Source organism: Oscillospiraceae bacterium, from assembly GCA_031265355.1.
Lineage (GTDB): Bacteria > Bacillota > Clostridia > Oscillospirales > UBA929 > JAIRTA01.
This window is the reverse complement of sequence record JAISCT010000064.1, coordinates 1-57,671: the sequence shown is the minus strand read 5'-3', so window position 1 is coordinate 57,671 and position 57,671 is coordinate 1. Positions and strand designations below refer to the sequence as shown.

48 protein-coding genes and 1 riboswitch (1 of these 49 running past the window's edge) are annotated in these 57,671 nt (G+C 62.9%); of the genes, 31 read left to right on the top strand and 17 right to left on the bottom strand.

Going from position 1 to position 57,671, the window contains the following annotated elements; all coding sequences use genetic code 11:
• The 10 genes from LBK75_09885 to LBK75_09840 all read left to right on the top strand — a co-directional run.
• A protein-coding gene (locus tag LBK75_09885; GenBank protein ID MDR1158590.1) for a hypothetical protein crosses the window boundary here: on the top strand, nt 1-2,902 show its 3' portion. 4,526 nt of this gene lie to the left of the window's left edge; the window shows 2,902 of its 7,428 coding nt (coding positions 4,527-7,428); its start codon lies beyond the left edge, outside the window; it ends in the stop codon at nt 2,900-2,902.
• Nucleotides 2,903-2,983: 81 nt separating this feature from the next.
• The gene (locus LBK75_09880; GenBank protein ID MDR1158589.1) at nt 2,984-4,264 is read left to right on the top strand and encodes an insulinase family protein; all 1,281 of its coding nucleotides are present in this window, start codon (nt 2,984-2,986) and stop codon (nt 4,262-4,264) included.
• Entirely contained in the window at nt 4,257-5,561 is a 1,305-nt protein-coding gene (locus LBK75_09875; protein ID MDR1158588.1) for an insulinase family protein, read from the top strand. The genes LBK75_09880 and LBK75_09875 overlap by 8 nt, the downstream gene beginning before the upstream one ends.
• A 59-nt stretch (nt 5,562-5,620) precedes the next feature.
• Complete coding sequence (gene lgt / locus LBK75_09870; GenBank protein MDR1158587.1) at nt 5,621-6,718, top strand: prolipoprotein diacylglyceryl transferase; 1,098 nt, start codon at nt 5,621-5,623, stop codon at nt 6,716-6,718.
• Entirely contained in the window at nt 6,715-7,578 is an 864-nt protein-coding gene (gene folD, locus LBK75_09865) for a bifunctional methylenetetrahydrofolate dehydrogenase/methenyltetrahydrofolate cyclohydrolase FolD (GenBank protein ID MDR1158586.1), read from the top strand. Before lgt ends, folD begins: the two co-directional genes overlap by 4 nt.
• A 16-nt stretch (nt 7,579-7,594) precedes the next feature.
• Nucleotides 7,595-9,271 carry a formate--tetrahydrofolate ligase gene (locus LBK75_09860; GenBank protein MDR1158585.1) on the top strand — a complete coding sequence of 559 codons (1,677 nt, stop codon included), beginning with the start codon at nt 7,595-7,597 and terminating at the stop codon, nt 9,269-9,271.
• A gap of 95 nt (nt 9,272-9,366) precedes the next feature.
• Nucleotides 9,367-10,506: a hypothetical protein gene (locus tag LBK75_09855; GenBank protein ID MDR1158584.1), complete on the top strand. Its 1,140-nt coding sequence runs from the start codon at nt 9,367-9,369 to the stop codon at nt 10,504-10,506.
• Nucleotides 10,507-10,795: 289 nt separating this feature from the next.
• Nucleotides 10,796-11,272, top strand: a complete 477-nt coding sequence (locus LBK75_09850) for a DUF2975 domain-containing protein (GenBank protein ID MDR1158583.1) — start codon at nt 10,796-10,798, stop codon at nt 11,270-11,272.
• Nucleotides 11,269-11,508 carry a helix-turn-helix transcriptional regulator gene (locus LBK75_09845; protein ID MDR1158582.1) on the top strand — a complete coding sequence of 80 codons (240 nt, stop codon included), beginning with the start codon at nt 11,269-11,271 and terminating at the stop codon, nt 11,506-11,508. The genes LBK75_09850 and LBK75_09845 overlap by 4 nt, the downstream gene beginning before the upstream one ends.
• Before the next feature lie 4 nt (nt 11,509-11,512).
• A complete protein-coding gene (locus LBK75_09840; protein ID MDR1158581.1) occupies nt 11,513-12,790 on the top strand; it encodes a B12-binding domain-containing radical SAM protein in 1,278 nt (425 codons plus the stop codon).
• A gap of 304 nt (nt 12,791-13,094) precedes the next feature.
• Here the strand turns inward: LBK75_09840 and LBK75_09835 are convergent, their stop codons facing one another.
• Entirely contained in the window at nt 13,095-13,361 is a 267-nt protein-coding gene (locus LBK75_09835) for a hypothetical protein (protein ID MDR1158580.1), read from the bottom strand.
• A 289-nt stretch (nt 13,362-13,650) separates the two neighbouring features.
• On the opposite strand from LBK75_09835, the gene LBK75_09830 reads away from it, so the two are divergent.
• The 7 genes from LBK75_09830 (at nt 13,651) to LBK75_09800 (ending at nt 19,701) form a co-directional block, all read left to right on the top strand.
• The gene (locus tag LBK75_09830) at nt 13,651-14,145 is read left to right on the top strand and encodes a DUF177 domain-containing protein (protein ID MDR1158579.1); all 495 of its coding nucleotides are present in this window, start codon (nt 13,651-13,653) and stop codon (nt 14,143-14,145) included.
• A 131-nt stretch (nt 14,146-14,276) separates the two neighbouring features.
• A complete protein-coding gene (gene rpmF / locus LBK75_09825) occupies nt 14,277-14,477 on the top strand; it encodes a 50S ribosomal protein L32 (protein ID MDR1158578.1) in 201 nt (66 codons plus the stop codon).
• Nucleotides 14,478-14,644: 167 nt separating this feature from the next.
• A complete protein-coding gene (locus LBK75_09820) occupies nt 14,645-15,958 on the top strand; it encodes a DUF512 domain-containing protein (GenBank protein MDR1158577.1) in 1,314 nt (437 codons plus the stop codon).
• Nucleotides 15,959-16,043: 85 nt separating this feature from the next.
• A complete protein-coding gene (locus LBK75_09815) occupies nt 16,044-16,469 on the top strand; it encodes a GNAT family N-acetyltransferase (protein ID MDR1158576.1) in 426 nt (141 codons plus the stop codon).
• A 108-nt stretch (nt 16,470-16,577) separates the two neighbouring features.
• Nucleotides 16,578-17,900 (top strand): ribosome biogenesis GTPase Der, encoded by a 1,323-nt coding sequence (der, locus tag LBK75_09810; GenBank protein MDR1158575.1) that lies wholly within the window; start codon nt 16,578-16,580, stop codon nt 17,898-17,900.
• Between the two features lie 15 nt (nt 17,901-17,915).
• Nucleotides 17,916-18,791, top strand: a complete 876-nt coding sequence (gene plsY, locus LBK75_09805) for a glycerol-3-phosphate 1-O-acyltransferase PlsY (GenBank protein MDR1158574.1) — start codon at nt 17,916-17,918, stop codon at nt 18,789-18,791.
• 49 nt (nt 18,792-18,840) lie between these two features.
• Complete coding sequence (locus tag LBK75_09800) at nt 18,841-19,701, top strand: aldo/keto reductase (GenBank protein ID MDR1158573.1); 861 nt, start codon at nt 18,841-18,843, stop codon at nt 19,699-19,701.
• Nucleotides 19,702-19,784: 83 nt separating this feature from the next.
• On the opposite strand, the gene LBK75_09795 is transcribed toward LBK75_09800, so the two are convergent.
• Entirely contained in the window at nt 19,785-19,970 is a 186-nt protein-coding gene (locus LBK75_09795) for an Arc family DNA-binding protein (GenBank protein MDR1158572.1), read from the bottom strand.
• A gap of 1 nt (nt 19,971) precedes the next feature.
• A complete protein-coding gene (locus LBK75_09790; GenBank protein ID MDR1158571.1) occupies nt 19,972-20,925 on the bottom strand; it encodes an SPFH domain-containing protein in 954 nt (317 codons plus the stop codon).
• Nucleotides 20,926-21,245: 320 nt separating this feature from the next.
• A riboswitch (cobalamin riboswitch) is annotated at nt 21,246-21,520 on the top strand.
• Nucleotides 21,521-21,679: 159 nt separating this feature from the next.
• Here LBK75_09790 and LBK75_09785 point away from each other — a divergent pair.
• The gene (locus tag LBK75_09785) at nt 21,680-25,906 is read left to right on the top strand and encodes an S-layer homology domain-containing protein (protein ID MDR1158570.1); all 4,227 of its coding nucleotides are present in this window, start codon (nt 21,680-21,682) and stop codon (nt 25,904-25,906) included.
• A gap of 171 nt (nt 25,907-26,077) precedes the next feature.
• Here the strand turns inward: LBK75_09785 and LBK75_09780 are convergent, their stop codons facing one another.
• From LBK75_09780 to LBK75_09740, 9 genes are all read right to left on the bottom strand, one after another.
• Entirely contained in the window at nt 26,078-27,775 is a 1,698-nt protein-coding gene (locus LBK75_09780) for a hypothetical protein (GenBank protein ID MDR1158569.1), read from the bottom strand.
• Entirely contained in the window at nt 27,762-28,823 is a 1,062-nt protein-coding gene (locus LBK75_09775) for an A/G-specific adenine glycosylase (protein ID MDR1158568.1), read from the bottom strand. Before LBK75_09775 ends, LBK75_09780 begins: the two co-directional genes overlap by 14 nt.
• On the bottom strand, nt 28,820-31,171 hold the full coding sequence (locus tag LBK75_09770; protein MDR1158567.1) for an ATP-dependent Clp protease ATP-binding subunit: 2,352 nt from the start codon (nt 31,169-31,171) through the stop codon (nt 28,820-28,822). The genes LBK75_09775 and LBK75_09770 overlap by 4 nt, the downstream gene beginning before the upstream one ends.
• Nucleotides 31,172-31,220: 49 nt before the next feature.
• On the bottom strand, nt 31,221-31,760 hold the full coding sequence (locus LBK75_09765) for a CDP-alcohol phosphatidyltransferase family protein (GenBank protein MDR1158566.1): 540 nt from the start codon (nt 31,758-31,760) through the stop codon (nt 31,221-31,223).
• A 99-nt stretch (nt 31,761-31,859) separates the two neighbouring features.
• The gene (locus LBK75_09760) at nt 31,860-32,552 is read right to left on the bottom strand and encodes a CvpA family protein (GenBank protein MDR1158565.1); all 693 of its coding nucleotides are present in this window, start codon (nt 32,550-32,552) and stop codon (nt 31,860-31,862) included.
• Between the two features lie 39 nt (nt 32,553-32,591).
• Nucleotides 32,592-33,794, bottom strand: a complete 1,203-nt coding sequence (locus tag LBK75_09755; protein ID MDR1158564.1) for a DUF5711 family protein — start codon at nt 33,792-33,794, stop codon at nt 32,592-32,594.
• Nucleotides 33,795-33,869: 75 nt separating this feature from the next.
• Nucleotides 33,870-34,664 (bottom strand): tRNA pseudouridine(38-40) synthase TruA, encoded by a 795-nt coding sequence (gene truA / locus LBK75_09750; GenBank protein MDR1158563.1) that lies wholly within the window; start codon nt 34,662-34,664, stop codon nt 33,870-33,872.
• Nucleotides 34,665-34,721: 57 nt separating this feature from the next.
• Entirely contained in the window at nt 34,722-35,525 is an 804-nt protein-coding gene (locus LBK75_09745; protein MDR1158562.1) for an energy-coupling factor transporter transmembrane protein EcfT, read from the bottom strand.
• A complete protein-coding gene (locus LBK75_09740; protein MDR1158561.1) occupies nt 35,519-36,385 on the bottom strand; it encodes an energy-coupling factor transporter ATPase in 867 nt (288 codons plus the stop codon). Before LBK75_09740 ends, LBK75_09745 begins: the two co-directional genes overlap by 7 nt.
• A 1,116-nt stretch (nt 36,386-37,501) precedes the next feature.
• Here LBK75_09740 and smc point away from each other — a divergent pair.
• The 12 genes from smc (at nt 37,502) to LBK75_09680 (ending at nt 51,217) form a co-directional block, all read left to right on the top strand.
• Nucleotides 37,502-41,092, top strand: a complete 3,591-nt coding sequence (gene smc, locus LBK75_09735) for a chromosome segregation protein SMC (GenBank protein MDR1158560.1) — start codon at nt 37,502-37,504, stop codon at nt 41,090-41,092.
• A 141-nt stretch (nt 41,093-41,233) separates the two neighbouring features.
• Complete coding sequence (ftsY, locus tag LBK75_09730; GenBank protein ID MDR1158559.1) at nt 41,234-42,148, top strand: signal recognition particle-docking protein FtsY; 915 nt, start codon at nt 41,234-41,236, stop codon at nt 42,146-42,148.
• A gap of 3 nt (nt 42,149-42,151) precedes the next feature.
• Nucleotides 42,152-42,736: an RdgB/HAM1 family non-canonical purine NTP pyrophosphatase gene (rdgB, locus tag LBK75_09725; protein MDR1158558.1), complete on the top strand. Its 585-nt coding sequence runs from the start codon at nt 42,152-42,154 to the stop codon at nt 42,734-42,736.
• Nucleotides 42,733-43,344: a nicotinate (nicotinamide) nucleotide adenylyltransferase gene (gene nadD / locus LBK75_09720; protein ID MDR1158557.1), complete on the top strand. Its 612-nt coding sequence runs from the start codon at nt 42,733-42,735 to the stop codon at nt 43,342-43,344. Before rdgB ends, nadD begins: the two co-directional genes overlap by 4 nt.
• On the top strand, nt 43,329-43,886 hold the full coding sequence (gene yqeK, locus LBK75_09715) for a bis(5'-nucleosyl)-tetraphosphatase (symmetrical) YqeK (protein ID MDR1158556.1): 558 nt from the start codon (nt 43,329-43,331) through the stop codon (nt 43,884-43,886). Before nadD ends, yqeK begins: the two co-directional genes overlap by 16 nt.
• 43 nt (nt 43,887-43,929) lie before the next feature.
• The gene (locus LBK75_09710; protein MDR1158555.1) at nt 43,930-45,069 is read left to right on the top strand and encodes an LCP family protein; all 1,140 of its coding nucleotides are present in this window, start codon (nt 43,930-43,932) and stop codon (nt 45,067-45,069) included.
• A 55-nt stretch (nt 45,070-45,124) separates the two neighbouring features.
• A complete protein-coding gene (locus LBK75_09705) occupies nt 45,125-46,342 on the top strand; it encodes an LCP family protein (GenBank protein ID MDR1158554.1) in 1,218 nt (405 codons plus the stop codon).
• 70 nt (nt 46,343-46,412) lie between these two features.
• Complete coding sequence (gene rsfS / locus LBK75_09700; protein MDR1158553.1) at nt 46,413-46,760, top strand: ribosome silencing factor; 348 nt, start codon at nt 46,413-46,415, stop codon at nt 46,758-46,760.
• Nucleotides 46,761-46,841: 81 nt separating this feature from the next.
• Nucleotides 46,842-49,244, top strand: a complete 2,403-nt coding sequence (gene leuS, locus LBK75_09695) for a leucine--tRNA ligase (GenBank protein ID MDR1158552.1) — start codon at nt 46,842-46,844, stop codon at nt 49,242-49,244.
• A 357-nt stretch (nt 49,245-49,601) separates the two neighbouring features.
• Entirely contained in the window at nt 49,602-49,781 is a 180-nt protein-coding gene (gene rpsU / locus LBK75_09690) for a 30S ribosomal protein S21 (GenBank protein MDR1158551.1), read from the top strand.
• Nucleotides 49,782-49,861: 80 nt separating this feature from the next.
• The gene (locus LBK75_09685; protein MDR1158550.1) at nt 49,862-51,016 is read left to right on the top strand and encodes a sodium ion-translocating decarboxylase subunit beta; all 1,155 of its coding nucleotides are present in this window, start codon (nt 49,862-49,864) and stop codon (nt 51,014-51,016) included.
• A 60-nt stretch (nt 51,017-51,076) separates the two neighbouring features.
• On the top strand, nt 51,077-51,217 hold the full coding sequence (locus LBK75_09680; protein ID MDR1158549.1) for an OadG family protein: 141 nt from the start codon (nt 51,077-51,079) through the stop codon (nt 51,215-51,217).
• Nucleotides 51,218-51,269: 52 nt separating this feature from the next.
• On the opposite strand, the gene LBK75_09675 is transcribed toward LBK75_09680, so the two are convergent.
• The 5 genes from LBK75_09675 to LBK75_09655 all read right to left on the bottom strand — a co-directional run bounded on the left by LBK75_09675 (nt 51,270) and on the right by LBK75_09655 (nt 57,003).
• A complete protein-coding gene (locus LBK75_09675) occupies nt 51,270-52,046 on the bottom strand; it encodes a TIGR03915 family putative DNA repair protein (protein ID MDR1158548.1) in 777 nt (258 codons plus the stop codon).
• Nucleotides 52,030-53,385, bottom strand: coding sequence for a putative DNA modification/repair radical SAM protein (locus LBK75_09670; GenBank protein ID MDR1158547.1), 1,356 nt, complete (start codon nt 53,383-53,385; stop codon nt 52,030-52,032). The genes LBK75_09675 and LBK75_09670 overlap by 17 nt, the downstream gene beginning before the upstream one ends.
• Nucleotides 53,386-53,686: 301 nt before the next feature.
• Nucleotides 53,687-54,496 carry an ATP-dependent sacrificial sulfur transferase LarE gene (gene larE, locus LBK75_09665; protein MDR1158546.1) on the bottom strand — a complete coding sequence of 270 codons (810 nt, stop codon included), beginning with the start codon at nt 54,494-54,496 and terminating at the stop codon, nt 53,687-53,689.
• Nucleotides 54,497-54,580: 84 nt separating this feature from the next.
• Nucleotides 54,581-55,873 carry an acyl-CoA reductase gene (locus tag LBK75_09660; GenBank protein ID MDR1158545.1) on the bottom strand — a complete coding sequence of 431 codons (1,293 nt, stop codon included), beginning with the start codon at nt 55,871-55,873 and terminating at the stop codon, nt 54,581-54,583.
• On the bottom strand, nt 55,870-57,003 hold the full coding sequence (locus tag LBK75_09655; GenBank protein MDR1158544.1) for an acyl-protein synthetase: 1,134 nt from the start codon (nt 57,001-57,003) through the stop codon (nt 55,870-55,872). The genes LBK75_09660 and LBK75_09655 overlap by 4 nt, the downstream gene beginning before the upstream one ends.
• A gap of 294 nt (nt 57,004-57,297) precedes the next feature.
• Here LBK75_09655 and LBK75_09650 point away from each other — a divergent pair, with 294 nt between their 5' ends.
• Complete coding sequence (locus LBK75_09650; GenBank protein ID MDR1158543.1) at nt 57,298-57,567, top strand: cation:proton antiporter; 270 nt, start codon at nt 57,298-57,300, stop codon at nt 57,565-57,567.
• The last annotated feature ends 104 nt before the right edge of the window (nt 57,568-57,671 follow it).

The following is a 57,671-nucleotide window of genomic DNA, read 5'->3' as shown; positions in this document are numbered from 1 at the left end:
GCTGGATCCCTGCGTTCTGGCCCGCGTGCCGCTGTCGCTTGGGCCCGGAGAGACGGCCGTCGTGCGTTTCGCGCTCACGGTGGCGGACACGGAACGGGACGCGGTGGCGGCGGCGGCCCGTTTGGCAGGCCTATCCGCCCCGGCGGAAAAGCCCGGAGGCCTGCCAGGCTTGCTGCGGCGGCTCGGACTGACGGGTGCCGAAGCACTGGAGGCTTTCGACATGCTGAGCGGACTGCTGTTTGGGCCGGGTGTGGACCCCGGCGCCGCCCGGCAGAACCGCCTGGATCAAAGCGAACTGTGGAAATTCGGCCTCTCGGGGGACCTGCCGCTGCTCCTGTGCACGGACCCGGAGGCGACGCCTGCCGAGCGGCTGGGGCGACTCATCCGCCAACATCGGATGCTGTCCTTGTGCGGGACGGCCTGCGATCTCGCCATACTGACGGGAGATGGCGCCGACTACCGCGGACCGACGCGCAACTTGGTGATGGAGACGCTGAAGCATATCGGCGCGGAGAACGCGTTGGGGGCGCGGGGTGGCGTGCATCTGATCGACAGGGGCGCCTGCACGCCAGAGGAGACGCGGCTGTTGCGCGCCGTGGCGCGCCGGATCTGCGGGGAAGCCGCCGCCGTGACGCTGCCCTGCGCGCCGCCGGAGATCGCCGTGACGCTGTCCTGCGCGCCGCCGGAGATCGCCGCGCCATCGCGCCGCTGGTTGCCGGATGGTGCCTTCCAGTTCGACACGGCGCGGGGTCTGCCGCCCTGCGCCTGGAGCCACGTGCTGGCAAACCCTGCCTTTGGCGCGCTGGTGACCGACGCCGGAACGGGTTACCTCTGGCGGCGCAACGCTCGGGAGAACCAACTGACACCGTGGATAAACGACCCGCTGGCCGTGCGCGGCGGCGAACGGATCGCCGTTCGGCTGAGGGGGCGGTTGGTGTCGCTGTTTGCGGACGGCGACGGATGCCCGGTGACGGTCACCTACGGTTTCGGGTATGCCCGATGGGAGAAGACGGCCGGCACAGCGCAGGTGATCACAGAGGCCTTCGTGCCGCCGCACCGGATGGCCCGGGTGCTCACGGTACGTGTGGAGGGGAAGGATACAGCCGGCACCGGACTGCATTACGAGAGCGCACTCAGAATGGGGCCGGACGACGCGGCGCAAAATCAGATTTTGCTAAAACAGGCAGACGGGATGGTCACGGCCCGGTCGTACTACCGCGCGGCGTATAACCCGCAGACCTATGCCATCCTGGCGTCCGCGCCGCTGGAGGCGGTGAAAGAGCGACCGGGTGCGTTTTCCTGCGAGATCCCCTGGCGCACCGGCGCGCCGACGCTCGTATTGGTGTGCGGCTGTGCGTGCAACGAACCTGGGCTGCAGTTGCTCCGGGCGCTCGCCGACGAAGCCGAGGCCGCGCGGGCGCGCGCGGAGACAGTGGCTTGGTGGCGCGCGCGGGTGTGTCCTATCCGAACGGAGACGCCGGACGCGGCGCTGAATCGCTATTTGAACGGTTGGGCGCTCTATCAGGTGCAGGCCGTGAGGTTGCACGCCCGTACCTCGCTGTATCAGTGCGGCGGCGCCTTCGGCTTTCGCGATCAGCTTCAGGACGTGTGTGCGCTTGTCTACGGAGATCCGGCTGCGGCGAGGCGGCAGATCCTGCGCGCCTGTGCCCACCAGTTTGTGGAGGGTGACGTGCAGCACTGGTGGCATCCGGCCGTACGGCGGTCCGGCCTGGGTGAGAAGGGCGTACGGACCCGGTGCAGCGACGATCTCCTGTGGCTGCCCTATGCGGTGTGCGAATATGTGGAGAAGACCGGAGACGGCGCTCTGCTTGACCAGCCGGTACCCTATCTCTCGTCGCCGCCGCTGGCAAAAGGAGAGCATGAACGCTATGAGACGCCCGCGATCTCGCTCCACAGGGAGCCCGTGTACGCGCACTGCCTGCGAGCGGCCGACCAGGTGCTCGCGCGGGGCACGGGCGCACACGGCTTACTGCTGATGGGCGGCGGCGACTGGAACGACGGTTTCAACCGCGTGGGCGCGGGCGGGCGGGGCGAGAGCGTGTGGCTGACATGGTTTGCCGTCCACACGTTGACGAGGCTCTCGGCGCTGTGTGAGAGTCGGGGCGACGCGGCCGCGGCCGCGCGCCAGAGACACGCGGCCGCGTCGCTGGCGGAGGCGGCGGAAGCGGCCTGGGACGGGGCCTGGTATCGGCGCGGTTACTACGACGACGGTGCCCCGTTGGGCGCCGCCGGAGGCGGGGCCTGTCAAATCGACTCGGTTGCCCAGAGTTTTGCGCTGCTGGTCCCCGGCTCCACAGACGCAGAGACGGCCCGACGGCGCACGGCACTGCAAAGCGCCTGGTCGCGGCTGGTCGACCGAGAGAAGGGCATCGTACGCCTGCTGACGCCGCCCTTTGGGTCCGACGGGCCTGACCCGGGCTATATCAAGGGCTATGTACCCGGCGTGCGGGAAAACGGCGGACAGTATACCCACGCCGCCGTATGGCTGGCCATGGGGTTTCTGCTGGACGGGCAGACGGAGCGGGGCTGGGAACTCCTGCGCCTCCTGCTGCCGGAGACGCATGATCTGGCCGTGTACCGCGTGGAACCGCATGTGCTGGCCGCCGATGTATATGACAACGAGGCGCACGCCGGCCGGGGCGGTTGGAGCGCCTACACGGGCGCCGCCGCTTGGTATTACCGCGTGGCTGTGGAACATCTCCTCGGCGTACAATGGCGGGACGGAGCGCCTGTTGCCATCCGACCCCGCCGGCCCGCCGACTGGCGCGCGGGTGCGGTTCTTGCCGGCGGGAAAAGGTGGAAGATCGGCGAAGAGGCGGATGCGAAGGCCCGCGCGGAGGAATCGGGTGGAAAAAGTATTCCATTTCCCGGGCAGGTGTAGTATAATGCTCATGAAAATAACGGCTGCCGAATGCCTGCCCGAGGGTCGGGCCATACGCGTTCGGGGCGGGGAGATGACGAGATGGCCGAGGTTGTCCGACTGACCGTGCGGCCCGGGGTGACACTCACGGCGCTGCAGACAGAGCAATTCAAAACCGGCGTGCTCTCGCTGTCGCTGCTGCGACCGCTGTCGCGCAGGGAAGCGGGGCTGTCGGCTCTGCTGCCCCAAGTGCTGTGCCGAGGGAGCCGGAGACACCCGGATATGACGCGCCTGGCTGCCCGGCTGGAGACGCTGTACGGCGCCCGGCTGAAGCCGGCCGTGCGCAAAAAGGGCGAGGTGCAGTGCGTCGGTCTGACGGCCGGTTTTGTGGACGGCGCGTATCTGCCGGGTCGGCCCGACCAGTTGCGCGACATGGCGGCGCTGATGGGAGAGGTTCTGTTAGATCCGGCCGGGGATGGCGCCTTCCTGCCCGCGTATGTGACCGGGGAGCGCGCGGTGCTGGCCGACCGGCTCCGGGCCGAGCGAAACCACAAACCGACCTACGCCGTTCGCCGGATGTTGGCGCATATGTGTGCCGAGGAGGCGTACGGCGCCCATGAACTGGGTGAGGCCCATGTGGTGGAGGCGATCGAGCCGGCGGCGCTGTGGGCGCATTACCGGGCGGTGCTGGCCCGGTCTCAGGTTGCGCTTTTTTATGCCGGGTCGCGCCCGCCGGACGAGGCGGCCGACATCTGGCGCGGCGTATTGGATGCGCTGCCGCGGGCCGCGTTCTTTGACGGAGCGGACACGCGCGTCGTGCGCACCGCCGCGTCGTGCAGGACTTACGAAGAGAGCATGGATGTAACGCAAGGCACGCTGATTTTGGGCATGCGCCTCGGCGTGGCCGCGGGGGATGAACAATACCCGGCGGCCTTGCTGGCTGCGGCGGTGTACGGGGGGACGACCACATCCAAACTCTTCCTCGGTGTGCGGGAGCGGCTGTCGCTGGCCTATTACGCCTCCGCCGAACTGAAGGGCCACAAGGGGATCCTTGTGGTATCGTCGGGCATCGAAGCGAAAAATCGCGCGGCTGCGCAGGCGGAGATCCTGCGCCAGTGGACGGCTGTGGCGGAGGGTGAGATCTCCGACGAGGAGCTGGAGGCCGCCCGGCTTTCGCTGATCCACCGGCTGCGCGCCGCTGCGGATTGGCCGGACCGGTTGGAAGATCACTTTTTGGGGCAGGCGGCGGCCGGTCGCACGGAGAGCCCGGACGCGTTGGCCGAACGACTGCGCGATGTCGGCCGGTCGGAGGTTGCGGCCGCGGCGGCAGGCGGCGCCTGGGATACGGTATATTTCCTGCGGGGGGAGGAGACAGATGAATAGGATCGACTTTCCGAATGTGCGGGAGACGCTGATCTGCGGCGAGGGGCCCGGCGGCCTGCCGATCTTTGTCGTCCCCAAACCGGGGTACCGCAAGACCTATGCGATACTGGCCGTGAACTACGGGTCGGTGGACGTCCGTTTCGCCGCGGACGGGGCCTGGCGGGACACCCCGGCGGGGGTGGCGCATTTTCTGGAGCACAAGATGTTTGACATGCCGGACGGCGAAAACGCGTTGCAGGCGTTTGCCCGGACCGGTGCGTCGTCCAACGCGTTCACGAGTCACGCCATGACGGCCTATTACTTCGCCTGCACCGATCGTTTTGAAGAGAATCTGCGCACCCTGCTGCGCTTTGTGTCCACACCGTATTTTACAAAGGAGAGCGTGGACAAGGAGCAGGGTATCATCGGACAGGAAATTCGCATGATGGAGGACAACCCGCACAGCCAGGTGTACGAGAATCTGCTGACGGCCCTCTACGACGCGCATCCGGTCCGCTTGCCGATCGCCGGGACGGCAGCGTCCATCGCCGGGATCGACGCCGATATGCTCCACGACTGCCACGCGGCCTTCTACCGCTCCGCGCACATGTGCCTCTGCGTAGCCGGAGATGTGGATCCGCCGCGGGTGGAGGCCGTCGCCGGCGCGGTGTGGCCGGCGGCGCGGGGGCCCGTCCTCACGCGCGATTACGGCGCGCTGTGTCAAAAGGCCGCGCGCGGCAGTGTCTCACGGGCCATGGAGGTCGCCCGGCCGCTTTTTGCCTTGGGCGCGCTGTGCGCGCCGCCCGCGCCGGGGACCGAGACGCTGCGTTTCGAATTGCTGGGGGAGCTCGCGATGGAAGCACTCACCGGTCCGGCGTCGCCGTTGTACAAGACGCTCTACGAGAGGGGGCTTATCAACCGCGATTACGGGTACGGCCTTTTCCGCGTGCCCGAGGGCGCGTGCCTGGTTGCCGTGGGCGAGAGCCCGGAGCCGACTGCCGTGCGTGAGGCGCTCTTCGACGAGGTGGCGAGACTCGGGAGGGACAGGATGGACACGGTGCGGTTTGAGCGGCTGAAACGCGCGGCGCTGGGTGCCCGGCTGCGCCAGATGGATGCGCCGGAAGCGCTGTGCCGCCTGCAAGCGGACGCCCACTTCGCGCACGCACGGTATTTCGATGTGCTCGCCCTGTTCGACACGCTGACACCGGAAGCGGCGTACGCGTTTTTGTGCGAGGCGTTTGTCCCGGCGCGTGCCGCCCTGTCCGTCGTCACGCCGGGAGTGGCCCGCGGCGAACCGGCGCATGAAGAAGAAAGTTGAAAGTCCCGGCGCGCCGCGTGCGGCCGCTGCCGTTTTGACGAAAGAAGGAGGAGCACGTCATGACAGACAACCCCATTGTTTTCCCCGGGCTGGGGCTTCAGTTCGATCCGAGCCCCGTCGCATTCACGATCTTTGGCCGCGGCATCTACTGGTACGGCATCATCATCGCGGCGAGTTTCCTGCTGGCGGCCTACTACACGGTGCGCCGCGCCCCCCGCGTGGGGATCCGGCAGGACGATTTCATCGATGCGCTGCTCTTCGCCGTGCCGGTGGCGATCATCTTTTCGCGCCTCTATTACGTCGTGTTTAACTTCCGGGAATTCGTCTACGACCCGGTCAAAAACCCGTACCCGCAGAAGATCTACGAGATCTGGAAGGGCGGTATCGCCATCTACGGCGCGATCATCGGCGCAGTGCTGACGGCGTATATCTTTTGCCGCGTGAAAAAACTGCGGTTTTCCGCGCTGATGGACGTGGCGGCCCTCGGTCTCCTCATCGGCCAGTGCATCGGGCGTTGGGGCAACTTCATCAACCGAGAGGCGCACGGTACGCGAACGAATTTGCCCTGGGGAATGGAAGTATTTGTAAATCGTATCGGCGACGAGATCATCAACAACCGGATCACGGTGCATCCGACGTTTTTGTACGAATCACTGTGGACGCTGCTGGGTTTCCTCCTGTTACATAGGGTGCTCACGAGACGGAAGTTCACCGGCCAGGTCTTTCTCATGTATGTGGCTTGGTATGGCCTGGGCCGCGGCCTGATCGAGGGGCTGCGGACCGACAGCCTATATTTCTTTAACACCTCTCTGCGCATCTCGCAGGTGTTGGGGTTTGTTTCCTGCGCGGCGGCCGTGGCGCTGCTCATCTACAATTGGCGTTTCCGTACGCACGACCCGGCCACGCTGGCGCCCCTGAGTGAGGGAGCGGAGCCCGGGGCCGCGGCCGGGGCCGAGCCGGCGCCGGAGATCGAGGAGGCCGAGGAAGTCACGCTCAATGTGGTCGGGCCGGAGGCCGAGGCGGCTGTGCTTGAAGCGGCCGTGGAGAGCGCGGAGAGCGGGCCGTCGGATGACGCCGGCGAGACCACGGAGAAAGCCGAAGAGGCCAAAGAGACGGAAGCGGAGCCGAGACCGGCGCCGGAGGAGGAGACGCTGTGACACTGATCGACGGCAGGGCCGTGGCGGCCCGGAACAAAGCGGAGATTGCGCAGGAAGTGCGCGCGCTGGCCGCACGCGGGGTCACGCCGGGGCTCGCGGTCGTCATTGTGGGGGACGATCCCGCGTCCCGGGTCTATGTCAACAACAAAAAGAAAGACTGCGCCCACTGCGGCCTCCTGTCGGAGGAGTACGCACTGCCGGGCGACTGTGCGCAGGAGGAACTGCTGGCGCTCATCCAAACCCTGAACCGGCGCGCGGACATCCATGGCATTTTGGTGCAGCTTCCGCTGCCGGCGCATTTGGACGAGAAGACGGTGCTGTTGTCCATCGATCCGGCCAAAGATGTGGACGCTTTCCACCCCTACAATGTGGGGCGCATCATGATCGGTGACTTTGACTTTGTGCCTTGCACGCCGGCGGGCGTCATGGCGCTGCTCGACGCCTACGGCATCGAGGTGCAGGGTCGGTCCTGCGTGGTGGTCGGGCGCTCGAACATCGTCGGAAAACCCCAGGCCATGCTCCTGCTGCACCGCCATGGGACCGTGACCCTCTGCCACTCCCGCACCAGGGATTTGGCCGACGTCACGCGGCGGGCCGACATCCTGGTGGCCGCCGTTGGCAAGGCGGGGCTTATCACCGGCGATATGGTGAAGGAGGGGGCCGTCGTCATCGACGTGGCGATGAACCGGGGCGTGGACGGCCGGCTTGTGGGCGATGTGTGTTTCGACGAGGTGGCGGCCAAGGCTTCCCACATCACGCCGGTACCCGGCGGTGTGGGCCCGATGACGCGCGTCATGCTGCTGCGCAATACCCTGATGGCTGCCCGGCGGCGGCACTTTCTCGATGAAATTGTAAAATAAAGGATTTGACAAAAGCATGGGATATAAGACAGACATTGAGATCGCCCAGGCCGCCGAGAAGCGGCCGGTTGCCGACATCGCCGCGTCGCTGGGGCTCGCTCCGGACGAGTGGGAACCCTGGGGGTGGGATAAGGCCAAACTGAGTCTGTCGCTGCTTGTCTCGCGCCCGGTACGGCCGGACGTCAAACTGATTTTGGTCACGGCCATCTCCCCCACCGCGGCGGGGGAGGGCAAGACGACCGTCAGCGTGGGGCTGGCCGACGCGCTGGCCCGGTTGGGCAAGCGCGTGGTGCTGGCGCTCCGTGAACCGTCACTCGGCCCGGTGTTTGGCGTCAAGGGCGGCGCGGCCGGCGGCGGATATGCCCAAGTGGTGCCCATGGAGGCGCTGAACCTTCACTTCACGGGCGACCTCCACGCCGTCACGGCGGCCAACAACCTGCTGGCGGCGCTCATCGACAACCATCTCCAGCAGGACAACGCTCTGGGGCTGGACCCAAGGCGCATCACCTGGCGGCGTTGTCAGGACGTCAACGATCGGGCGCTGCGCCATGTGGTGGTCGGGCTGCGCGGGCCGGTCAACGGTATGCCCCGCGAGGACGGTTTTGATATCACGGCGGCCAGCGAGGTGATGGCCACGCTGTGTCTCGCCAGCGACCTCGCCGATCTCAAGGTGCGTCTGCGCCGGCTGGTCGTGGGGCGTTCCTACGAGGGCAGGCTGATCACCTGCGGCGACTTGAAAGCCGAAGGCGCTCTGGCCGCCCTGCTGGCCGACGCGGTGAAGCCCAACCTGGTGCAGACGCTGGCGCACACGCCGGTGCTCGTGCACGGCGGGCCCTTTGCCAACATCGCCCACGGCTGCAACAGCGTCATCGCCACGCGGCTGGCGCTGGGGCTGGGCGACGTGGTGGTCACGGAGGCGGGTTTCGGCGCCGACCTCGGGGCCGAAAAATTCATCGACATCAAGTGCCGGCAGGCGGGGCTCACCCCGTCGGCCTGCGTGGTGGTGGCGACGCTGCGCGCGCTCAAACATCATGGAGGCGCGGCCCGGGGTACTTATGACCAGCCGGACGCAGCGGCGCTGGAGAGAGGGCTGCCCAACCTGCTGGCCCATGTGGAGAATGTGACGGACCGGTACGGGCTGCCGGCCGTGGTGGCGCTCAACCGTTTTCCGACGGATACGGACGAGGAGATCGAGTGGCTGCAAGCGGCTTGCGAGCGGCGCGGCTTTTCGGTGGTGCCGGCCGACGTGTGGGCGCGCGGCGGCGCCGGCGGTGAGGCCCTGGCGGCGCGGGTGCTGGCGGCGGCGGAGGGCGCCTCCGGATTTCGCTTTGTCTACTCGGACGAGGATTCGCTGGTGCAAAAGATCGAGACCCTTGTGCGAAAGGTATACGGCGGCGACGGTCTCGAAATCGAGCCGTCGGCCCGCCGCGCGCTGGACCAGCTGGAGGCCGAGGGGTATGGGCGTCTGCCCGTCTGTATGGCGAAGACGCAGTATTCGCTGTCCGACGACCCCAAGAAGCTGGGCCGGCCCGCGGGGTTTCGCGTGAAGGTCACCGGCGCCAGACTGTCGGCCGGCGCCGGCTTTGTCGTTGTGTACACTGGGGAGATCATGACGATGCCGGGTCTGCCGAAACGGCCGGCGGCCGAGGGCATTGACATCGATGCGGACGGCGTCCTCAGCGGGCTGTTCTAACTCATGTGGGTTGCACCTGCAACCCACAACCAAAATTCTTGTTTTTGTTGCTGCTTCGCGGCAACAAGGTACTAAAGTAAAGTGAGATGAGTGGCATGGGCGGACGAATGCGATACTTTATGGTGGTGGCCGACGGCATGGCCGATACGCCGCTGGTGGCGTTGGGTGGGCTGACGCCGCTGCAGTACCGGCCGCAGCCGCAGATGGCGGCGCTGGCCGGGCAGGGCGGGCTCTCCCGGGTACGCACGATCCCGGACGGTTTCGCGGCCGGGACCGAGACCGCCATGCCGCTGATCACCGGCTACGACACCTCGGTGCTGACGGGCCGCGGGCCCGTGGAGGCCTCCGGCATGGGTATCGCGCTGCCGGCGGGGCAGTTTGCGATGCGCGCCAATCTTGTGCGCGTGGCGGAGGACGGGACGCTGACGGAGGCGTGCCCGGACCTGTCGGACGAGGAGGGGCTCGCGGCGGGGCGGCTTTTGGCGGCGGACGCCGCGCTGGCCGGCGAACTGGCGCGCGTTGGGTGGACATTCCACCCGCAGCCGGGGTTCCGCCAGATGATCACGGGTCCCATGCCGCCGCCCGCCGGAATGACGCCGCCCCACAATGTGCAAGGCGACGTCATTGACGACCACTGGCCCGCGGACGCGCTGGCGCCGGTGGTCCTGCGGGCGCGGGTGGTCCTGCGGGCGCGGGGCATGGCGCTCTGGCCTTGGGGGCCGGGCGCCTGGCCGCACTACGAACCCTTTGCGGACAAATACGGACTTTGCGGCGCGGTGATCTCCGCGGTGCCGGTGGTACGGGGTATGGCGCTGCTGGCCGGTCTTGAGGCGCCGGCGGTGCCGGGCGCCACCGGCACACTGGAGACGAATTGGCGGGCCAAGGTCGATGCGGTGCTGGCGGCGACCGAGCGCGTCCCGTTTGTGATGCTGCATCTGGAGGCGCCGGACGATTGCAGCCACGCGCGGAGTGTGGAGAGCGAGCTGCAGGCGATTGCCATGGTGGATCAGGCGCTGGCCCGGTTGCGCGCGGGGGTCAAAGGGCCGTACCGGCTGCTGTTGCTGCCCGACCACGTTACCTCCACCGAGACAGGCCGCCACGGCGCCGAGCCTGTCCCCTGGTGCGTCTACGACAGCGAACAGCCGGCCGGCACCCCCGCCCCCTTCGTGGAGATCGACGAGGGCCTCATCGTAGCCCCCGACATCCCGCTGCGCACCCTGCTGGGGCAGGTCTGAGGAATAGCCGTTAACTCCGCTATGGTGGAGGCGTAGCAGGCCATGCGTCAGTTTTATGCAGCATTTCAAAATGCGAACACACTGTATGCGGAATTGAATTGGTTGCTCTATTGCCTGTTGATGCGGATTGAGCACAATCGTTCAGAACGTGTAAGTTGTGAAGTGGCGGCCGGGGATCACCCGGCCGCCACTTCACAACAAAAATTTATCGCATAGCGATAAATTTTTGTTGACATTATGATTGGCCTGTGCTACAATGGGGAAAATTATGCAGGGAGAGGTGGCCTGTATGAGTTCCAAGACCTTGTGTGCCTTCGTGCGTTTCGCTGCGATTGCGACGGCTGTCTGCGGATTGGCGCTGTGCTGCTATGTGTATCCGTTCAGGCTGTCCGACCTCATCGGGTGGAATCCCGGTTTGGGTGGGGGGTACATCTGGCTTGTCTACCTGTGGGCGGCTTCCGCGCCATGTTTCGTCATTTTGGTCTATGTGTGGAAGGTCTCCAACGCCATACAGCGCGACGAGGTATTCACACAAAAAACGGCAAAGTGGATAAAGACTGCCGCCACGATACTGCTGGCCGACGTCGGATTCTTCGCGGTCGGCGGCTTCGCGCTGCTTTTGGCCGGACTGAACCGTCCCGGCATCCTGTTTTTGTCCTTGCTTGGCTGCATCTTCGGCATCTCGCTCGCGCTGCTCGCCGCGGTGCTGGCGCGGTATATCAGCAAAGCGGCGCTCTTGCAGGAGGAGGCTGACGGAACGATATGATTGTCATCAATGTGGACGTCATGCTCGCCAGGCGCAAGATGAGCGTCACTGAGCTCACCGAGCGCGTCGGACTCACAATGGCCAATGTCTCCCTGCTAAAGAACGGGAAAGTGAAAGCCATAAAGCTCTCCACACTCGAAAAAATCTGCGAGGCTCTGGACTGCCAGCCCGGAGACGTCCTGGAATATCGGAAAGAAGCGGACGCAAACGGGCGGGGGGGCGCGGGCGAGGCGTGAAGAGATGATTCAGCTCCTGATGATCCAGCCGGAAAACCGAGAGATCAATCGGTTCCGCCGCTTTCAGTTCAACAACTTCTCACAGATTACGATTCCGTACCTGGCGGCTTTCGTTGACGAGAGGGATTACGCGATGACCCTTGTGGACGAATACCGCGAGCGCATACCCTATGCGCGCAGCTTTGATTTGGTTGCCATAACGGTCAATACGCCCAACGCGCCGCACGCCTATGAGATCGGCGCGAAGTTTCGAAGCGGCGGCGCGAAAGTTGTGATGGGCGGCCCCCACGCCACGTTGCTGCCCAATGATGTGAGGGCGCATTGCGACCACCTGCTGATTGGCGAGGGGGAGGAGACATGGCCGCGGTTTCTGGCAGATTTTCGAAACGGCGAGGCCAAGGGCGAGTACAAGTCCGAAACGCCGGTTTGTCTCGACGACACGCCGATTCCGCGCTGGGACTTGCTGAAGCGCCGCCCCATGATGAAAGGCGCGGTGTTTGCCACGCGCGGCTGCCCGTATCATTGCCGCTACTGCAATCTCAAACAGATCTACCCCGACGCGTTTCGTACGCGCCCGGTTGACAGCGTCATGGCGGAGATAGCGGCGATGCCGTCCAAATTCTTTGTGTTTTGGGACGACAATTTGTTCGCAGATCAAGCGTATGCCAAGGAACTGCTCCGGGCGCTTGTTCCGCTGAAACGCCGCTGGGCGGCGCAGGCGACGCTGCGCGACTGTATGGACGAGGCGCTTCTCGCCCTCGCGCGGGAGGCGGGCTGTTTGTATCTGTTTATCGGGCTGGAATCGTTCAATGACGACGCGCTAAGCGATGCGGGCAAGACGATCAACCGTCTGGCCGACTATGAACCGATGATCCGCGCCATTCACCGTCACAAGATTATGATACAGGCGGGCATCGTATTTGGTTTTGACAGCGACACGCCCGCCGTGTTCGGCGACACGCTTGACGCTTGTGAAAGGCTCGGCGTGGACGGAGCGACGGTGAGCATTCTGTCGCCGTTTCCCAAGACGCCGATTTACGAGCAATTCAAGGCGGAGGGGCGGCTGCTGACCGGGGACTGGAGCTTTTACAACAGCAAAACGGCGATGGCGTTTCAGCCCTTGCACATGAGCACGGATGAACTGTGGCGGGGGTTTCACCGTTTTCGCCGCCGCTTCTATTCGCTGGGTTCGTTTGTCCGCCGCATGCGCGTATCGCGGACAAATGTCGCCGTCAACTTTTTGATCAACCTCGGCTATCGGCTCAGCATTCACGGCAGCTGATTTGCGGATTTATTATAGGGGCGAATCGCGATTCGCCCCTACGAGTGGTATTTTAATCGGGCCGTGTATATGATCGGGGTGATTTATTCCACTGGCAAAAGGCCGCTTGTCGTCGCAAAGCCGTCGTTGTCTTGTTTTTTAAGCCGCACAATATGCCCGTTGGAGCAGACGATACCGCAGTATTCGCTCTGGCCGGCATCGAGGAACTCGATATAGAACAGGTAAACGTCCCCGCAGGTTGCGCGTAGAGGCCAAAACGGGGGACACTGTAAAAAACGGCAGCCAAGCAGCCGTTTTTTGAAGCCTATAAAGGAAACTCCATTGTGATACCAAGGTCGGGGAAAGCGCTGATGTTGGTGTATTGAGGTACAGTGCCCTTACCGCGCTTGTAAACGGAATAGGTGCTCATGATGACGTCGGGATATGCGACGATATAATCCTCCGGTGCGTACCCTTTGCGCGCAAAAATTTTCCACCGAGTGCCGCCGTCCTCCTTTGCGTAACCAATCTCTTTGCCGCGAAGTTCATAGGCGTCGCCTTCTTCAATCAGGTCAAGGTCGATGGAATACACGCTGTCGCCCCATTTGATGTCACAAACGACACTGTGTGCGTTTTGCGGCACTTCGATGATCTGCTTACACGATAAGTATGAATTTGTCAAGAAGAATTTTCGGCAGACGTGCTTTTTTGCGCGGTGGGGAAATGTGATAAGTTCTTTTGCGCGCCCGGTGTAATCTTGTGTGCCAAAAACGGACGAAACGGCAAATTTTCGTTGACAAATGGCGCGTACACACGTATAATATTTACCGTGCCTGTTTTTTCCCTCGTTTGGCCGAGATGACGCGCGGGTGGTGTGCTCCGTGAAATTGGCGCTGCGTGACGTGATCGAACAGCCGGGCGCACGGGCGCCTTTTTGTTGTGAGTTCGATCTGTCCGACATGGAATTTCCTTGGGGCCGCCCATTTCGGGCGCCCGTCTGTGCGCGGGGTGCCGTGGCCAACACCGCCGGCGTACTCACGTTGGAGGCTGTGCTGGAGGCCACGCTGTCGCTGACCTGCGACCGCTGTGCCGTGGCGTATGAGAGGGAGACGATTATTCCCGTCGAGATGGTATTGGCCGAGCGGTTGGCCGGCGACGAGGACGATGAGATTTACCTGCTGACAGGCGACGAACTGACGCTGGATGAAGTGCTGATTCCCGTGCTTGTGTTGTCGATGGAGATGAAACATCTCTGCCGCGAGGACTGCCGGGGTCTCTGCCCGCGTTGCGGGCACAATTTAAACGAAGGCCCGTGCGACTGCGCGCCGCCGGAGGGCGACGCGCGTTGGGCGGCCTTGCGGCAGTGGCGCCCGTGACGGTACTGCCCGAGCACCGTGCCCGGCGTTTATAGAGTATCACGCTCATGACAATATAAAATTCCGAGAGCCGCCCTTTCGCGCCGGGTTTAGCCGGGGAAGGCGCGCTTCCGATCAAAGGTGGTGTTTTCATGGCAGTCCCCAAGAAAAAGACCTCGAAACAGCGCAAACATCTGCGCCGCAGTGCCCATTGGAAGTTGGAGACCCCGCTGCTTGTCGCCTGCCCCAAGTGCGGTGAACTGAAACTGTCGCACCGGGTGTGCCGTGCCTGCGGCACTTACAACGGGCGCGATGTGTTGCATCTCGAAGACAAAAAGAAAAAGAAGGCGTAAGTGCCGACGGCGCAGAGAGACAACGGGAGGCAACGGGCAGGGGCGGAGGAAGACTCCGCCCCTCAATGGTTCAGAGGTTGTCTCAGGCGTCAAAAACCGCGCCCTTGCCGCAGACACGACGATATATTCCGCCCAAACGGGGCGCTATCTCCGGAGGAGGAAACCGCATGGCCGCCGTCATCACCGGCGTAGACGCTGGATCTCCGGCCGCGCGTGCCGGCATCGAGCCGGGGGAGATACTGCTCTCCGTGTCGGGGCGCCCTGTCCGCGACGTGCTCGACTACCGGTTTTATACCTACGATGCCCGGCTGACGCTGACGCTCGACCGGGCGGGGGTGCGGCGTACGGTGTCCGTGCGGAAAGCGGAGGGCGCAGATCTGGGGCTCACGTTTGAGACATATCTAATGGACACGCAGCACCGCTGTCGGAACCGTTGTGTGTTCTGTTTCGTCGACCAACTCCCGCGCGGCCTGCGGCCATCCCTGTATTTCAAGGACGACGACGCCCGTTTGAGTTTCCTGCTGGGGCAGTATATCACGCTGACGAACCTGTCGGAAGAGGAGTTGGGGCGCATTTGCGCGCAGCGCGTCAGCCCGCTCCATATTTCGGTGCATGCGACCGACCCCGATGTGCGGCGCTTTCTGTTGGGCAACCGGCACGCCGGGGATTGTTTGCCGCGGCTGCGCCGGCTGGCGGCGCATGGTGTTGAGATGCATACGCAGGTGGTGGTATGCCCAGACTTGAACGACGGGGCGGTCCTGACGAGAACCCTTGCGGATCTCACGGCGCTGTACCCGGCCGTGGCCAGTGTCTCTGTCGTACCTGTCGGCCTCACAAAGCACCGCGCGGGACTCTATCCGATCACCCCCTTCGATGGGCCGCGGGCCGCCGCTGTGCTGGCGGTTGTGGATGCCGCGGCGTCGGCCTGCCGTGTGCGGCATGGTGCCGGCGTTGTCTACGGCGCGGATGAACTTTACCTGCTATCCGGCCAGCCGCTGCCGGACGAGGTGGCCTACGACGGCTACCCGCAGCTCGAAAACGGCGTGGGGATGCTGCGGCTCTTTGAGATGGAGTTTTTCCAAGAATTAGAAATCATAGAGGCGCCCGGGCCGATTGCTCCATTCACGATCGCCACGGGCCGGGCCGCTGCTCCTTTTTTGCGGCGGTTGATGGAGAGCATGGCGCGCCGTCTGCCGGCACTTCCGTTTGCGGTGGTTGACGTGGAGAACCATCTGTTTGGTCCCGGGGTGACGGTAGCCGGGCTCCTTGGCGGGCGGGATCTGATCAGCGCGCTCATGGGCCGCGTGGCGGGTCGCCGTGTGTTTATCCCACAGAGCGTGCTGCGTCACGACGGCGACGTCTGCCTGGATGGCGTGTCTCCGGCGGAGATCGCGAGGGCCATTGGCGCGCCGGTGACGTCGGTGCCGAACGACGGGGCGGCGCTGGTCAGAAACATTTTGTCGGTGGGCGAATGTTCATGATTTTGCCACACATTTGGGATACAATTGGAGAGAGCTCGTCAATAGTAAAGACAGAGAGATCGCAAAGGGGAGAGGAGGCGGTCGGATGCTGGCGTTGCGGGAAATTGTACCCGGAGGGGACGCCGCGCCCGCCTTCACGGTCCGAGAAGCGGTCTTTGTCCGCGAGCAGGGTGTTCCGCTGGCGCACGAGTGGGACGACTGCGATCCGATTTCGTTCCATGTCGTACTGTGCCGGGACGGCGCGCCGATTGCCTGCGGGCGGGTGTACGCGGAGGGCGCCGCCGCAGTGTTGGGCCGCATCGCGGTGCTGCCGGCGGAGCGTCGGAAGGGGCACGCGACGCAGGTCTGCCGCGCGCTGATTGATATCGCCGCGCGACTGGGGGCGCAGAGACTGACGCTGCACGCGCAGACGTATGCGGCGCCCCTCTATGAGAAGCTGGGCTTCGTCCGCGTCGGGCCGGAGTTCTTTGAGGAGGGCATCGTCCACGTCCGGATGGATCGGCGCCTGTGACACGCGAAATATGTTTTGAGGCGGACGTTGCGTTGCGAGGGTCCGCCGGCGCAGACGGCGCGCTGCCGGCCCGGGGGGCGGGCGACGCGCGGAGAGGCGGTGAGGTTCGTGGCAAAGCCCGTGGTGGCCATTGTGGGGCGTCCCAATGTGGGCAAGAGTATGTTGTTCAACAAACTGGCGGGCCGCCGCCTGTCGATTGTCGAGGATACGCCGGGCGTGACCCGGGACCGGCTGTATGCCGACTGTGAGTGGAACGGCCGGTCTTTTTCCCTGGTGGACACCGGCGGCATCGAGCCCCACACGGACGACGCCGTGCTGCGCTTCATGCGCACGCAGGCGGAGATTGCGATTCACGGCGCCGACGTCATTGTTCTGATGGCCGACCTGCGCACCGGTGTGACGGCCGCGGATGAGGCGGTGGCTCAGATGCTGCTGCGCGCGCGCCGGCCCGTATTGCTCGCCGTGAACAAGGCCGACGCGACGGGGCCCGCGGACGCCGGTCTGTTTGAGTTCTATCAGCTCGGTCTCGGCGACCCGTACCCGATCTCCGCGCTGCACGGACTCGGGACAGGGGACCTGCTGGACGCCTGTGTGGCGCTTTTTCCGGCAGAGACGCCGGAGGAGACGGAGACTGAGTGCATTCGGGTGGCGATCATCGGCAAACCCAATGTGGGGAAGTCGTCGCTGGTCAACCGGATCCTGGGCGAGGAACGGGTCATCGTCAGCGACATACCGGGTACCACGCGCGACGCGGTCGACAGCGAGTTTGAAAATGAATACGGCCGATACCTGCTGATCGACACGGCGGGGATGCGCAAGCGAGCCCGTGTGGATGGCAACATTGAGTATTACAGCGTACTCCGCACACACATGGCCGTGGAGCGGGCCGACGTCTGTCTTGTCCTGATCGACGCCGCCGAGGGCGTGACCGAGCAGGACACTAAGGTCGCGGGGCTGGCGCACGAAGCCGGGCGGCTGTCCATCATTGTCGTGAACAAGTGGGACCTCGTGGAGAAAGACGAGAAGACGATGGACCAAAAGCGCCGCGAGATCAAAGACCGGCTGGCCTTCATGTCCTATGCGCCCGTGGTCTTTATCTCCGCCCTGACGGGGCGGCGCGTCGACAAGCTCTTTGCACAGATCCAGTTTGTACTCGAACAGGGGAAAATGCGCATCGGTACGGGCCAGCTCAACAATGTGCTGGCCGACGCGCAGGCCCGTGTGCAGCCCCCTTCAGATAAGGGCCGCCGCCTCAAGGTGCTCTACATGACCCAGGCCGGTATCCTGCCGCCTCACTTCGTCGTTTTTGTCAACGATCCGCGCCTTTTTCATTTTTCCTACCGGCGTTACCTCGAAAATCAGATTCGCGCCACCTTTGGCCTCACCGGTGCGCCCGTTCGGATGACGGTGCGCCAGCGCGGCGGGGAGTAGCTTCGGGAGGTTTTTATGGACTGGTGGAAAATTGTTCTCACCCTCGCCGTCTCTTATCTGCTCGGAAGCCTGAACATCTCGATTTTGGTGTCGCGCCTGTTTTTGCGGGTGGACATCCGCGACTACGGCAGCGGCAACGCGGGCAGCACCAACGCCTACCGCGTGATGGGGAAAAAATGGGCCGCCGTGGTGGCCATGGGGGATATTCTCAAAGGCGTCCTCGCGGTCCTGTTTGGCTATTGGATGATGTCGGAAGCCGCCGGGGGTGGGTTGGGCCGGCTGCTGGCCGGACTCGCCGTTATCTTGGGGCATGTCTTTCCGGTATTCTTCAAGTTCCGAGGCGGTAAGGGCGTCATGACCACTGCGGCCATTTTGGCCGTTGTGGACTGGCGGGTGTGCGCCGTCGTGCTCGGCGTCTTTTTTATCACGACGCTGATCACGCGATGGGTGTCGCTGGGCTCGATTTTGGCCGCTCTCTTCGTGCCGGTATGCATGTATGGCTTCCACCGGGGCGCGGGGTGGGAGACATGGGTCTATGTGGTACTCTCGGCGATCATCGCATTCGTGATTGTTTTTATGCATCGGGAAAACATTGGCCGCCTGCTTGAGGGCAGCGAACGGCGATTCACCTTCAAGGGCCGCGCGATGCTGGACACCATCAAGACCAGGACTCTCGACATCCGAGACAAGACATCCAGCAAATTGAGGACCACCACACGCAAGCTGCGGGACAAGGCCCGGGGGCGCGGCAAGTTCCGGTTGCACCACCGCAACAGCTACCATGCCCGGCGTGCGCGCCGGGGCAACCGCGCGCAGAGCGCACGCCGCCACAAAAAGGCCCATGCGAGGAGATTGAGGAGGCAGCGCCTGAACCGCATGGCCGGCATGTGAGAGGACGTGCGGGGAGATGATTCTCTGTGACTGAGAGGGAGTGCTGCGCATGCGGCGTACGGTTTCGGCGGGTGGATTGATGCTGCCCGTGCTGGGGCAGGGCGGCTGGAACATCGGCGACGACCCGGCGTGCGCGGCGGACGAGACGGCGACGCTTCGGCGCGGTCTGGCGCTGGGTATGAATCTGTTCGACACCGCCGAGATGTACGGAGGCGGATGCTCCGAGACGAGGATCGGCGGGGCGCTGCGGGGTATCCCGCGAGAGAGTTACCTGCTGGTTTCCAAGGTACTCCCGCAAAACGCCGCCCGTCCGGCGCTTTTTGAGAGCTGTGACGACTCCTTGCGGCGGCTGCAGACCGATTACCTCGACCTCTATCTGCTGCACTGGCGCGGCGACATCCCCCTAGAGGAGACGGTCGACGGCCTGGAGGCACTGATCAAAACGGGCAAGATCCGGCGCTGGGGCGTTTCGAACTTCGATACGCCGGACATGGAGGCGCTGTGGCGCGTGCCGGGCGGGTCCCGCTGCGCGGTCAACCAGGTGCTCTATCACCTCGGTTCCCGGGGGATCGAGTACGACCTCCTCCCGTGGCTGCGCGCGCACGGCGTCGCGGCCATGGCCTATTGTCCGTTGGCGCAGGCGGGGCGGCTGCGTGGGGTCCACGGGGATCTTCTGACCAGCCAAACATTGCGGGACGTCGCGGGCAGGTACGGCGTCGGCGTCATGCCGCTGCTGCTGGCCTTTGTGCTGCGGCAGCCGCATGTGACGGCGATCCCCAAGGCGTCGCGGCCCGTCCATGTCGAGGAAAATGCGAAGGCCCTGACGCTCGCGGTCTCCGACGAGGACTGGGCTGCTCTCGACCGGGATTTTTGGCCGCCCACCGCCAAGATGCACCTCGACATCGAATGATGCGCAGGCCACGAATGGGATATTTTACAAAAACATGATTTTCGCCAGTGAAACCGGGGGCGATCCACGGATCGCCCCCGGTTTCACTCCGTCCGGTCGGGCATAAAGAGCGCATGCCCTTTTTTGCGGCGTTTCACGCACTCTGTCAGCAAATATTCGATCTGTCCGTTGATCGAACGAAAGTCGTCCTCGGCCCAGGCCGCCAGGTCCTGCCAAAGAAGATCGGAGATGCGCAGAAGGACCTGTTTTTTTTTGTCGTCGCCTGCCATCTCAGTAGAGCGAACCGCTGTTCACGATGGGCTGCGCGTCCTTGTTGCCGCACAGGACGACGAGAAGGTTGCTCACCATGGCGGCCTTCCTTTCCTCATCCAGGTGGACGATTGCCTTCTCGTTCAGCTTGGAGAGCGCCATTTCCACCATCCCGACGGCGCCGTCCACGATCATCTGGCGGGCGTCGACCACGGCGGACGCCTGCTGGCGCTGGAGCATGGCAGCCGCTATCTCGGGCGCATACGCCAGGTGCGTGATCTGGGCCTCAACGATCTCCAGACCGGCGGCGTTGACTTTCGACTGGATTTCTTCTTTGAGCTTTCCAGCAATCTCCTGGCTGCTGCCGCGCAGGGATTTCTCGTTGTCCATGTTCTCGCCGGTGATGTCATAGGGGTAGAGACGCACCGTGTTGCGCAGGGCGCTGTCGCATTGGATCGACAGAAATTCGGTATAATTGTCCACATTAAACACGGCTTTCGCGGTGTTGGCGACTTTCCAGATGACGACAATGCCGATGATGATCGGGTTGCCAAGCAGATCGTTGATCTTTTGCTTATCATTGTTTAGCGTCATCGTCTTGAGCGAGATTTTTTGCTTCCGGCGGATGTTGAGACCGATCTGCAAAGACTGCTCGCCAATTTTGGCGGAAGCTGTCGGCTCGGCCGTGAGATTTCCGGTTGTCGTGTCGTTCGAAGAGGGGTTGAACGCGGAGACAAGCGGGTTGACAAAGAAAAATCCGGGCCCTTTCAAGGTGCCGTAGTACTTGCCGAATAGCGTCAGCACCAGGGCCTCCTTCGGTTTTAGGATTTTGAGACCGCAGAAAATCATCGGACAGACGAAGCAGGCGGCGACGAGGGCACAAACGCCGAGCGCCGTGTAGGCGCTCAAAAATCCCCATACGGCGAGATACAGCGCGGCGATAAAAAGCAGAATATTGAGGAGCATGACGGCCATCCCCCCCACGGCCGGGGCGTTCTTTTCCTCCAGATTCGGATCGTAAACGGCGGAATTTTCCCTCTTGTCCATTGTGTTACCTCTTTCTATATGATATTATTTCGATATTATAATAATATCATACGACGGTTTCGATGTCAAGGGAAATCTCAAACCTCTCTGTGACGGTTTACCACCCTGCTGGCAGTTCCACACTCTTTTTAAGGTTGTAGAGAGACACTTGTAGCCGTGTGCGCTTGCCGCCGGCGCTTGGGCGATCCGGGCAAGAGGCCAGAGCGCCGGAATTCTCGGTTGCATTTCCGCAAATCCATGTTATAATGGCTTATAGATCATCTTTTTGTGGCCCCGCGGCCGCGTCACAGGGTTGTGGGGATGAACAAGGGAACCGGGTGTAAATCCCGGATATGGTCGGTGCGCGCTTTGTGCAGGCGGGCGCCTGCTCCGGCCATGCTGTGAGTGTACTGAATTGCGCAGCCCGCGATGAAAATCGGTCATTGGGAAGCGTCCTGAGAAGGCTGGGCGGCGCGGTGTCAAAGCCCCTTCGGGCTTTGGAAAGGCACGAGTCAGAAGACCTACAAAAAGATAGGCTTTGTTTTTGTACGTTTTATGTGCGAAAGAAGCGTGGAGTATGGCTGTGACAGACATTGCTGTCACAGCTTTTTTCTTGTGGCCATACGTCGCCGGAGCGGATCGCGCCCGCGGCGGCGGGTGGATCGGCTGTGCGGCGCGGTGAAATCACGGAGGAGGAAGAAATTTGAAGAAGTGGCAAAACAGGCTCGCATCCATACTGCTGGCTGTGATGATGGTCCTGACCGGTCTCTCGGTGCTGACCCTGCCGACGGTGGCCTGGGCGAGGGACAATGAGGTCGTCTTCGCACCGGCCGCCGATGAACCCGGCCGTGAGACGGCGGACATTTTTCTCAGCGCTCAGGACGGCGGTTACATTGTCCCCAAACAGGCGGCGACGGTCACGGCGGATTTGTCTGAGCGTTACGGCTACAAGGACATCGAGGGGGCCGTCTCCGGCCTGGATGCGCTGATCAGGGCGCATCAGATCCAATATGTGCTCACAAACGGCGCCTATGACGAGGAGGGCTTTGCCGCTTGGGTGCGCGGCGCCGTCACGATGAACGAACAGGACTATGTCACCGCGGCCTTTGGAGAGAGCAAACCGATTCTCTCGCTCCTAGTCGACGGGGCGATGCCGGGAGAGGACGACACGGCGTTCACCGTCCCGGACGCGCCGGTGGCCGACGGAGACGACGTGGAATTTCTGATCTACCAAGATGCCTATTCCACGGACTATTATACTTGGTTTGAGAATCAGACAGGCAAAACGCAGGCGGTCACGACGGTCGCCGGCGAGGATCTCACGCTGACCCTCAAAGGAGACATGCTGCTCACGATGATGTACGGTCAGCCTCTCGACGGCGACGGTATTGTTGACACCGGTCTCTGCGAGGACTTGCCCATTGTCACCCTCAATCCCGCCACCGGCGCGGCGGCGCCCTTTGTGCCGGCGGTCGCGGCCGACGAGGACGGCGCGTTCACGGTGCGCTTTGCCGCGCCCGGCACGTACATCCTCTCCGCCCGGGGCGACGCCTATGTGGACATCTTCGCCCCCTGGTGTGTCGTCACCGTCACCGCCCCCGATACAGCCCCCCAACTCACGCCCGACATCATCGTCCAGCCCGCGGCGTCAGCGGACTATGTGCTGCATCAAGAAGGCGTCAAAGCCCTGTCTCTCTACGCCACTGCTGCCGGGGGGCTCCGTTACCAGTGGTATCAAAACACTGTGGACGACGTTTCCAGCGGAATACCGGTGGCGGGTGCCGCAGAGGCCGAGTTTGTCCCATCCGTGACAGCAGTGGGTGTTATCTATTATTATTGCGTCGTCACGAGCACGGCCGAAGGCGGCCGGAGCACCGCCTCCGAGGCGGCGCGCGTCACGGTCTTCCCGGACCCCACCCCCGTACTCACGGTGCTGACGCCGGGCGAACGGCTGCCGGAGATTGTGGGCATCACTTGGACGCAGGAAATTGGCTACCACTACCGTGTGGACGAGACGGGGGTGTCGGACCTGCGGGTGTCCGCTGCCACCGCAGCGGCGGGCTATGCCGTCACCTACAGTTGGACGGTGCAGTGGGGCGGCAGTAAGACGAGCACGTCCGGCAACGGCGACGGTTCCATCACCCCCGTGACCACATCGGCGCGCTTGGGGCCGAACCTGTACACCGTCACGGCCAGCGTCACCGTGGGCGGCTTGCGATATCAGGCCAGCGAGACGATCTATGTCCACATCGAGACCCCGCAGGACTACGGGGAGGCGATGCAGGACTGGCCCGGCCGCGGCACGGCGGAGGACCCCAAACTGCTCAGTACAAAGGCGGACCTGGCCGCTTTGCAGCGGCAGACCGAGGCCGGTCTCCCATTCAGCGGCGTCCACTTCAAGCTCACGAATGACATCGACTTGGACGACACCTGGAAGCCCATCGGCGGCGGCGACGTCACGGGCAGCGGACGGAATATGAAGCCTTTCTCCGGCGTGCTGGACGGCGACGGCCACACCCTCAGCTTCGCCTATGATTCCCCGCCCCTCTTGCTGTACGCCCGGCGCGCCACCGTCAAAAATCTGAGCATCTACGGCCCCTACATCAACAGCTACGGCTTGGTACAGAGCTACCCCGTCGACTACGGTCCCACCGGTTCTGGCGGCGGTCCCACCGTCGACATCATCAACGTCACGCTCAAGAGCGGCACCACCACGAGGCTCGCCGGCTTCATCGGCGGCAGCGCCTCGGGGCAGAATCACGTGAACATCGTCCGCTGTACCGCGGAGGCGGGCGTCGTCGTCGGGTACGACAGGGTGAATGACACGCCCGCCACCGGGAGCGGCGGCTCCTTTGCCGGCGGTTTCAACGGCACGATTGTGGACAGCGTCAGCTATGCCACGGTTTACGGCGGCAGCGGCGTGGGCGGTCTGGCTGGTTTCAAGGGGCAGTCCATGGGGCCCTTTGCCATCCGCAACAGCGCCTTCGCCGGGCAGGTCATCGCCACCGGCAGCGGTGTGGGCGGCATTGTGGGCAGTGGTTATGTCTCCCCCTTTGCCCCCAACACCCCCGCCGTCACCGTGGAGAACTGCTATGTCGCGGCGGACATCACGGGGAGCAACCGCGTGGGCGGACTCCTCGGCGACGAGGGCGGCCTCGTGCAGGCTTGGGACAACGGCCCCGGCAGCATCCGCAACAGCGTCTTCATCGGGACCGTCACGGCTACAGCCGATCCGGCGGAGACCGAGATCTACGCCGGCGGCATCATCGGCTACATCCGGTCCCTTAACCGTTACAACATCGTCACGAACAATTACTACGCGGACACCGCCGGGGTGGCCCGAGGCATCGGCGGTGTGCAGTACGTCGACACCAGCCACCCGACGCCCGCCTTTGTCGAGGGCGTGACTTATGTCAACACCGGCGCCGGGGCGCCGGATATCAGTGGCATGAGCCGGCGCGACGTGAACCGCACCGACGACCCCCTGGGCGTCGACACCGACAGCCTGGCCAGCGCGGTGACGGCGGAGCAGCTGCGCGACGGCACGGTCACCGACTGGCTGAACCGTGGTGAAGGCAGCCTGGAAAACTGGGCGCAGGGCGCGCAGTATCCTGTTCACCGGGACACCGCCACTGTCTTCAAGCTGGAGATCGGCGGCGGCTACAAGACCTGGTATGTGGTGGGGGAGGGCTTCAGCACCACCGATATGGTGATCACCGCCACGTTCAGCAACGACGACAAAAAGATTCTCTCCCCCGAGGAAGTCGAGTTCACCGGTTTTGACAACACCGTCAGGGGCGTCAAAACCGTCACCCTCCGGTACAAAACGGCGGAAGCGTCCTTCGAGATTACGGTGCTCTATCCGGAGACCTCCAGGCCCACCACCATCACCGTGTACCTCACCCTCTACGGCGACACCGTCCATACGCCTCCCGAGGACGGCGGGCCGACCCACACGCTGCAGCATGGCGGTCTCACCCTTTGGCTCCCCCGGAACACCGTCTTCACCGTCTCCCGCAACGCCACAGTGCTGGATGTTCTCGAAAAAGCCCTGACCCAGGCGGGCCTGACATGGGAAAACCCAAGCGGCCATTACATCACATCCATCACCAAAGACGGGGTGACGCTGGGTGAGGGCACCAACGGCGCGAAGTCGGGCTGGATGTACACGTTAAACGACGGCCACCCCTTATATGGTGTCGCGCAGCAATATCTGGAAAACAACGACCGCATCGTGTTCCACTATACGGACGACTATGAACTGGAGGAAGGGGCCGAATACTGGAGACAGCCCTCCAAGATCGGCGGCGGGGCGGCGGAAGTGGCCGGCGGTTTGGGAACGTCGCTCGTGCCAAGGCCGTGGGCCGATCCATTCACCGACGTGACCGCCGGGAGCTGGTATTATGAGGCGGTCAAGTACACATATGAAAATGATCTGATGGACGATATCGACGGCGGCGTCTTTGTCCCCGACGGACTCATGACGAGAGCCCTGTTTATAACGGCACTTCACCGCTACGAGGGCGAGCTCGCGGCGACGGCGGCGAGCGGCTTCATCGATGTAGTCGACGGGCCGGCCACGAACGCCATCCTTTGGGCCGCTGAAAACGGCATTGTAAAAGGATACGGAAACGACAGGGACGGAAACAACCGCTTCGGACCAGACCACCGCATCACCCGGGAGCAGATCGCGACGATCTTACTGCGGTATGCCGGCTGGAAGGGACGCGGCACGGAGAAGGCGAACGTGCTCACCGCCTACACGGACGCGGACAAGGTGTCCGTCTGGGCGCTGGACGCCGTACGCTGGGCCAACGCGGAAGGGCTGATGGTTGGCCGCACCGGGACGACGCTGGCGCCGGACGAGATCGCGACGCGTGCCGAAGCGGCGATGATGCTCATGCGCCTCCTCAAAACTTTGACGCGGTGAGGCCCCAGTGGAGCGCCCGGCGAACATAGAACAACGAAAAGGGACAGTCCCGCACCGGAAGGCGCGGGACTGTCCCTTTTCGACGGGGCGCCCGGCGAAAGACCGTGATGGCAATTCTCAAAACGTTTTTGCGCAAGACAGCTTCCCAACGAACGTTACGCAAACGGAGTCCTAAATGCCCTCATTTATGACTTCCCACGCGCCGTTTTCCGCTTGCGTGAGAATGATGTGCCGCTGCATGCCGTCGATATGGACCGCGAACACAGCGAGTTTGCCCTTAACTCTGCTGACGATGACCGCGTTCGCGAACTGTCCGTCGATATGTGCCATGTAGTGCATATCGTCCTTCGTGAACTTTCCGGCAAACAAGCGTGACCAATGGGCAAACGCGATGTCTTGGGCGGAAACAATTTCCTCATCTGTAAGCACGGCCAGAACATAGCTTTCCACGAAGTCGATATACGCATCGACGCCGCCTTTCTCAAATGCGACCCCCCCCTGCGGCTGAAATAAAAAGCCAATCGGAGTGAGGTATATTGACAGCGTTTCCGTGTTGTTGACATCGCTGACAAACACATCGAGCTGCCATTTTTCACCTTCTATTGGATATGTCCATTGCCTAACACGCTCGTCATATAGATTGATGATATGATCGCTGTAATAATCTGACAGTTGTTGAAAAATGGATTCTTCGCTCTCTTCCGCCAGTCTACGAACGTCGGCTATAGTGAGATGAGGTTTGTTGTTGACTTCACCGTATCTGTGCGCCAACAGAGACGGATTTCCACCAAAAATCGCCCAAAAATCCGCATTGGCTTTGCTGTTGCCATAGTTGTAATAATGGCTGCCGGATTTGAACACGCCGCAGCTGTCAAGGGCCGGGTAGATTATCCCTGCTGTGCCGTCCGTACAGGTCAATTCCAGCCGGCAATAGAACGGACACTTTGTCGGGAACGTTTCCTCGTTCGCATTCTGACTGAGAAGTTTTTCGAGTGCATGTAACGTTGACATATCGTCGAGAGTTACGGTCGTTCCCTGTGTAAGATATAGCTTTGCGGATACCAAGTCGCGAATGTCCTCCGGCTTGAACGCGTGTGTAGCCTCCCAAATGTCGGGGCCGACCAGACCGTCCATACAATTCAGGCGAATCGCGAAAGTGCCGCCGTACAGGTTCTGCACTAAACATACAAACTGAGTCATATCGTCGTCATAGTCAAAACTGGCAAGCCTCAGTTCTTTCAAATCGTACTGTCGGTAAAAATCAAGTACAGCTTCAGCTTCATTGAGCATATCCGTTGCCGGACGACCATCCAGCGCTAAAGCCACCGCGATTTTCTGAACATCTCCGCTTTCGAGCGCGGCAAGATAGTATGCAATCACATTCTGCGCCTGCTCATAATAGCGCGTGTACCAACAGTAGTAACGTACGGAGCCATTTTCATAATCAAGCAACAGTGTAATTGTCCATGGCTCATATATGCGGTCGAGTTTGATATCGCAAAGGAACTGATTGTCTGCATTCTCACGCACGCGAATGTTTTCTATATGTGGCGTTTTGCCATCAAACGCTTTGCCCAGCAGTTCGGCGGCGGTTCCGTCTCCGGTCGGATCTTCGCCCTTCGCGACGGCACTGAGAAAGGCGTATGCGTCCGCCTCTTGCTGCGTTGAGAACACAGGGGTAACAGTCGTGTCGGGCAAAGTTCCGCCGTGAACGTCGTAAGATGTATCCAGATGCCGCTCGTCGCTTTCGGCGGTTATGGCTGAGTCGTTGTCTGTGGTCCTATTTACCGCCAACCCTACTGTCAGCGCCGCGACAAACACGGCGGCGGCGCTGATGATGATTCTGCTTGGCTTTTTAAATCCCAGCATCCTTTTGACCCTCCCTTTCAGGACTTGGTTCAGAGTATCGCTGTTTCCAAACGGCATGCAGGGTTTTTACGAACGCGCGGAATGCGGTGGGCAGCGCCAGGGTGGCGAAGTCCTCCGGAGCGGCCCAGAGGTGGCTCTCCGGAGCCGAGGTGGCTGGGGTGCGGCAGAGATGGCCTTCCATCTGCCAGCGGATGTGCGTGAAGACGTGTTCCGCCCGGCCGCAGGATTCGTCAGACAGCAGGGGTACCCCCGCTACGGGCGCAGAGGGGAACTCCCAAAGCCCGTGCAGCAGCGCCTCGGTGCGCCGGCGCATCAATACACGGCCCTCCGGGTCTAGCAACAGATAGACCGAGCGCTTTTCGACGCGCTGCGGTTTCTTTGGAGACTTCACCGGCAGCGCGCGCGTCCGCCCGGCCCGGTGTGCGCCGCAAAACGATACCGCCGGACACTCGCCGCAACGCGGCGCGGCCGGCAGACAACGCAAAGCGCCGAGTTCCATGAGCGCCTGCGTCATATCCCCCGGTCTGTCGTCCGGCATAAGCGACAACACCCACACCCGCGCCCGCGTCCGGGCCTCCGGTGTCGTTACGTCGGTGTCGTCGCATTGGATCCGGGCGTGTACACGCAGGACATTGCCGTCGACGGCGGGCGCCTTTTGTCCGAAGGCGATGGATAGGATGGCCCCCGCCGTGTAATCGCCGATGCCGGGCAGCCGCCGGAGCGCGTCCGGCTCGTCTGGCACCTGGCCTCCGTGTTCGCTCATGATGCAAAGAGCTGCGCGGCGCAGGTTGCGCGCGCGGCTGTAATAGCCAAGCCCTTCCCACGCCTTGAGCACGTCATGCTCATCGGCGGCGGCCAGATCGGCCACTGTGGGGAAACGGGCCACAAACGCTGTGAAATAAGGGAGCAGCGCCGTGATCCGGGTCTGCTGCGCCATGATTTCTGATAACCAAATGTAATAGGGATCCTTTATATTCCGAAATGGCAGCGTCCGCCGTGCGGTCTCGTACCACGTGAGCAGCGCCTCGGTCAAACCGGCGTCCGTCAACGGACTGGCCTTCTCCTGGGCAGGCTGGGCAGGCTAGGCTGAAGCGCCGTCAGCGTCACTTTCTCGCCCAAGGCAGTGGCGTCTACGCCAAGGAGGCCGCCCGCATAGTGGTCGATGATCAGCACCGCGATGGCATCCTCCACTTCCTTTTGAATCAGCCGGCGCAGGTTGCGCGCGCCGTACTTCACCGTATAAGACTTTTCCACCAGGTATGAGATCAGCGCGCCGTCATAGGTGAGTGTCATGCCGCGTTCCGCCATCGCGTCGACGAGTTCGTCCAGCATGATCCGCGCGATCCGGCTGAAGTCGTCCTTTGTGAGTTGGTTGAAGGAGATGATCTCGTCGATGCGGTTGATGAACTCGGGTCGCATGATGTCCGAGAGAGCCTTCATTGCCTTCTCTTTGCCTTGCTCGGTGAGCGTACGGCCGAAGCCGACGGAGCCGTCGCGGCGGTCGGAGCCCGCGTTGGAGGTCATGACGATCAACGTATTCTCAAAGTTGACCTCGCGGCCGTGCGCGTCGGTGATACGACCGTCGTCCAAAATCTGCAGCAGGATATTGAGTACATCCGGATGGGCCTTCTCAATCTCATCAAACAGGATGACGGAGTACGGCTTGCGCCGAATCTTCTCGGTGAGCTGGCCGGCCTCATCGTAACCCACGTAACCCGGCGGCGCGCCGATGATCCGAGAGACAGAATGCTTCTCCATGAATTCCGACATGTCGAGGCGGATCAACGACTCCGGCTGGTTGAAGAGATCCTGAGCCAGACATTTGACAAGCTCCGTTTTCCCCACGCCCGTTGGGCCGACGAAGATGAAAGAGACCGGCTTGTGCTTGCCCGAGATGCCCACACGGCCGCGCCGGATGGCGGCGGCCACGGCGGCGATGGCCTCATTTTGCCCGATGATGCGCTTTTGGAGGCGCTCCTCCAAAAGGGCCAGCCGTTTGTACTCTTGTTCCTCGATGCGGGACGCCGGGATCTTTGTCCACTGCTCGATGACCCGGGCTAGATGTGGCACGGTGAGTGCCGGCGGGCCGCTCTTCGTCACTTCCTCAAGCTGCCGGATGGCGACCATCTCGCGACTCTTCAGCACCGCCAGACGCTCGTACTCCGCCGGCGCATTGTCCGTGATGAGATGCTCCCGCTCGTGACGGATGGCCTCGATTTCCTTGCGGAGCTGGTCTGCTCGGTGGATGGCCGGCGTCTTCAAGTTGACGTCGGAACAGGCTTCGTCGATCAGATCTATGGCCTTGTCGGGCAGAAAACGATCGGTGATGTAGCGCTCCGACAGCAGCACCGCCTGGCGGGCCACTTCGGGGGGAATCATGACGCCGTGGAACATCTCGTAGTAGTGGGCGATACCCCGGATGATCTCCACGGTTTCGTCCACCGACGGTTCGGACACCGTCACCGGCTGAAAACGCCTCTCAAGCGCCGAATCCTTCTCAATATGCCGGCGGTATTCCGAGAATGTGGTGGCGCCGATCACCTGGATCTCCCCGCGGGAGAGGGCGGGCTTTAAGATGTTAGCGGCGTTCATCGAACCCTCTGCGTCCCCGGCGCCCACGATGTTGTGTACCTCGTCGATGACGAGGATGATGTTGCCGAGGCGACGGATCTCTTCAATCAGTCCCTTCATGCGGGACTCAAATTGGCCCCGGAACTGCGTGCCGGCCACCAGCGCCGTGAGGTCAAGCAGGTAAACCTCCTTGTCCGCCAGTTTTCCCGGTACATCGCCGTCGGCGATGCGCAGAGCGAGACCTTCGGCGATGGCCGTCTTGCCCACGCCCGGTTCTCCGACGAGGCAGGGATTGTTCTTCTGCCGCCGGTTTAAGATCTGCACCACACGCTCGATCTCGGCGGTGCGGCCCACAATGCGGTCCAAATGACCCGCTTTGGCCCGCTGCGTCAGCGAGATACAATAGTTTTCTAAATATTTCCTTTTTGGAGCGCGTGATTCACCGCTGCTCTCCCGGCGCTCGGGATCCCGCGCCGGACGGGTGGGGCTCTCGCCGGTGTTATCGGAGGACATGTTGCCAAACAGACGGTTCAAAAATGGGAAAGTGGCGGTTTTGCCATCTTCCTCTTCGTCCGGACCGGTGCCGGACGGCAGTCCGGACATTTCGTTCATGTCTCCAAAGGCATCCATCATCTCTTGAGAGAGGTTGTCGAGGTCGTCGTCCGAGATGCCCATGCGGTCGATCATATCGCCCACTGGTTTGATGCCGAGCTCTTTTGCACATTTGAGGCAGATGCCCTCATTGTGCGTCTTGCCGTTTTCTATTTTAGTAATAAAAACAACGGCCACCTTTTTTTTGCAACGAGAACACAGGGTTGGCTGCATATAGAAGTCTCCTTTGGTTCCAAGAAGGGGTGATCTGACAGGATGCCCATCAGTGCTTCTTCGACCGAGTCAGTACAATGAACCGACGCAGATAGAAGAGGAGTGCGAGGACGGAACAGGCGGTGGCCGCCGAGATGAGGATCAGCTGTATCGTCGGAGTCAACGCGGCACCAAAGACAAGGATGATCAAACAGACGACAAAAAACAGCACGGCGGAAAATTTCCCAAATCCTTCTGACGGAGGCACGTCGTTGATCTTCTTATATTGCAAGATGGCGCCGGCGCCCATCAGGAGCTCTTTGAGGAAGAACACGCCGGCGGCCCACCACACAATCGGATTGTCAAGAGCGATGCAAAAGACGACCATGGCGGCCATCAACTTATCGGCCATCGGGTCAATCACACGGCCAAGCCGGGTGATCATATGGAGACGTCTGGCCAGGATGCCGTCCAGCACGTCGGTGGCCGAGGCCAGCGCGTAGACGCCGGCTGCCCACAGATGGGCGCTTGGGAGTGTGGAGAAATAGACGAGAGGAAAGACGGGGACCAAGGCCAGGCGCACCAAGGAGAGCGAATTTGGAAGGTTCACGTCAGCATCAGCCCCCATATGATACAATCGAAAGAACTTGTGCCCGCGCCCAGCGGCGGGGCGAAATTTTCCGGCCGCGACGGCCGGTTTTGCGCTCTGTTATGAGAGAAAGAGGGCGAGTGGGTTTGTCTGTACGAAAAAGCGCGTGAACACCGTCTCGCCGATCAACTCGGCCGGGATCAATATACCCAGAAAACGCAGCCCCCATCCGATAGCAAACAGGATCAGGCAGCCGTGCGCAAATCCGGCGGCAAGGCCGCCCACCGTGTCGAGCATCTTGAGACCTGGCAGGTCGAACATCATGCCGATGAAGTGTGTGAGCAAGGTGAGCAGCAACGCGATGATCGCGAGGAAGAAGAGGAATAGGATCACCCACGTCAGCGTGCGAATGAAGACAGCCGAGATGCCTGCGCGGACGGACACGCCGGCGTCATCCATAAAGGCGAGCACTTTGTCGGCGAGGATATCCACCTCCTTGTCCGAGACACCGAGCAAGGAAAACGTCTTCCGGGCGACGGAGAGCGAGTGCGCCTCGGGGTCTTTGTCGCTGACCTCGGACCGGGCGGCTTCCTCTGTGGCGTCGTCCGTCACCCAGTCGAGGAGAGGATGGATTCGTTCCGTGACCGAGTCCACAAAGCGATCGGAGAGGAAGGAGGCACCCCATAGGGCGATGATCAAAATCAAGAATCCGGACAACGACAAAATGAGTCCTTTGCGGTAACCTTGCCAAACGCAGAAAGCCAGAATAAGTAAAATCAACAGATCCAGCACAACTGGGGTCAATGCAGTCACCTGCTCTCTCTAGAATTCGCGGACACCCGGAAGTAGGGCTCAGGGCCGGTACACACGGGCGCCGTTTTGGGCCAGCAGCAACGCGCTTCCGTCGGCGCGCATCAAAAGATATCGCGCTGTCTCGTCGGTCAGCGCCGGGCCGGTGGATTTTAAGTCCGCGTCGTAGACATGGGCTGTGCCCGCCGAGAGGAGGCCGACGAAGCGGCCCGTCGCCGACAGGGCGTCCGGTGTCCCGTCGAAGAACACGGAGGCCCGGGGGCCGTCCGCCGACACCGAGAGGAGCTCCGGCCGTCCGCCGACGCGGTCGGCGTCCCCCAGACAGACCACTATGAAATCATCTCCGGCGTCGAACGCCAGCAGGCTGCGGGCACCGAAGGCATAGGATCCGCTTGCCACGCCGTCGCCGCTGTAAAACAAAAGCTCGTTCTCGGTGACTACGCAGAACAGATCGGACGCCAGCGCGTATACGGCGAGCGGCAAGACGTCCGGTAGGTCGAGTCGGAGAAGAGGTTCGTCCGAACCGGTGTCAAACAGCAGTATGCGACCAAGAAACACGCCCCCCTCCTGCCCGGCCGAGACGACGCAGAGTCGTTTGCCGGCGGGGGAGAGCACGGCGTCTAGTACGTAGAGGTCGGAAGAATACCACTTGAACTCCTCGTCGAAGCGCGTGCTCAGCACCGTCACAACAGACGCGGAACCGCGCTCCCTGCTGACGACGACGGTGTCGCCCCGTGGGTTCATTGAGGCGTGAAAGAGAATGTCCGGCCAGGTGCGCGTGGAGAGGGTGGTGTGTGCGTCGGCCCAAAGCAGAGAGGTGCCGCCGCGGTCGTAGGCCAGAACCGTGCGGTCCGAGACCGCCAGCGCCGGCTCCTTGAGAAAACAGTCGGTTGCGTATGTCTGCCGTCCGGACGGGCCGTACAGGACCAGCCGGCTGTCCGACAGGAGCGCAAGCCCCTTTTGAAAGACAGCGAAGCGGGTTAGCATGTAGTCGTCGTACACGAAGGTGTCAGACGTTTCCTCCGATTCCCCGCCGAAGGCGGCGCGCAGCTGCGAAAAAAGCCCCGCGAAGGTGTCGGCCGTGAGCTGATCGCGGTAAGTGACAAAACCAATGATGAAAACGAGGACGGCGAAAAAGAGCAATGCATACACCGCCACGCGCGTAGAACTCACCCGCCGGGCCGGTTTGCGTGCGGACCGGGCCGGACGAATCTCCGACGCGGCGTCTCTCTCCGAATCATTCAAGGCAAATCCCCCCTCACTCCTCCCGGCGGCGCGGCCAAGGCGGTGACGGACGGCGCTCCACGGGAGGAGGCGCGGTCAGAGACAGTCCGGGTCGCGACGGGCCGCGGCGGGCCACGGCAACGCCGTATCGTACCAGACGCCTGTCATATACAGGCCGTGCGGCGGTGCGGTGGGACCGGCGCGCGCCCGGTCCCCAGCGCGCAACAGGGCGGGGATCGCGCCGGGGGCGATCTTTCCTTCCCCTACATACAGCAGCGTACCCACGATGGCCCGCACCATGTTGTATAAAAACCCGTCGGCCGAGACGGCGATCTGGAGCGTCCGACCCCGGGCGGAGATATTGCAGGAGAACACGGTACGTACGGTGGATTGTACCGGCGTGCCTACCGACCGGAACGCGGCGAAGTCGTGCGTGCCAATGAAATCGCCCGCCGCGCGCCGCAACGCGTCCGCGTCGAGCGGGTACGGCCAGAAAAGTGCGCGCCGGCGGCGCAGCGGGTCCGGGTGGCGCGCCGTATAGAGGCAGTATGTGTATTCCTTGCGCACACAGGAGTTGATGGCGTGAAAGTCGGCCGGCACGTCGGCGGCCGCGAAGACGGAGATGTCGTCTGGCAGGTGGGTGTTCACCGCGTAAGGCAGCCGCTCGGTCGGAATGCGTGTGGCGGAGACGAAGTTTGCCACGTAATGGCGGGCGTGCACACCTGCGTCGGTACGCCCGCAACCATAGAGGGTCACCGGGCGTCCGGTGACCCTTTGCAGGGCGCCGGAGAGAACAGCGGCCACCGTCACGGCGTTTTTTTGGATCTGCCAGCCGTGGTAGGCCGACCCGTCGTAGGAGAGCAGCAGCGCGATATTACGGGGTGTATCCAATGTGAGCAGCCCCTCCGGCGGTGTATCATCAACCTCTGATAATGTTTACTTCACACGTCAATATCCGAGACGACTCATGACGCCCACGCCGGCGGAGACCGTCAGCAGAGCGACGAGAATGCCCCCGTCCAGCGCCGTCATGTGCAACGGGTACATGCGTGTGCGGCCCGCGCCGCCGTGGTAGCAGCGACATTCCATGGCCACGGCCAGGTCCTCCGCCCGGCGGAACGCGGAGACAAACAGCGGCACCAGCAACGGCACCAGGGCGCGGGCGCGCCGGACCACATGGCCCGAGTCGAAATCGGCTCCCCGGGCGCGCTGGGCGTTCATAATCTTGTCAGTTTCTTCCAGCAGCGTCGGGATGAAGCGCAGCGCGATGGTCATCATCGTGGCCAGCTCATGGATCGGCGCGCGCAGTTTTTTGAGCGGACCGAGCAGGCACTCAAGCGCGTCGGTGAGCCGGATGGGAGAGGTTGTGTAGGTGAGCAGGAAGGTTCCCATGATGAGCATGATAATCCGCAGGATCATCCGTCCAGCGGTGACCAGACCCTCAAGAGTGATGCGAAAAATCCAAAATGACAGGAACACGGTGCCGTCGGTGTAGAAGATATTGAGCAGAGCCGTCAAGGCGATGATGAAAACCAGAGGCCGGATGCCCTTGACAAGGACCCGGACATGCAGGCGGGAGAGCCGGACGGCGGCGGCGAGCCAGAGGACCATGACGACGTATGTGAACACGCCGTGGGCCATAAAGAGCGCCACAATATAAGCGGCGGTGAGTACAAGCTTGACGCGCGGGTCGAGCCGATGGAGGAGCGAATGTCCGGGGAAGAACTGCCCCAGTGTGATGTCTTTCAGCATAGGCGCACCCTCCTTATGAGGGGTGCGAGCTCCGAGGCCGCCTGCCGGACTGTGTACGCGGCGGGGTCAATGTCTAGACCCAGCGCGCGCAGCCGCCGCATGACCTGTGTCACTGCCGGAACGGAAAGTCCGGTCTGTTCGAGTTCGTCCGCCCGGGAAAACACCTCGTGGGGCGTGCCGTCCATGACCACGCGGGCGTGGCTCAGCACGACGATACGCTGTACCGAGCGGGCGATCTCCTCCATGCTGTGACTGACGAGAATGACGGCGGACCCGTGTTCGGTGTGGTAGGTGCGGATATGACCCAGGATGTCCTCGCGGCCACGCGGGTCAAGACCGGCGGTAGGTTCGTCCAAGATGAGCACGTCGGGCTCCATGGCCATGACGCCAGCAATGGCGACCCGCCGCTTCTGCCCGCCCGAGAGATCGAACGGGGACTTGTCCGCGGTCTCCGGCGCCAACCCGACGAGTTGCATGGCTGCCTGTACCCGCCGGGCGACATCCTCCTCGGCAAGACCCATGTTGCGCGGTCCGAAGGCGATGTCACGCGCCACTGTCTCCTCAAAGAGCTGGTACTCGGGATATTGGAACACGAGCCCCACGCGAAACCGCGTCTGACGGATTTGCTTTGGGTCACGCCAGAGATCGCGGTCCTCAAAGAATACGCGCCCCTCGGTGGGTCGCAACAGCCCGTTTAGATGCTGGATCAGCGTGGATTTGCCAGAGCCGGTGTGCCCGATGATACCCAGAAACTCGCCCGGCGCCACTTCGAGATCGATGCGGTCGACCGCCCGATGCTCGAAGGGAGTACCGGCGCCGTAGACATAGGAGAGCTGCTCCGTTTTGAGGATGGGCGTCAAATCGAGAACCTCCCCCCAAGACCCCGGTGCCCCGGATGGATCCGGCATTTAAATCAATACAGTATTATACCATCCGTCGGGCCACATGGCAAGAGAATCATGGAAATGCCGAAAAAGAGAAAAAAGGATGCCCTGGCTTGGGGCATCCTTTTAAGTGAAAGGGAGGTCTTCAGTGGACGCGGATACGGCCCAGAAAGACGCTGGCGTCCGCGGTGAGCGTGACCGCGCCGCTGACGATGCGGGCCTCGATGTACGTACGTGTTTGCGTTCTCATTTTCAGGGTCACGTCGAAGGTCTGTCGGAAGTCGATTCCGACCCGGGGACACCGGTCACGGCGGTCCCGGCGGTCCTGCCGGTCCCGCTGGTCCCGGAGGGCCTGCCGGCCCCGCTGGTCCCGCAGGCCCTGCCGGCCCTGCGGGACCTATCGGTCCCACCGCTCCAGCCGCTCCCGCCGGACCTATCGGTCCCACTGCTCCAGTCGGGCCCGCCGGCCCTACCGGTCCTATTAGTCCCACCGCTCCAGCCGGCCCAGCCGGCCCTACCGGTCCTACCGGCCCTGACGCACCTCCCGCACCCGTGGGGCCCTGCAGGCCAGGGTCGCCTCGCGGACCGACGGCCCCGCGGGATCCGCTCGGACCCATCGGCCCGGGGGAGCCGGGATCCCCTTGGGGCCCGGTATCGCCTCGTATGCCTTGCGGTCCAGCGGGTCCCTGCGGCCCCGGATCGCCCGGGTCACCCTTCGGTCCGGGACAGCCGGGCGGTCCTTGCGGCCCTCTGGGGCCCGTAGGTGCGCTGGCGCAGGAGCGGCCGCCGGTTTCATCGCATGGGCGGATTTCCGCATTGCAGTATTTGCATCGGTAGGTTTTGCTTAAATCAATCATCTGGACACCTCCGCATCAAAATGGATTTCCCGGCCGGGAGCGGCGCCAGACGCGCTTCTGACACCTGAACCATTGTATGATCGTGTGCCATACAAAGTGACAACTGATGGGTGATAGATGAGGGTATATCATGTGTAATTTACAATTATTGGACATCAAAACGCCGCGCCTCAGAAACTTTGCTTGCAATCTGTCCTGATCATTGGTAGGATAAAGATATCGAAGAGATACCGAGGTGCATGGCGTGTATTTGAAGTCCTTTGACATGCAGGGGTTTAAGTCCTTCCCCGATAAGACGACACTGACATTTGACAACGGCGTGACGGCTGTGGTTGGGCCCAACGGCAGCGGGAAAAGCAACATCGCGGAGGCTGTGCGCTGGGTGCTCGGAGAGCAGAGCCCGCGTGCGTTGCGTTGTGAGAAAAAGATGGAGGAACTCATCTTTCATGGCACGGCGCAGCGCGGGCCGGTCGGGTTTGCCGAGGTGAGCCTGCTGCTGGACAACAGCGGCGGGCTTTTTCCGCTGGAACAGCATGAGGTGCAGGTGACGCGGCGGCTCTACCGCTCCGGAGAGAGCGAGTTTTTTATCAACCGCGCCGGCGTACGCTTGAAAGACATATTGGAGCTGTTCATGGATACGGGGCTGGGCCGCGACGGGTATTCGCTGATTGGGCAGGGGCGGATCGGGGAGATCCTCTCCGAGAAGAGCGGCGAGCGCCGCCGCGTGTTTGAGGAGGCCTCCGGTATCTCGCGTTATCGTCACCGCAAGGAGGAGGCGGAGCGCAAACTCGTGTTGGCCGAAGAAAACCTGACCCGCATCGGCGATAAGATCGAGGAGTTGGAACTCCAGATCGGTCCGTTGCGGGAACAGGCAGAGAAGGCCCGGCAGTACCTGCACATGCGCGACGAGCTGCGCGGACTAGAAATCGCGCTGTGGCTGGGCGCGCTGGACAAGTTGCGCGACAGCTACGGTGCGGTGCGCGACGACTACGAGGCGGCCACCGCCCAGCTTGCAGCCGGGCAGGCGGCGCTGGATGCGCTGTATGCCGAACTAGATCGAATCGGCGCCGAGGAGCGGCAGAATCAAGTGGACATCGAGGCCGCGCGCGCCGACCTGAGCGCCGTGGAAAGCGCCGCTGCCGAGAAGGAAAGTACTGCCGCGGTGCTGCAAACCACGCGGCAGAACAACGAGGAGAACATCGCCCGCCTGCGCGACGAGCAGACCCGCGAGGCGGCGCACGATGGCGGGCTGACGGCCCAGATCGAGGAACGGCGGGCCCATCTGCGCATGACGGAGGCTGCGCTGGTGTCTTTGGAGGCGGATATCGCGGCGCTCGCAGAGGAATCCGAGGCGCTCGGCGCGCGGACGGATGCGGGTCTTGCTAGGCTCGACGCGCTGCGCATTGAGGAGAGCGCCGCGCGGGAGGCCGCGGGGGAAGCCCGCGCCGCCATCTCCTCTCAGGCGGCGTCGGCGGACGAGCTGACGCGTCAGCGGGAAGCGATGTGTGAGGACATTGCCGCGCGCGCTCGGGTCTGCGAGGAGGCCGGCGTGGCGCTGGTCGCGCTGGATGCGAGACTGGCGGACTCGAACGCGTATCTCACCGCGCTGCAAAATGTGTTGAACGGACACACGCTGCGGGCGGACGCGAAGCAGACACAGATTGAGACGCTCCGGGCCTCCCAGGAGGCGTGCGCGGTGGAACGAGGCCGGGTGGAGTCCCGGCTGCACCTGCTACGCGAGATGGAACGGGAATATGAGGGTCACTCCCGCGCGGTGAAGACCGTGATGGCCGAACACGAGCGGGGGCGCCTATCGGGCGTTCGGGGCACGGTCTCCGAGTTGCTGCGCGCGGAGGACCGTTGCGCCGTCGCGGTGGAGATCGCGCTGGGGCCGGCCTTGCAGAATATCGTGGTGGAGCGGGAAGAGGACGCCAAGGCGGCCATTGAGTTGCTGCGCCGCCGCGAGGCGGGGCGGGCCACATTTTTGCCGCTGGCGGCTGTACGGGGCCGGACGCTGGAGGAGCGGGATCTCGCATCGGAGCCGGGCTTCGTCGGCGTCGCCGCCGCGTTGGTCACCTGTGACGAAGCCTACGGGGAGATCATCCGGAGCCTGCTCGGGCGTACCGTGGTGGTGGAGAATATGGACGCTGCCATTGCGCTGGCCCGGCGGAGAGGCTACCGTTTCCGTATTGTGACGCTGGGGGGGCAGGTTATCGCCCCCGGCGGGGCGATGACGGGCGGCAGCGTAGGCAAATCGGTCGGGCTGCTCTCACGCAAGAACGAGATGGATCGGCTGACGGCGGAGCAAGCTCGGCTGGATGGGGTATTGGCCGGCTTGGCGGAGTCAGTTGCGCAGGCCGACAGGGCGCTGTCCGAAGCGCGCCGCGAGCGGGACAAGGCCGCCGCCGACCGGCGGGTGGCCGAGGACGAGGCGCTCTCGTTACGCGCCGAGCGGGCACACGGCGGCGCCAGGCTGACGGAGATGCAGGAGGGTCTCACGGCCCAGGAGGCGGAGCTCGCCGCGCTGTCAGAGCGGTTGCGCACCGGAGCCGCCGCCGCCGAGCACTGGCAGCGGGCGGCCGAGGAGAGCGCGGCTCGGGCCGCGGTCGCGGAGGCGGAGCTCGCCGCGCTTTCCGCCGGGCAGAGCGTGCTCGCGGAGGAAGGTGCGCGGCTCACGGAAACGCTCGCCACACTGCGCGCCTGTACGGCGGCCCACACGGCGGAGTGCGCCGCCGACGAAAAGGCGCTGACGGAGTACGAGTCGCTACGGCAGGCGTTCCTTGGGAGCCAGGCGCAGAAGAGAGCGGTCATCGAGGACTACGAGGCGCGCAACCGGACGCTTACGGAGGAGATCGGCGCTGTTCGGGCCGAAGCGCGCGCGTTGCTGGCGCGTGCGGAGGAGAGGCGCGCGGTGATCTCCGGTCTGTACGAGGCGCGCCAAGCGCTGGAAGGGTGTCGTGTGCGATGTGACAAACAGGTCCGGGAGCAAAATGACGAGAACATGAAGATGGAGCGAGAACGTTCCCGTCTAGAGGCCAAGAAGGTGGCGGGTGAGGCGGAGGAGAAATCCATCATGGACCGGCTGTGGGACAACTATGGGCTTACGCACAGCGCGGCGGTGGCGCTTCGTATGCCGCTGCCGGGCGGGACCGCCAAGGCCAACCGCCGGGCGGGCGAGCTGAGAAGCGCGATTCGTGCGTTGGGGGCCCCCAACCTCGGCGCCATCGACGAATACGACCGCGTGTCCACCCGTTACGAATATCTGACCGAACAGCGAAACGATGCGGAGGCGGCCCGAACCGACCTTCTGACAATCATCGGGGACCTGACCGGACGGATGCGGGAGATCTTCCTCGAACAGTTCGCGCTTATCGGTGAGCACTTCACAAGGACTTTCCGCGAGATCTTCGGCGGCGGCGACGCTCGCCTCTCGTTGGAGGATCCGGAAGACGCGCTGCTCTGCGGGGTGGAGATCCATGCGCAGCCGCCCGGCAAGAAGATGCGCTCCATTTCTCTTCTTTCGGGCGGGGAGAAGTCGCTCGTGGCCATCGCGCTCTATTTCTCCATCTTTAAAGTGCGTCCCGCCCCGTTCTGCGTACTCGATGAGGTGGACCACGACCTCGACGATATCAACGTCGCCCGTTTCGCGGCGTATCTGCGGCGGTTGGCCGGGGATATCCAGTTTGTCGTCATCACGCACCGGCGCGGCACCATGGAGGCGGCAGATATGCTCTACGGCGTGACGACGCAGGAAGAAGGCGTTTCCAAGATCCTCTCGATGCGCCTGCAGGACGCCGAGGCATCGTTGGGTATCAGCCTCAATTAGGGAGCCTCTGGCGAAAGTAATTAGTACCTTGTTGCCGCGAAGCGGCAACAAAAAACAAGAATTTGGGTTGTGGGTTGCAGGTGCAGCCCACGTTAGAGGCCCTTTTTATTAAGAGTTCGAGAGTTTCCCAGGAGGTTGAAGATGGGTTTTTTTGACAAAATTAAACGGGGCCTCTCCAAGACGAGACAGGCGGTGGGCGGCACGTTGGGCGGCCTGTTCACCGGTTTTTCCCGCATGGACGAGGTGTTCTTTGAGGAGCTGGAGGAGGCGCTGATTTTGGCGGACCTCGGCGTGACCTCGGCGGCCGGCGCTGTGGAGGCGCTGCGGGCGCGCTGCCGGCAGGAGTCGCTGAAAGGCCCGGAGGCCGTGCGCGCGGCGCTGATAGAGATCTTGACGGCGCGGCTGTCGGTGGGGGATTCGTCGCTGCATCTGGAGACCAAACCGTCGGTGGTTCTGGTCATCGGCGTCAACGGGGTGGGGAAGACCACCACGATCGGGAAACTGGCGGGGCATCTGGCCGCCGCAGGCCGCCGTGTGCTGCTGTGCGCGGGAGACACCTTCCGCGCGGCGGCGGCGGAACAGCTCGCCGTCTGGGCCGAGCGCGCCGGCGCGGACATCGTCCGCCAGCACGAGGGAGCGGATCCAGCCGCCGTCGTGTTTGACGCGCTCGCCGCGGCGCGTGCGCGCGGTTGCGACGCGGTGCTCTGCGACACGGCGGGGCGTCTGCACAACAAGCAAAATCTGATGAACGAACTGGCAAAGATCAGTCGGATCATCGACCGGGAACTGCCCGGCGCCGACCGCGAGACGCTGCTGGTGCTCGACGCGACCACCGGGCAAAACGGGCTCTCACAGGCGCGGGAATTTGCCGCCGCCACCGGACTTACGGGGTTGGTGCTCACCAAACTCGACGGCACGGCCAAGGGCGGCATCGTCGTCGCCGTGGCTGATGCACTGCAGGTGCCGGTCAAGTATGTCGGCGTGGGGGAGCAGCTGGACGACCTGATGCCGTTTGAGCCGCGCGCGTTTGTCGAAGCGCTGCTGGGGGTGGACTGACTGATGGAATGGGTGTTCGCCACCGGAAATCCGGGCAAGCGGCGCGAGATGGAATCGCTGCTCGCGCCGCTGGGTGTGCGGCTGCGCCTGCCTGCGGAGTTTGGCGTCGTCTTTGCCCCCGACGAGACAGGCGCTACGTTTGCCGCCAACGCCCGTCTCAAGGCCGAGGCGGCGCTGGCGTTTACGGATCTGCCCGCGTTGGCGGACGACTCGGGGCTCGAAGTGGCCGCGCTGGGCGGTGCGCCGGGGGTTCTCTCGGCCCGTTACGGAGGAGCAGGCCTCTCCGCAGCGGATCGCAACGAACGATTGCTGGCGGCGCTTATGGGGTGCACGGACCGCGCCGCACGCTTTGTCTGCGCGCTGATCTGTCTTTTCCCTGACGGAAGGGCGTTCACCGCGGAGGGCGTGTGTGAAGGAGAAATTGTCAGAGCGCCGTGCGGCGCGGGTGGGTTTGGTTACGACCCACTGTTTTATTTGACAAAATATGGAAAAACAATGGCTGAACTACCGGATGGCGAGAAGAACAAGATCTCTCACCGGGGCCGCGCCGTCCGGGCGCTACTGCGGCAGTGGACGCCGGCGCCGTGACGGGGGACGTGGGACTCTTCGGCGGCACGTTCGATCCGCCGCACGTGGGCCATGTGCGCCTGCTGGAGGCCGCGGTGCCGGCGCTGGCGCCGGCGCGGATCCTTGTCATGCCGACCGGACGGCCGCCGCACAAGGACCGGACCCAGGCGTCGCCGGAGGACCGCCTCGCGATGGCGCGCCTCGCCTTTGCCTCGCTGCCGGGGGTGGCGGTCTCCGACTGGGAGCTCAGCCGGCCGGAGGTCAGTTACACGGCGGACACGTTGCGGCATCTGCGCGCGGCGTCGCCGTCCGGGCGGCTGTGGCTCATCGTGGGAGCGGACATGTTTTTGATGCTGCCCACATGGCGGCGGCCGGAGGAGATCTTTGCGCTGGCCCGTATCGCCGTACTGGTCCGCGCCGCCGGGCAGGAGCGGGCGGTGGCGGAGACGGCCGCGTTTTTGACACACCGTTTTGACGCCGCGGTGAATATCGTGCCGCACACACCCGTCGAGATCTCCTCATCTGCGTTGCGCGTGCAGCTGGTCCGGGGCGAGGGAGCGGCGCTGCTGCCGGCCGGCGTGTTCGATTATATCCGAACGAGGGGGTTGTACGCATGCCAAACGACCTGACGGCGCTGCGCGCGGCGGTGCTGGCCCGCACGGACCGGCGTCGCCGGCTCCATGTGCTGGGCGTGGTGCAGGAAATCGATATGCTGGCGCTACGTTGGGGCGCTGATCGCGGGCAGGCGGCCCGGGCGGCGTTGCTGCATGACGTGACCAAAGGGCTGACGCCGGCGGAACAGTTGAAATTGTGCGCAAAGTATGATATAGTGACACAATCGTGGGAACGAAGGGAGCACAAGTTGATGCACGCCGTCACCGGCGCCGCCGTGGCTCGGTTTGAATTCGGCATGGAAAAGGCAGTGTGCGACGCCGTGCGCTGGCACACAACGGGCCGGGCGGAGATGACGCTGCTGGAGAAAATTTTATACCTCGCGGACTATGTGGACGCCACGCGCGCGTTCCCGGAGGTGCGCGCTCTGCGCGCTTTGTGCTATGAGGACTTGGACGCGGCGCTGCTGTGGGGCCTGGACTTGACGATACGGCTTCTGCTGGCCGAGGGCCGGATGATCCACCCCGATACGCTGTCAGCGCGCAACGCGCTGCTGTAAGACGGACCCGCCGCGCCAGCGCGGCGGCATGAGGAGACTGACGATGAAAAAAACCGGGAAAAGACTCATGTCCGCTTCCGAAAAAGACAAGAAAGCCAAAAAGACGCCGAAAGAGAAAACGGCCGGGAAACGGCCGTTTCGTCCCATCTTTTTGGGTCTTCTCTGTATCGGCGTCATCTGCCTGGGTTGGGCGGGGTACCTGCACCTCACAAACTCAGTGATCGCTCCGCCCGACACGCGGCCGGACGGACCGCACATCGCCGACCAAGACCCTCTGGACGACGGCGTCACGGCGCCCGTATCCGACGGAGCGGTCACGCCGCGCCCGGTCACGCCGGCGGGTCGCCGCGAGGGTGTGTACACGATCATCCTGGCCGGTACCGACATGGGAGACTACCACACCGACACGCTGATGGTGGCGGCGCTCGATACGAAAAACAAAAAGCTCGACGTGCTGAGCATTCCGCGCGATACGCAGGTCGCCGTCAAGCGCGCGAACAAAAAGATCAACGCCGCCTGGGGTGTGGGCATGAACGCGCGCAAAGGGGACAAGAGCGAGCGTACGGTCGGCGCGGTTGAGCAGTTGCGCGCGGAGCTCAAGACCGTCATCGGCTTTGTGCCGGACGCCTACGCCGTCGTCGACTTAAACGGCTTTAAAAAACTGGTGGACGCGATGGACGGCGTCGAGTTCGACGTGCCCCAAAACATGCGCTACTCCGACCCGTCGCAGAATCTCAACATCAACCTAAAAAAAGGTTTGCAGAGGCTGGACGGCGATAAGGCCATCCAGCTCGTGCGCTTCCGGCGCTACCGCGAGGGGGATCTAAAACGGGTGGAGGTGCAGCAGGCGTTTCTGACGGCGGTCTTCAAACAGCTCCTCTCTGTCAAGCATATTTTCAAGCTGCCGGAGTTTGCCGCCATCGCGCAGGAGAACCTCCGAACCGATCTCAGTGTGGGGCAGATGATCTGGTTTGGTCAGGAACTTATGAAGTTGGAGGACGGAAGCATCGCCTTCCACACGCTGCCGGGCGATCCGGGCGCCTACTATCGAGATGTTAACTATGTGCTGATCTACCGGGACGAGGCGCTGAAACTCATCAACGAGACCGTCAATCCGTTCACAAAGCAGATCACCAAGGAAAATGTAAACATCAACCATCTGCGCGACGACGGCAAAAAGTAGGAACCCGCCGCCGCGGACAAAATTCGGCATGGAGGAGCGCGATGAAGAGATGAAGATGGGAAAAAGAGAAAAACCGCGCACATCCGCCGCCCCCCAGGAGGATCCGATCCAGCCGGAGATTTCAACGGAAAACCAGCCGGCCGCACCGGAGTTTCTCCCAGAGATATCCGGCGGACCGGAGGGGGCGCCAGTTTCCGCGTGGCGCGCAGGGAAAAAGATGTGGCGGATGCGGCTGCGTTGGTTAATTCCGAGCGGCGCGGCGCTGGCGGGGCTGGTGCTGGCGGGCTGCCTGTACCTCGCCAATTCGGTGATTACCCCGCCCGAGCGCGGACAGATGGAGCCTGAGCCTCTCCCGCAGGACCCGGTATCCGACGGCGTCACGTCCGCGCCGACGCCGTCGCCGGGGGCGGTCACGCCGCGCCCGGTCACGCCGGAGGGCCGTCGCGAAGGCGTGTATACGATCATCCTGGCCGGTACCGACATGGACGACTACCACACCGACGTGCTGATGGTGGCGGCGCTCGACACGGTCAAAGGGGAACTCAATGTGCTGGCGATCCCGCGCGACACGCAGGTCGCCGTGCGGCGCGCCAACAAAAAGATCAACGCCGCGTGGGGTGTGGGGATGAACGCGCGCAGCGAGGACAAAAGTGAACGCGTGGCCGGCGCGATCGGGCAGCTGCGCACAGAGCTCAAGACCGTCATCGGTTTTGTGCCAGATGCCTACGCCGTTGTCGATCTCAAGGGCTTTGTGCGGCTGGTGGACGCGATGAACGGCGTCGAGTTCGACGTGCCCCAGGATATGCACTACTCCGATCCGTCGCAGAACTTGTACGTCAACCTGAAGAAAGGCCGGCAGACCTTGAACGGCGATAAGGCCATCCAGCTCGTGCGCTTCCGCAGCACGTATGCCGAGGGGGATCTGAAACGGGTGGAGGTGCAGCAGGCCTTTCTGACGGAAGCTTTCAAGCAGCTCATCTCCGTCAAACACATTTTCAAGCTGCCGGAGTTTGCCGCCATCGCGCAGGAGAACCTCCGGACCGACCTCAGTCTGGGGCAGATGATTTGGTTTGGGCAGGAGCTCCTGAAATTGGAGGAGGACAGCATCACTTTCTACACGCTGCCGGGCGATCCGCGCGCTTTTTACCAGGGGGTCAACTATGTGCTGGTCTACCGGGACGAGGCGCTGAAACTCATCAACGAGACCATCAACCCGTTCACAAAGGACATTGCCGCGGAGAACGTGAACATCAGCCGCCTGCGCAGCAATTAGTAGGCTGTGAGTCCAGAGTCCAAGGCGCTTGCGGTCCGCACAGACCAACACGAAGGAGATGGGGATACCCTTGACGTCCAAAGAGATAGCGCTGACACTGGCGAAGATCGCCGACGCCAAGAAAGCGGAGGATATCCGCGTGATGGAGGTCGCTGATCTGACCATACTTGCCGACTACTTTGTCATCTGTACCGGCACTTCCGCGGTCCACCTGCGGACATTGGCGGAAGAGATGGAGCGGGGACTCAAAGAACAGGGCGTCCTCCCCCATCACATTGAGGGGCAGCGGTCGGGCAACTGGCTGCTGATGGATTATGCCGGCGTGGTGGCGCATCTGTTCCTGCGGGACACGCGAAACTTCTATGCGCTGGAACGCCTCTGGAGCGACGCGGCCGCAGTGGTCTTCCCGGAGGATTGACGCGCCCGGAAGAAAATATAAAATACGCGATATCGCGTGCAAAAGCCCGGGAGGAGCGCCCGGGCCTTGGGAGATGGTTGTTTGCAGTACGACAGTCGGAGCATCGAACAAAAATGGCAGGCGTGCTGGGCGCGCGAGAGCGTCTATCGCACGGACGGCGACCCCAGAAAAAAGAAATACTATGTGCTGGTTGAATTCCCCTACCCGTCCGGCAATGGGCTGCATGTCGGGCACGCCCGCCCGTACACGGCCATGGACGTGGTGGCCCGCCGCCGGCGCATGCAGGGCTTTGACGTGTTGTTCCCAATGGGGTGGGACGCCTTCGGCTTACCCACGGAGAACTACGCCATCGCCAATAAGATCCACCCCGCCGAGGTGACGCGGCGCAACATCACCTTCTTCAAGAGCCAGATCAACATGATGGGGTATTCGTTTGACTGGGATCGCGAGGTCAATACGACCGACCCAGGCTACTACCGATGGACGCAGTGGATCTTCCTGAGGCTGTTAGAGCACGGACTCGCCTACAAAGCGAGGATGCCAGTCAACTGGTGCACATCCTGCAAGTGTGTGCTGGCGAATGAAGAGGTGGTCGACGGCGTATGCGAGCGGTGCGGCAGCGAGGTGGTGCGCCGCGAGAAGAGCCAGTGGATGCTGAAGATCACGGCGTATGCCCAACGGCTGCTGGATGACCTCGGCCTCGTGGAATATCCGGAGCGGGTCAAGGCGCAGCAGCGCAATTGGATCGGCCGGTCGGAGGGCGCGGACGTCGATTTTGCCACCACGGCCGGCGAGGCGCTCAGGGTGTACACGACACGCCCGGATACGCTGTTCGGCGCGACCTACATGGTCATCTCTCCGGAGCACCCCTATGTGGAGGCATGGCGGGGCAAACTCGAAAACTACGATGAGGTGGCCGCTTACCGCGCGTCGGCGGCGCGCAAGTCGGACTTTGAGCGCACGGAGCTCCAGAAGGATAAGACGGGTGTGCGCCTTCTTGGCGTGGATGCCGTGAACCCGGCCACCGGCGGGGTGATCCCCATCTTTGTGTCGGACTACGTGCTGATGAGCTACGGCACGGGCGCCATCATGGCGGTGCCCGGGCACGATGAGCGGGACTGGGATTTTGCCCGCACGTTCGGGTTGCCCATTGTCGAGGTGGTGGCCGGCGGCGATGTGCAGGCCGCCGCGTTCGCCGACGTGGAGACCGGCACGCTCGTCAATTCCGGTTTTTTGAACGGGATGGAGGTGCGGCAGGCCAAGGCAAAGATGATCGAATGGTTGGTCGGCAAAGGGCTGGGTCGGGCTGTCACGAACTACAAGCTGCGGGATTGGGTGTTTTCCCGGCAGCGCTACTGGGGCGAGCCCATCCCGGTGCTGCACTGCCCCGCCTGCGGCGCGGTGCCGGTGCCGGAGACGGAGCTGCCGCTCCTGCTCCCGGAGGTAGCCTCCTACGAGCCGACGGACACCGGCGAGAGCCCGCTGTCCAAGATGCGCGACTGGGTCGACGCCGTCTGCCCGCGGTGCGGTGGGCCCGCCGAGCGAGAGACGGACACGATGCCCCAGTGGGCCGGTTCGTCGTGGTATTTTCTGCGCTACATCGACCCGAAGAACGAGGCCGCGGCGGTGGACGGCGCGCTGGCGCGCCGCTACATGCCGGTTGACTGGTACAACGGCGGGATGGAGCATACGACGCTGCACCTGCTCTACTCCCGTTTTTGGCACAAGTTTCTTTACGACATCGGCGTCGTCGAGACGCCGGAGCCCTACGTCCGCCGCACCAGCCATGGGATGATCCTCGGCGAGGGCGGGGAGAAGATGTCGAAGTCGCGCGGCAACGTCGTCAGCCCGAACGAGATTGTGGATCAATACGGCGCCGACACCATGCGCCTGTATATTCTGTTCATCGGAGACTTCGAAAAGGCCGCGTCCTGGTCCCCTCAGGCCGTCAAGGGCTGCCGCCGCTTTTTGGAGCGGGTGTGGGGGTTGCTGGACCGGACGGCGCCGGGTGAAATTTCCACAGCGCACGAGGCGGAAATCCACCGAGCCATCCGGAAGGTGGGGGAGGATATCGAGCACCTCAAGTTCAATACCGCCATCGCCGCGCTGATGGCCCTCGTCAACCGCTTTTATGAGACGGGCGTGACAAAGGGGGACCTGCGGGTCCTGCTCACACTGCTCTCGCCCTTCGCCCCGCACATCTGCGAGGAGATGTGGGAACAGTTGGGCTGTAAGGGGTTTGTCGTACGGGAACCCTGGCCGGCCTTTGACCCAGCCAAGACGGTGGAGGACGAGGTGGAGATCGCTGTCCAGGTGGGCGGCAAGCTGCGCGCCACCGTCGTGATCCCCACCGGGGCGGCGGACGAAGATGTGCTGGCCGCCGCGCTGGCCGAGCCGCGTATCCGGAAGACATTGGACGGGCGGCGCGTCACGCGCCACATTTATGTGAAGGACAAGCTGATCAACCTGATTGCAGGGAAATGACTGTGGAGTGGGACCGGCGGGGATTGCCGGGTTGCGGGCGCGCGGCGGCGTGAAATTCTGTAAATGTCGCAAAGCATTGCGCGCGTAGGCAATGTAGGGCAAAAGGTGCAGGCGCATGGCGCATGGCGGCATTCTTTTGCCTTGACATTGCGGGTTTCGGAAAATATAATAAAATCGTGGACGAATTTTCGGAGCGGAGGTCAGGTTCGGGCGGAGGCCCGGCCCGAGGCCCGCACGGGGAGGCGATCCGTGGTTGCTTCGTTTTGTAAGCAATGAATTTCAAGGGAAGCACGCGGGGCGGCGCAGGCCGCCGATGCCCTGCGGATAGGCGGTCCCCCAGCGGAGGGAGGGAAAACAATGTCGGAAGTCAGAGTCAAAGAGAACGAATCTCTTGACAGCGCGCTCAAACGTTTCAAGCGCAATTGCGCGAAATCGGGTGTGCTTTCCGAACTCCGTAAGAGGGAACACTACGAGAGCCCCAGCGTCAAGCGGCGCAAAAAGTCCGAAGCGGCCCGCGCCAAAAAGAAGTTCAGATGATCAATCCAGCACCCGGTTTGGGGCCTTGCCCGGACCGGGTGCGGTTTTGATTCGCACAGGGGAGGCAACTGTTTGTGGACATGCTGAGAGAATTGTTTTCCGGCGCGCTGGCGGTGAGTTGGCAGCAGGGGGTCATGTATGCGGTCGGGCTGGTGCTCATCTTGCTCGCGATTTTGAAGGACTATGAGCCGATGCTCCTGCTGCCGATCGGTTTTGGCGCGCTCCTTGTGAACCTGCCCTTCGCCACCGTCTGGACCCATGGCGGCGAGAAAGGTTTTTTGCAGATCTTCTACGATGCCGGCATCATCACCGAACTGTTTCCGATCCTCATCTTCATCGCCATCGGCGCGATGATCGACTTCACACACCTGTTGTCCTCACCCAAGATGGTGCTGTTTGGCGCGGCGGCGCAGTTTGGCATCTTTTTCACGGTTCTTGTGGCGCTGGCGTTGGGCGAGGCGATTCCCTCGCTCGACATCGACCTGAAGATCGCGGCCTCCATCGGCGTCATCGGCACGGCGGACGGGCCAACCTCCATTGTCGTCGCTCAGCAGTTTGCCGCCTCCTACCTGGGGGCCATCACGGTGGCCGCTTACTCCTACATGGCGCTGGTGCCGATCATCCAGCCGCCGGTCATCCGGATGCTGACCACCCGCAAAGAACGTCTCATCCGTATGGACAACCAGGTGCGCAAGGTCTCGAAGATGGCGCGGATCGTCTTCCCGATCGTCATCACCGTTGTCGCCGGCATCCTGGTGCCGGCCTCTGCGGCGCTGGTCGGGTCGCTGATGTTCGGTAACCTCATCCGCGAGTGCGGCGTGTTGGAGCGCCTCTCAAAGACGGCGCAAAACGAGCTTGCCAATCTGGTTACGCTGCTGCTCGGCATCACGATCGGCGCGACGATGCGTGCGGACCAGTTTTTGCGCCTGGAGACGCTGCTCATCCTGGGTCTGGGGCTCGTCGCGTTTGTCTTTGACACGGCGGGCGGTGTTTTATTCGCGAAATTCATCAATGTGTTCAGCAAGCACAAGGTGAACCCAATGATTGGTGCGGCGGGCATCTCCGCCTTCCCGATGTCGAGCCGGATCGTCCAGAAGATGGCCAAGGAGGAAGATCCACACAACTTCATCCTCATGCCCGCCGTGAGCGCCAATGTGTCGGGTCAGCTCGGCTCCGTCGTGGCGGGCGGCATGATCCTCCAGCTCATACCGATCTTGCTCGCGAAGCTGACATAAGGCGTCGGACAGACAAAAACGGACGAAGACAAGACAGACGAGGACAAAAGGAGGATGTCTATGAGCGAGAATATGGAGCTCGGGATCCAACTGATGCTCTACGGCCTTGCGGGCGTATTTTTGGTGCTCGCGATCTTCATCGTGACCATCGTGCTGCTGCGGAAATTCTTCCCGCATCGCGACGACAAAGACGACGGTTGACTCGTTTGTGCCGTTTCGCACAACTTAAAAAAGCAGGCGCACGCCTGCTTTTTTAGCTCTCGTCGGAAGGCGAAGGCGGCGTGCCGCCCGAAGATGGTAAATTTTCAAATTCCGTGATGTGGAGACGATAACGGGTGGGGACAAAACGGCGCTGGAGCGCCGGGGTGCGGCGGGCCGGATTGGCAATGGCGGCGAAGTAGGCGCACCACATATCGCCGATGGTCCGGTCCTCCGGCAGCGGCGGCAGAGGCCCGTCCGGCAGCGCGGCAATCAACCACTCCACCGGCGTCGAGACAAGAGCGAGACGGCGTTTTAGGTCGCGAATGATCAGTCGCTGTGCCCCAAAGCGTCCGTGGAAGTGGCGGCCCAGCAGTGGCAGAACGAAGGTATCCGGCTCGATGTCGGCCACGTACAGGTCGTCTTCGGCATGGACGAGCCGGATGATGCCCATGAACAAAACAAGTTCGCGGGTCACCTCTTCGGAGAGCCGGTGCAGCCGGCGCACGGGTTCTGTATGGCGCAACGGTAGCGGATCGATATGCCTGGCAAAGCCCAGTCGGAGCGTGCCGAGCAAGGCATCTTCGAATGCCGGCCGTTCAGAGAGGAAGGCCCGGTAGGCCACGCGGGGCAGCTGGGGAGAAAGCCGTGCCATGCCGCGCGCCACGCGCCCGGCCCGCGCCGGGTCGGCTGCCACGGTGTGCACGGGAAACAGAGACCCCCCGGGGAAGCGCTGCTGCGGGCAGATCGAGGCCTCGTTGTCTTTTTGTGCAAACACCTGAAAGACAGCCGTCAGCAGCCCCTCCCAACCGCCGTCATACAACCAAATCATGGGTGAGCGGCAGGCTGTGGGCGGACGGCTTGTCGACACCGGCGGCCAACGCGGGCGCCAGCGTCGCGGCGGATTTGTCCGGAGCCGGCGGCAGAGCGGGACCCGGAGCCGGCGGCGGTGCGAAGAGGGAAAGCTGGCCATCGTCGGACCGTTCGACAAGAGCCTCGCGCAGGAAAGGACTGCCAGGCAGCATGGATCCGCCAAAGACGCCGCGCGCCGTGAGGAAGTACCGGGCGCGTTTCATCACGACGCCGAGGCGGTGCAGGTCCTCAAGCCGCAAGACACTCTGCCGCCGGGCGGTCACGATGCGCCGGGCGGAGACGACGCCCACGCCGGGTACGCGCAGCAACGTCTCATACGGGGCGCTGTTTGCCTCGACGGGGAACTGTTCCGGGTGCCGGAGTGCCCAGGCGCACTTGGGATCGAGCGTACTATCCAGCAGCGGGTCCGCTTCCGAGAGCAGCTCGTCCGGCGTGAAGTCGTAGAAGCGCATGAGCCAGTCGGCCTGGTAGAGTCGATGTTCGCGCAGCAGCGGCACCTGACTGCCGCCGGGCGGCAGAACAGGGTGCGTGCCCACCGGGATATAAGCGGAGAAATAGACCCGTTTCATTCGGTACTTGCGATAGAGCCCCTGAGAGAGCCGCAGGATCGTGAGATCGGTGTCGGGGGTGGCGCCCACGATCATCTGCGTGGATTGCCCGGCTGGAGCGAAGAGCGGGGCGTGGGCAAAGTGGCGGCGATCCTCCAGGTTCATCGTCTGGGCGCGGCGGATGTAGTCCATGGGGCTGAAGATCTTCTCCGGCGGCTTCTGCGGCGCGAGCAGCGACAACGAGTGGCGCGAGGGCAGTTCGATGTTCACACTGACCCGGTCCGCCAGCAGGCCGACGGCGTCCACCAGCTCGGGGGAGGCGCCGGGGATAATCTTGACGTGGATGTATCCGCCGAAACGGTACTCCCGGCGGAGGATTTCCAGCGTGCGGGTCATGAGTGCCATCGTATCGTCGGGGGAACGGTAGACGCCGGAACTGAGAAACAGGCCCTCGATATAATTGCGGCGGTAAAATTCGATGACAAGGCCGGAAAGCTCCTCCGGCGTGAATGTGGCCCGCTCCACGTCGGCGGAGCGCCGGTTCTGGCAGTAAGCGCAGTCGAACTGGCAGGCGTTGCTCATGAGTACCTTGAGCAGCGACACGCACCGCCCGTCCGCGGCCCAGGTGTGGCAGATGCCGGCCATATGAGCGTTGCCGAGCTGCCCCTTGCGCCCGGCGCGCCCTCCGCCTGAAGAGGCGCAGGAGGCGTCGAACTTGGCCGCCGCGCCGAGCAAGGTGAGCTTCTTCATCAAATCCTGCGCCAATGTGGGTCACACTCCTTCGCGAAGAGCGGTGGGGACGGCTTATGAGGACAGTATAGCACAGGCGGGGCCAAAAAGAAACATATGTTCGTACAAAATTTTGTACCGGACCTTAAAGCCAGGAGACGAGGCGGTCCTGTGCGGCTGCGGTGTGTGGAGCGGTGTTTTAAACTGCCCACAAAAATGCTCCCCACGGTGCACAGACCCCCGAAGCCGCCAAGGTGGTGGCCGCGTTTGGAGGACGGGTCGCGCAGCGATGGGGAGCCAGAGCAAGCAAATTACTGGGCCGTCACGGCGCGCCGGGCAGCGTCTCGTTCATGCTGCCGGTGCGATAACCGCACAAGTCAAGCGCCACATAGGAAAACCCCAGTTCTTTGAACGCATCGCAGATCACCCGGCGATTGTCCTCCCGGACGACCGTCGGCAATTCGTCCGCACCCGTCTCGATGCGGGCGATGGTCCCGTGGATGCGCACACGGACCTGCCGGAATCCGAGATCAAGCAGCAGTTGCTCCGCGTTTTCCACCATCCGGAGTTTTTCCCGCGTGATGGACTCGCCATAGACAAAACGGGAGGAGAGACAGGCGAAGGACTGCTTGTCCCACGTCAAAAGCCCCTCGCGCCGGGAGAGAGCGCGGATCTCCTTTTTCGTGAGACCTGCCTCGCGGAGCGGACTCAGCACCCTCAGCTCGGCCACTGCCTGCAGACCCGGGCGGTAGTCCCCGTCATCGTCGCGGTTCGACCCCTCCGCCACATGCACAATCGCATGGGCATGGGCTATATTCCAAATTTTAGAAAATAATTCACGTTTGCACAGGTAACAACGGTTGGCAGGATTTTGGGCGAAGCCGTCGATGTCCAATTCCTCGGAGACGCAGATGACGTGACGGATGCCGCGCTGCACACAGAAATCGGACGCCTCCCGCAGTTCCCGTGCGGGGAAGGACTCCGAGCGCGCGGTGACGGCGAGGGTGCGGTCGCCCAGCACACTGTGGGCCGTGTGGAGCAGGAATGTCGAATCCACACCGCCGGAGAAGGCCACGGCCACACCGTCCAGCGCGGCCAGACCGGCCCGCAGCCGCTCGTATTTCGCTTCCATCCGGCGACCCTCCCAAAGTGCCCGTCGCGGCAAGTTTGTTATATCATACCCCTTTTTCAACACTGCGTCAATCCCAATTTTTTGTCAGCTTTCAAAGCCTTCCACGGTGGTCATCTTCATGTAGCGTCGGAGTGCGCGTTCACCGTCGCGGGGGGCGTCGGCACCGTAGGCGCGCGACATGCGCGCGCCGGTGGTGACGCGGACGGCGCCGGCTTTGAAGAGAAGCGTTGCCAATGCATCCCGCTCTTCATCGGCGCAGAGCAGAGCGGCGGTTTGCAGGTGCCCCTTGTGTAAACGCAACGCGGACAGAACCTCGCAGCGCGGCAGACGCCGAACCCAAGCGTGGCCGAAGCCGGGCGCGCTCTCAAGGGTGCTGCTCTCCCAAGCGGCGAGACAGGCGAGAGCACCGTGAAAAACGCGTGGGCCGCCCAGCGCGGCAGCCAGGTTGGCGGTGTAACGCTCCAATGTCGCGCCCGCCTGCGTGCCGGCGGGGCACGGCAGACGCGCGAGTGCGGTTTCGAGGACCGGAAGAAAGGTCTCACAGAGCGCGTATACCGCCGACATGTCGTCCGTGTCGAGAAAAAGACCCTGGCAGGAGCTACACAACAACTGATGGGTCTCGGCGATGTTGTCCGCGAGACCGGACAGATTCGCCGGTGTGACGCCGCTGGGGGTGACATAGGCGAAACTGACCTTGTGCCCCCACTCGATGAGCTTCGTGTTCGGCGGCACGAGCCGCCGCAGTGCCGAGACAGCCGCGTCGCCGCCCCAGACCACGACAGCGTCGGACACACGGATCAGCTTTTCGATGTTTTCTATGTCGCGCGAGGAGTAGTCGAACACATAGACATACTCGGCGAGCAATGGATCGATGGCAAGCAGCGCCTGTAGGATCCGCACGGAGATCCCGCCCTCCGCGGCAGGGAGTTTCAGGATGTTGATGTTGCCGGTGAGAAGCCCCTCCAACACACTGAACACCGGCAGACCGTCGGCGTTGCCGGCTGCGATGTGCAGTAGCACGCCGAGGGGGGCCAGACGCTCCGTGACATGTCCGGCGCCGGATGCGGACTGGGATGTCCGTCCCGCCCAGTCCGTCCCGAATTCCGAGGCGAGCCGGCCGCGCAGCGCATCTTCACAAAACAGTGCCCGCGCGTCGCGCAGATGGCGCCGGGCCAGCGGTGCGGGGATGCCGAGCGACGTCATCTCTTCGAGGATGCGTCTCTCATCGAGCGATGAGACGAGCCGGTCGCAGGCACGCAGGACGCGCGCCAGGTCGAGTTGCCCGGACGCCAGTGTGCGCAGCACACGCTGGGGCAGCGCGTCGACGATCGGCGCACAATCCGCCGTCTCCAAGCATTTTCCGTCCACCAGATTCATAGATGACCGCCTTTCCCGAGGTCGGCGAGCAGTTCCGCCGCCGATGCGGCGCAGGTTTTGATGTCGCTCAGGCCGACGCGTCCGAGCACGTCAAAGTACGGCGAAGAGATCCCACAGCCGCAGGAGGATCCCGCCCGCAGGACCGCGAGGTCGTCTGTCAAGATACTCGCAAACGGCATGCTCGTGATCATCGGCGTCAGTAGGTTCAAAAGACCGGGCGTTCCGTACCCGACGGGTGCCAGTGTCGACACGTCGCGGATCAGCACGCGGGTATAGATCGGGACGTGGAAGTGATGGTTTGGGCAGTCAAAGTAGGCAATCGGGTGTTCCACCGCACCGAAGAATTCGCGGATGTACGCATCCCCAAGACCCAGGACGCGCGCGGACAGCGCGCAAAGCGCCGGCCGGTCGACTTGCTCCGCGAAAAACTGCTTCCAGCCGCCCGCCAGAAACACGCGCGACTTCGGATGCAGCCGCAGCTGTACGCCCTCCCGTGCCAGCGTCTGCAAGAAAAAGAAAAAATACGCCGGAAAGCCGATGAAACGTACGGGACGGCGGCGCCGTTCGCAGCGCAGCAACGCGGCACGGATCTCGTCGAAGTTCAGCGCGTAGGTGTCCCCGGTGTCGCGCAGCGCATAGACGCGGTGGAGAGAGGGCGCTGTGAACGTCATGGCATAGGCGGTTTTTACGGCGCCGATGCGGTTGCGCCGGGTGGGCTGATAGCCCAAAACAACGAAGTCGGCTGGGCGTGGAGAGAGGATCCGGTGGGTGAGCAGCGTCGTGAGCACCATACCGAACCCGCGCGCGGCCGAGGGCAGGTCCAGCCCCATCTCGCTGACCGCCCCGCTGGTGCCGGATGTCGTCGAGCGAAACAGCAGCCGCTCGGGTGGCGCGGAGTACAGAGCACGGCGCTTCAGCAGCAATGTCGGCAGGGGTGGAATCTTGTACAGGTCGTCTGGAGTGTGCAGATCGTCCGGCGAGAAGCCGCAGTGCCGCAAGATTGCTGCGTAATCTGGGCAGCAGGCCATGTGGTGGCGAACATTTTCCGTCATCGCCTGGAAAAACAGAGCCTGCGTGCCAGAAAGGTCGTAGAGCCCGCGCCGATAAAACAGTCGCCATCCGACGCCCATCGCGTCCACCTCCTCCGCTCCGTCCGTTTTGTGTAAATGAGGTCTGTGCCGTCTATCGTGGTGGTTTACTATTGTATCACGAGGCGTCCACGCGTGCAATCGGAGCGGAGATTTTCCACGGGCCGGAGGCGGTGCGACTTGACGCGACCGGCAAAATACAGTACACTCAGAAGAGAAGAGAAAACCGCGAAAGACGGCGGAACCAATCGCCGGTCGGCGGCGGGCGAGGCTTACAGAGAGTGTGGGGCGTCTCTTGAGAGACGCCCGGGCTCATTCCAGGCAAAGGAGGCGGATATGGAAGTCACAACCGTCGTCATCGTGGTTTTGTTTGCCATTGTGCTCTCCAATGTGCTGCATCACCTGTTTCCCCGCTTGCCGCTGACGCTGAGCCAGATCGGCGTCGGCTGCCTGTTTGGGCTGGCGCTGCCGGGCGGTACGCTGGAACTGGAGCCGGAGATCTTTATGGTACTGGTGATCGCGCCGTTGTTGTTTCGGGAGGCGGAGGAGACGGATCTGCTGTCACTGTGGCGGGTCAGACGGCCTGTGTTTCTAAGGTGTGTTTGAAAAACAGGGGATTGTAAAAAAGTGCACAAAAAGGTAAAATACAGTCAACGAAATGGGCGAGGTGAAGGGAATGCGTCGTTATGAGTTGACGGACAGCGAATGGA

What these genes read in the sequence shown, in the direction of transcription:
- rpsU (MDR1158551.1), top strand. Translation starts at nt 49,602, where the DNA reads ATGTCGGAAGTCAGAGTCAAAGAGAACGAATCTCTTGACAGCGCGCTC.
- LBK75_09660 (MDR1158545.1), bottom strand. Translation starts at nt 55,873, where the DNA reads ATGAATCTGGTGGACGGAAAATGCTTGGAGACGGCGGATTGTGCGCCG.
- LBK75_09710 (MDR1158555.1), top strand. Translation starts at nt 43,930, where the DNA reads ATGAAAAAAACCGGGAAAAGACTCATGTCCGCTTCCGAAAAAGACAAG.
- rdgB (MDR1158558.1), top strand. Translation starts at nt 42,152, where the DNA reads ATGGAATGGGTGTTCGCCACCGGAAATCCGGGCAAGCGGCGCGAGATG.
- larE (MDR1158546.1), bottom strand. Translation starts at nt 54,496, where the DNA reads ATGGAAGCGAAATACGAGCGGCTGCGGGCCGGTCTGGCCGCGCTGGAC.
- LBK75_09685 (MDR1158550.1), top strand. Translation starts at nt 49,862, where the DNA reads ATGCTGAGAGAATTGTTTTCCGGCGCGCTGGCGGTGAGTTGGCAGCAG.
- ftsY (MDR1158559.1), top strand. Translation starts at nt 41,234, where the DNA reads ATGGGTTTTTTTGACAAAATTAAACGGGGCCTCTCCAAGACGAGACAG.
- LBK75_09820 (MDR1158577.1), top strand. Translation starts at nt 14,645, where the DNA reads ATGGCCGCCGTCATCACCGGCGTAGACGCTGGATCTCCGGCCGCGCGT.
- LBK75_09670 (MDR1158547.1), bottom strand. Translation starts at nt 53,385, where the DNA reads ATGAAGAAGCTCACCTTGCTCGGCGCGGCGGCCAAGTTCGACGCCTCC.
- LBK75_09780 (MDR1158569.1), bottom strand. Translation starts at nt 27,775, where the DNA reads ATGCTGGGATTTAAAAAGCCAAGCAGAATCATCATCAGCGCCGCCGCC.
- yqeK (MDR1158556.1), top strand. Translation starts at nt 43,329, where the DNA reads ATGCCAAACGACCTGACGGCGCTGCGCGCGGCGGTGCTGGCCCGCACG.
- LBK75_09840 (MDR1158581.1), top strand. Translation starts at nt 11,513, where the DNA reads ATGATTCAGCTCCTGATGATCCAGCCGGAAAACCGAGAGATCAATCGG.
- LBK75_09855 (MDR1158584.1), top strand. Translation starts at nt 9,367, where the DNA reads ATGGGCGGACGAATGCGATACTTTATGGTGGTGGCCGACGGCATGGCC.
- LBK75_09790 (MDR1158571.1), bottom strand. Translation starts at nt 20,925, where the DNA reads ATGGCCGTCATGCTCCTCAATATTCTGCTTTTTATCGCCGCGCTGTAT.
- LBK75_09770 (MDR1158567.1), bottom strand. Translation starts at nt 31,171, where the DNA reads ATGCAGCCAACCCTGTGTTCTCGTTGCAAAAAAAAGGTGGCCGTTGTT.
- LBK75_09655 (MDR1158544.1), bottom strand. Translation starts at nt 57,003, where the DNA reads ATGGGCGTCGGATGGCGACTGTTTTATCGGCGCGGGCTCTACGACCTT.
- LBK75_09705 (MDR1158554.1), top strand. Translation starts at nt 45,125, where the DNA reads ATGGGAAAAAGAGAAAAACCGCGCACATCCGCCGCCCCCCAGGAGGAT.
- LBK75_09650 (MDR1158543.1), top strand. Translation starts at nt 57,298, where the DNA reads ATGGAAGTCACAACCGTCGTCATCGTGGTTTTGTTTGCCATTGTGCTC.
- LBK75_09680 (MDR1158549.1), top strand. Translation starts at nt 51,077, where the DNA reads ATGAGCGAGAATATGGAGCTCGGGATCCAACTGATGCTCTACGGCCTT.
- LBK75_09675 (MDR1158548.1), bottom strand. Translation starts at nt 52,046, where the DNA reads ATGATTTGGTTGTATGACGGCGGTTGGGAGGGGCTGCTGACGGCTGTC.
- LBK75_09745 (MDR1158562.1), bottom strand. Translation starts at nt 35,525, where the DNA reads ATGCTGAAAGACATCACACTGGGGCAGTTCTTCCCCGGACATTCGCTC.
- LBK75_09875 (MDR1158588.1), top strand. Translation starts at nt 4,257, where the DNA reads ATGAATAGGATCGACTTTCCGAATGTGCGGGAGACGCTGATCTGCGGC.
- LBK75_09845 (MDR1158582.1), top strand. Translation starts at nt 11,269, where the DNA reads ATGATTGTCATCAATGTGGACGTCATGCTCGCCAGGCGCAAGATGAGC.
- plsY (MDR1158574.1), top strand. Translation starts at nt 17,916, where the DNA reads ATGGACTGGTGGAAAATTGTTCTCACCCTCGCCGTCTCTTATCTGCTC.
- rpmF (MDR1158578.1), top strand. Translation starts at nt 14,277, where the DNA reads ATGGCAGTCCCCAAGAAAAAGACCTCGAAACAGCGCAAACATCTGCGC.
- LBK75_09880 (MDR1158589.1), top strand. Translation starts at nt 2,984, where the DNA reads ATGGCCGAGGTTGTCCGACTGACCGTGCGGCCCGGGGTGACACTCACG.
- LBK75_09800 (MDR1158573.1), top strand. Translation starts at nt 18,841, where the DNA reads ATGCGGCGTACGGTTTCGGCGGGTGGATTGATGCTGCCCGTGCTGGGG.
- LBK75_09850 (MDR1158583.1), top strand. Translation starts at nt 10,796, where the DNA reads ATGAGTTCCAAGACCTTGTGTGCCTTCGTGCGTTTCGCTGCGATTGCG.
- LBK75_09860 (MDR1158585.1), top strand. Translation starts at nt 7,595, where the DNA reads ATGGGATATAAGACAGACATTGAGATCGCCCAGGCCGCCGAGAAGCGG.
- LBK75_09795 (MDR1158572.1), bottom strand. Translation starts at nt 19,970, where the DNA reads ATGGCAGGCGACGACAAAAAAAAACAGGTCCTTCTGCGCATCTCCGAT.
- lgt (MDR1158587.1), top strand. Translation starts at nt 5,621, where the DNA reads ATGACAGACAACCCCATTGTTTTCCCCGGGCTGGGGCTTCAGTTCGAT.
- LBK75_09815 (MDR1158576.1), top strand. Translation starts at nt 16,044, where the DNA reads ATGCTGGCGTTGCGGGAAATTGTACCCGGAGGGGACGCCGCGCCCGCC.